We start from the raw sequence: 57671 nt of genomic DNA on the forward strand, positions 1-57671 counted from the left end.
GATGGTGACCGGGTGGATGTAGCTCTCGTACAGGACGCCGAGCACGATATACATGGTGATGATCGCCGCCAGCACCAGCCACAGCGTACTGCCGAGCGAATTCTGGAAGGCCAGCGTGGCGCCCTGGTATTGCAGCACCAGTTCGTCTGGTAGCCCGGCATCGGCGCGGGCCTGGGCAATCCCCCGCACGGCCGCACTGAGGGAGGCGCCATCCGCCACGTTGAAAGACACGGTTGCGGTGGGAAACTGTCCGAGGTGATTGATCGCCAGCGGTGTCGCCCGCGCCTCGACCCGGGCAAATGTCTCCAGCGATACGGGGCCACTGGCGGTCGGCACATAGATCTGCCGCAGCGACAGGGACGGGTCCCGCAGGGCCGGATCGGCCTCCAGCACCACGCGGTACTGGTTGGTCTGGGTAAAGATGGTGGAAACCAGCCGCTGGCCGAAAGCATCGTAAAGCGCGTTGTCCACCGCCGCCATGCTGATGCCGAGGCTGGAAGCCTTGTCGCGGTTGACCGTGATGTAGGCCTGCCCGCCCTGGTCCATCCAGTCGCTGGTCACATCCTTCAGCACCGCCTCCTGCTTCAGCCGTTCCACGAATGCCGGCACCCAGCGCGACAGCTGCCCGGGCGAGGTGGCTTGCAGGGTCAGCCGGTAGAGCGTGCGGCTCAGGCTGGCGTCCAGCGTGATGTCCTGCACCGGCTGCACGTACAGGTTCACCCCCGGCAGTGCCGCCACACGGTCTTGCAGCCGCGCGATCACGCTGGCGGCGTCGTCGCGTTCGGCTTTCGGTTTCAGCACGATCAGCAGCCGGCCGGTATTGAGGGTGGCATTGGTGCCGTCCACGCCGACAAACGACGCCACTTCCGCCACGTCCGGGTCATGCCGGATTGCCTCGCTGACCGCCTGCTGCTGGCTGGCCATCCTGTCGAACGACACGGTCTGGCGCATTTCGGTCACGGCTTGCAACACGCCGGTATCCTGCACCGGAAAAAATCCCTTGGGGATGATGGCGTAGAGAAGGCCGGTCACCAGCAGCGTCGACAGCGCCAGCCACAGCACCGGCCGCTGCCGGTCGAGCACCCAGCCCAGCGCCCGGCCATAGCCTTGCAAGGTGGACTCGAACAGGCGCTCGCTCCAGGCATGGAGACCATGTGTCGGGTGATGCGACTGTGCCTTGAGCAGCCAGGCGCACATCATGGGGGTCAGCGTCAGCGAAATGGCCGCCGAAATCAGGATCGAAGCCGCCAGCGTGACCGAAAATTCGCGGAACAGCCGGCCGATCACATCGCCCATGAACAAGAGCGGAATCAGCACCGCCACCAGCGACAGGGTCAGCGAGATGATGGTGAAGGCGATCTGGCCGGAACCTTTGAGCGCGGCCTGCAACGGTGAATCACCCTCTTCGAGGTAGCGGCTGATGTTCTCGATCATCACGATGGCGTCGTCAACCACAAAGCCGGTGGCGATGGTCAGCGCCATCATGGTCAGGTTGTTGATGGAAAACCCGGCCAGGTACATGACGGCAAACGTGCCGACCAGCGACAGCGGGACGGCCACTGCGGGGATCAGCGTGGCGGTGCCGTTGCGCAGGAACAGGAAAATCACCAGCACCACCAGCACGATGGCCAGCACCAGCTCGAACCGCACTTCGCTGACGGAAGCCTGTACCGTCACCGTGCGGTCGTTCAGCACCCGCAGGTGAACCGATTCCGGCAGGGTGGACTGGAGTCTGGGCAGCAGGGTCTTGATCTCGTCGGCCACGGCAATCACGTTGGCACCGGGCTGGCGCTGGACATTGATGATGACGGCCGGTTCGCGCCCGGCCCAGGCACCAAGCCGCAGGTTTTCCGGTGCGGAGCTGACCCGCGCCACATCCTGCAGGCGCAGGGCGGCGCCGTTCTGGTAGCCGAGCACGATGCGGCGGTAGTCGTCAGGGCTCTTGAGCTGGTCGTTGGCATCGATGATGCGGGCGCGGGTGGCGCTGTCGAGTTCCCCCTTGGCCTGGTTCACGTTGGCGGCAGTCACGGCGGTGCGGATGTCCTCCAGGGTCAGCCCGCGCGCGGCCAGTGCCACGGTATTGACCTGGATACGCACGGCCGGCTTGAGCGCCCCGTTCAGGTTGACCTGCCCTACCCCCGACACCTGGGCAATCTTCTGCGAAACCCGGGTATCCACCAGGTCGACCAGCTCCGTGGCCGGCAGGGTGGCCGAGGTGACCGCCAGGGTCAGGATCGGGGCATCGGCCGGGTTGACCTTGCTGTAAACCGGCGGGCTGGGCAGGTCGACGGGCAGGAGGGTGGCGGCGGCATTCATGGCGGCCTGCACCTCCTGTTCGGCCACGTCCAGATTCAGGTCCAGCGCAAATTGCAGGGTAATGACCGAGGCGTCGCCCGAACTGGACGACGACATCTGCATCAGCCCCGGCATCTGGCCAAACTGCCGCTCCAGCGGTGCGGTGATGGTGGTGGCAATGACGTCGGGACTGCCCCCCGGGTAGAGGGTGACTACCTGGATGGTGGGGTAATCGACTTCCGGCAGGGCCGATACCGGCAGCAGCCGGTACGACATGGCTCCGACCAGAAACAGCGCCACCATCAGCAGGGTGGTGGCAATCGGGCGCTCGATGAACAGGCGTGACGGATTCATGCGGAGCGCTCAGCCAGCCGGCTTCTTGCCGTGGGACTTGTCTTGCCGGTGCTCATCGGCCATCTTGACTTTCTGGCCGTCCCGCACCTTGTCCAGCCCGTCGACAATCACCTGCTCGCCCGGCCGCACGTCTCCGGCGACTGCCACGCGCTCGCCATCCTTGTGCAACATCCGCACGGGTTTCATAGCTGCGTTGCCGCCGGCTTGCACTACATAGACATAGCTGCCGTCACGCCCGGTCTGCACGGCAGCTTCCGGCACCACTGTCGCACCGGACAGGGTGCCCAGCCGCAGGCTGACATTGACGAACTGGTTGGGAAACAGGCTGCCGTCCTCGTTTGCCAGTTCCCCCTTGATGGCAACGCTGCCATTGGAGGCATTGACCTGGTTGTCGAGTGCCAGCAGCCTGCCGGTGCCCAGCCGGACATGTTGCTCCCGGTCCCACACTTCAATCTGCAAAGGCTGCTTGCCGGCTGCATGCATGGCCACCGTAACCTCTCCCAGCCGGGTTTCCGGCACGGAAAACGCCACATTGATCGGCCGGATGCGCGTCATGCTGACCAGTCCGCTGGTATCCGCTGCGTGTATCAGGTTGCCCGGATCAACCTGGCGAATGCCCAGCCGGCCGGAAAACGGAGCGGTAATCCGCGAATAATCGAGTTGCAGCTGCGCGTTGTTGACCAGACCCTGGTCGATCTTCACCGTACCTTCATACTGGCGAACCAACGCAGCCTGCGTTTCCACCTGCTGGCGGGCGATCGAATCCTGCTGCTGCAATTGCCGGTAGCGCGCCAGATCCAGCCGGGCGTTGGCCAGCAGGGCTTCGTCCTTTTGCAGTTGCCCCTGGGCCTGCAACAGCTGCGCCTGGAACGGCCGGGGATCCAGTTCCGCCAGCAGCTGCCCGGCGCGGACTTCCTGCCCGTCGGCAAAATGCAGTTTTTCCAGCTGGCCATCCACCCGGCTGCGGATTATCACGGTCTGGCTGGCGGTGATGGTGCCAAGGCTGCCGAGCGTCACCGGCATGTCCATCCTGATCACCGGCATCACCGCCACGACCGGGCTGCGCTCACCTTTCTCAGGTGTCTTGTGCCGGATTGCGGCCAGCCCTCCGATCACCCCGGCCAGCAATACACCACCGGCCACCAGCCAGAAACCACGCTTTGACATCGAGATTCGCTTGCTGCCCGATTCGCTCATGATCCACCGATTATTTTCATGGCATCAACAACAATCCATCATCATAACAATGAAACATGAAGCCATCGTGCACGACAGCATGTCTTTGACGATGCATTTGCCCGGTTCGTCATCCGGATTCAGCCAGGCGGGCTTTGCCCGACCCTCAAAGGCATTCGTCGCAGCAGTGCCCGAGGCTGGCAGTACTCATGCCGAGAATCCTCAAACTGCCGGGAGGCGCAGTTTTTCTGCCGGGAAAACCGGATAATGGCGACCAATTCGTTTTGAACGCCATTTTTGGATTCCCATGGAAATCAAGGTCAATTTTCTCGACAAACTGCGTCTTGAGGCCAAATTCGACGACTTTACCGTCATCGCCGACCAGCCCATCCGCTACAAGGGCGACGGCTCGGCACCGGGGCCGTTCGATTACTTTCTGGCCTCGTCGGCACTGTGCGCGGCCTACTTCGTCAAGCTCTACTGCGACACCCGCAATATCCCGACCGAACACATCCGGCTGTCGCAGAACAATATCGTCGACCCGGAAAACCGCTACCAGCAGACCTTCAAGATCCAGGTCGAGCTGCCGCCGGACATTTCCGAGAAAGACCGTCAGGGCATCCTGCGTTCCATCGAGCGGTGCACTGTGAAAAAGGTGGTGCAGACCGGCCCCGAATTCATCATCGAGGAAGTCGAAAACCTCGACGCCGACGCGCAGGCGCTGCTGACGATCAACCCCGATACCGGCAAGCAGACCTATATCGCCGGCAAGGACCTGCCGCTGGAAGAAACCATCGCCAACATGTCCGGCCTGCTCGCCGGGCTGGGCATCAAGATCGAAATCGCCTCGTGGCGCAACCTGGTGCCCAATGTCTGGTCGCTGCACATCCGCGACGCGCATTCGCCGATGTGCTTCACCAATGGCAAGGGCGCGACCAAGGAAAGCGCGCTGGCGTCGGCGCTCGGCGAATACATCGAACGGGCGAGCTGCAACCACTTCTACAACGACCAGTACTGGGGCGAGGAAATCGCCAATGCGCCTTTCGTGCATTACCCGAATGAACGCTGGTTCAAGCCGGGCAAGAAGGACGCGCTGCCCGAAGGACTGCTCGACGACTACACACTGGCCATCTACAACCCGGACGGGGAGCTGCGTGCCTCGAACCTGTTCGACACCAACTCCGGCAATACCGCACGCGGTATCTGCGCGCTGCCCTACGTGCGCCAGTCCGACGGCGAAACCGTGTATTTCCCAACCAACCTGATCGACAACCTCTACCTGAGCAACGGCATGAGCGCCGGCAACACGCTGGCCGAGGCGCAGGTGCAATGCCTGTCGGAAATCTTCGAGCGCGCCGTCAAGCGCGAAATCCTTGAAGGCGAAATCACGCTGCCCGATGTGCCGGCCGAGGTGCTGGCCCAATATCCGGGCATCGTTGCCGGCATCGAAGAACTGGAAAACCAGGGCTTCCCGGTTCTTGTGAAAGATGCCTCCTTGGGCGGCGAGTTCCCGGTGATGTGCGTGACGCTGATGAACCCGCGTACAGGTGGTGTCTTCGCCTCGTTCGGCGCCCATCCGAGCATGGAAGTTGCCATCGAACGCAGCCTGACCGAACTGCTGCAAGGCCGCAGTTTCGAAGGCCTCAACGACCTGCCGCGGCCGACCTTCGAGAGCCATGCCGTTACCGAGCCGAACAACTTCGTCGAACACTTCATTGATTCCAGCGGCGTCGTGTCGTGGCGTTTCTTCAGCGCCAAAGCCGATTACGACTTCGTCGAGTGGGATTACGCCGGTCAGGGCGAGACCTCCAACGCTGACGAAGCCGCGACCCTGTTCGGCATCCTCGAGGGCATGGGCAAGGAAGTGTACATGGCGGTGTATGACCAGCTCGGTGCGACGGCCTGCCGCATCCTGGTGCCGGGCTATTCCGAGATTTATCCGGTCGAGGACCTGATCTGGGACAACACCAACAAGGCACTGGCTTTCCGCGAAGATATCCTCAACCTGCACCGCCTTGACGACAATGCGCTGGAGGCACTGCTCGAACGTCTGGAAGACAGCGAGCTGGACGATTACACCGACATCATCACGCTGATCGGCGTCGAGTTTGACGAGAATACGGACTGGGGGCAGCTCACGATTCTGGAGCTGAAGCTGCTGATTCAGCTTGCCCTGAAGCAGTTTGCAGAAGCGCACGATCTGGTGGGCGCCTACCTGCAGTACAACGACAACACGGTCGAGCGCGGATTGTTCTATCAGGCCTTGAATGTGGTGCTGGAAGTGCTGCTGGATGACGATCTGGAACTGGCCGATTACGAGGTCAATTTCCGCCGGATGTTTGGCAATGCGCGAATGGATGCGGTGATGGGGTCAGTGGAAGGCAGCGTGCGCTTCTTCGGCCTGACGCCAACGGGCATGAATCTGGAGGGCCTCGACAGGCACCAGCGCCTGATCGACAGCTACAAAAAACTGCACAAGGCGCGAGGCACGGGGGTAGCCACTCGGAAGACGTGAGCCATGCCGGCATTGCGTGGGCCCCTTTTCAACGAACCGCTGGAGGGGATGACTGCGACCAACTCCATCAAGATGGAAATGTTCTGATACCCGGATCCATTCCGCCGCGCCGTTCGCCCGGCCAGATTGAGGCGTTTAGTCACGCAACAGGACAGGATGTCCCGCCGCGTTGATTTCGAACAGCCAGCCCTTGTCGGTCAGCCATCGGCGTTGATCAGCCGGGTGAATGAACCCGGCATGCGCGACCTCAAGGCCATGGGTGCGGTCATCAATTTCGAAGCCTTCCCTGACCCGGAAAAGAACACCGCCAGCCAGCTGGAGAAAGGCCGCGTCAACTGGACCATCCGCTTTACCGACGTGCCACCGGCTGAAAACCCTATCTTCCAGGTCGAAGTCACCAACCAGTGGATTACCGAAGTCCTCGACTTCGGCAGCTAAGGAGCCCGCATGATTCCGCAAGTCCTCACCAACCTGAACCTGTACGTTGACGGCCGTGGCTTGGTAATCCCCCCGGAAATTAAAGGGGTTCAGAAGTAGAATTTTCTCGCATAGAGGGAGTTCTACCCGATGAAGACATCACGGTTTTCAGACAGCCAGATCATTGCAGTGCTGAAGCAGGCGGAGGGCGGCAAACCGGTGCCTGAGCTCTGCCGGGAACACGGCATCAGTTCAGCGACGTTCTACAAATGGCGCGCCAAATTCGGCGGCATGGACGCGTCGCTTATGGCGCGGCTCAAGGAACTGGAAGCCGAGAACGTCCGGCTGAAGAAGATGCATGCCGAAGAGCGCCTGAAGGCTGAGATCGTCAAGGAAGCCCTCGAAAAAAAGTGGTGAAGCCATCTCGTCGGCGCGAGATGGCACATCGGGCAGTGCAGCGCCGAGGCACGAGCATCCGTGTGGCGTGCAGGGCGTTTGGCATCAGCGAAACCTGCTATCGCTATCAGGTGAAATGCTCAGCCGAGAATGCCGGGATTGCTGACCACTTGGTCCGGTTGACCCACAACCAGTGCAACTGGGGTTTCGGCTTGTGTTTCTTGTACCTACGTAACGTTAAAGGCTTTCCATGGAACCACAAGCGGGTGTACCGGATCTATCGCGAGCTTGAGTTGAATCTGCGCATCAAACCGCGCAAACGGATCGTGCGCGAGAAACCGGAACCCCTGACGGTGCCCGACGCGATGAATCAGTGCTGGTCAATGGACTTCATGCATGACCAGCTGGCTGATGGACGTCGTTTCCGGCTGCTCAACATCATTGATGATTTCAACCGGGAAGCGCTGGCGATGGACATTGACCTGTCCTTACCGGCCGAGCGGGTGGACCAGGTGATCGAGTGGCGGGGCAAACCGACGGCCATTCGCAGTGACAACGGCCCGGAATACGTGGGCAAGACGCTGACCGAGTGGGCGCAGAGAAATGGAGTCCGGCTCGACCATATCCAGCCAGGCAAGCCGCAGCAGAACGCGTATGTCGAACGTTTCAACCGCTCCGTGCGCTACGACTGGCTTGGCCACTATCTGTTCGAGTCGATTGCCGAGATCCAGGACTACGCCACGAACTGGCTCTGGCTCTACAATCACGAACGCCCAAACATGGCCTTGGGCGGTATCACCCCCAAACAGCGGCTGGCCATGGTCGCATAGCTCTACTTCTGACTCCCGTTAAAAACGGGGGGATTACCATAGGAAACCTATGGACGCAAAAATACCCCGATTTTGGACGCAGTGGGGTGACCGCTGGTGGAAGGTGTGTTGAGCACCGGGTTCAATGTTATGTGGGCAAATCGGATGCGGTCAAGCGGTTGAAGCTTTCCCGTCAGCGGGACGGAAGTCTGCCGCCAGACCCCAGCGCGCGCCGTCGAGACCCCGCCGCGCCCCCACGCTTCATGTGCGTGAAAACGTGCAGCTGCACGACAGGGCCGCAAACCCCTCCCACACAAGGCGAAACAGGCAATAGCGGGCGCTCAGGATGCTTGCAGATTCATGCGCTCATAGAGCTTGCGAATGCACTGCGCACCGCCAGGACAAGGGAGGGGGTGGCGGAAATAGTAACCACCAAGCCAGCCATCTCAATCAAAAACACAAGTCATTGAAACCAATAGGGAAATTTTGTTACGACCAACAGTGATTGCAAATAACCAGACCAGTAACACAAACCTAAGTCATTGATTTCAAACAATGTAGTTTCATGAAGATATTACTGTGAACCTTGGTAATCTGGTTCCTTCCATGTTGTTTCAGTGTTCCTTTCAGGCCATATCGCTGAAAGCCACGTCCAGCAAGGCATACAGCCATATTCATCAAACCACGTTCCCGATGTTACCTTTTTCCCAGCCCCCCCTGTACTTTGAAAATCCCCCTCATACACGGAAGACGCACGCATACGTGACCTATCACATATGCATGCATTTACCCGCTAATACACATTCACACTTCAATCAAACTGCCGAAAACATCCAGCACTTCACGGCACGGCCATACAAGCGACTGTTGACCGTCTTGTTGCATTCAACATAGCGAGGGGTTTCCGAGCGCATCAGCACCCGGCGGAATTCCATCGTGGTCGGCAGCTTGAGTTTTTCGGCAGCAGCCAGCTTGGCCAGATGCGGCAGGTTGATGGCGATAAGGCGCGGATCGCGGCTATGGTTGAGCTTGTCCAAGCCGATGAATTCGACAGCCTCCCAGAAGTCATCAACCAGCGAAGGCACAACTTCCGGCAGCACATCGCGCCCGATATCCTCCAGCAACGGCACCGGAAGGTTGGCTAGACGGCAGGATTGCTCCAGTTGGACGTGCAGGGTGCGGCGGATGGCCGGATTGCCCTCACGCTTGAGCTCCTGCATCAGTTTGCGGATCTCGCGGTGGGTAGCGAGCAGCTGCGGGATCGTCTGGGTAGCCGCACCGGGACGGCGCGCCTCGCCCTTGGTCCAGTAGTCCCACAGCGCATCGTCGCATTCGTTCTGGTAGCGAACGATCTTGTCTTGCAACTCGGGCTTCACCTTGTTGGGGCTGATCGAGTAGAGCCAGGCAGGGAGCTTGCGCAGCGGGAGGCAGACCATTTCATACTGTTTGCCATCACCGCCAGTTGTTGTGATTTCCCCAATAACTGAACTGAACTTCTCTTTCAGCTTGGTGAACTGTGTCGCCCAGTCCAAACCCATGTTGGTCACCACGGGCTTCATCGCCACAAACGGCTCGTTATCGTGGCCGACCAGCACCACGGTGTCTTCGTAGAAGGGAACGGGAAAGAGTTGGTCTTGCATGGTGTGATGTCCTTTGCCTGCAACCGTGGGGGAAATCACCAAGGCTGGTTGTGAAAAGGGTACGCACACTGTACGTACCCTTTTCCATTTATGCCAATGCGATCAGATCAACTCGCCCAGCTTTTCAGTCTGCTTGCTCAACCCGCCACACAAGGGTTCCAGCAGGTACTTCAATCCCATGGCACCCAGTGGCTCATCCTCCGCACGATGCAAAAGCAACAGCAAAATCCGCAGGGCATCATCAAGTCCGGCCAGATCCGCCATCACATCGCGCAACTGCTCGACGCTGTCGGTGATGGTGTCCAGTTCGGCCAGTATGTCGTCAAAGCCGGCAGCCTTCAGGATGTCATTGTCGATGCCTTGCAGGCGGGAAAGGCGGGATTGCAGGCGTCGCAGTTGGGTAATGGCCGGCATGGTTATCGCCCTCCCACACGGTAAACCGCCACACCGCCCGAATGGTCGACGATGGTAAAGCGATGGCCCAACTGACCCAGTTGGCGGCGGGCATAGCTGAGGGCCGCTTCGCGGGTGGCGAAAAGTCCCAAGGGAGAAACGGAATGGCGGGCAGGAAAGAGGTGCGCGAGAGCGCGGGTGATCTTGGCCATGATGGCCTCCTAGAGTTCAGGAATTCAGGAACCACCAAATGAGGTGGGGGTTGTCCTACGCCTCTAGAGCGCCGGGTCCTTGCGGATACCCGCAACCCCCCTTGACCAGCCGGGCGTACGTACAGACGCCCGTATCCCACGAAAACGGGAGGCAACAAAAAACCGCGAATACAGCCGCGGGGCACTGCTAGAGGTTAGGAATTTGCAGGATAGCTGTGGATGTCTCGGAGCGTCAAGCCAATAATTGAGAAGGCATCATTTACATATATGGAAAACCAGGGAAATACTGAGGAAAAACATTAAATATCAAACAATCGCATATCAGTTATGGCTGACTTTTTCACAAAATCAGCCCCATTTTTCATTTTCTTTAAGAGTAGCAAATTGTAGGAGATTTTTACCTTCGTTAAAACCCAAAATATTTTTAACCATCACAAACTTAGCCTCAGCCTCCGAGGTTAACATATTGCCTTTAGAGACAGTTTCATCAATATGATAACTAATCCGCCACGTTACCTCTTCTGTATTTATATTCTTAATAATTTCTTTCATGTAAGGCAAATCAACATCAGAAAATGAAAAACCCATCACATTAACATGCTTAATATTTGCTAGACTCTCAAAAAAACTTTATTTTTTTCTATAATCTCATCAGTTCGCTTAAATGTCGAAGAAAAGTAATCATCAAGGATTTTATACCCTTCAAAAACACGTACATCTTCATCCTCTGGGTTATCTACGGAACTTAGCAATTGGCGTTGACTAGGTTCCCACCCATGCCCAAGAACAAGATTATCAGCATCGATTGAAGCGTTACCATGTATATGCAGAATTTGTGAATCTTCAATACCATAAGATTTTTGAAGTGTATTCGTGTAATTAAAGTTCAAAAAATATGCATTTTTATTTAGCGGCAGCCTGCTATCACCAATATCTTTTGAATTGGGAACTGGAATCTGCCTAACCCAATTAGAAAAATGAAAAGGCATTCTCTCTACAATCGACTCTACAATACGTGATATTTCGTACTGATAGTCATGATGACCAGAATCGCTCCAGTCATCATCTCCATACGACATAAGAAACATATTACAGTCATCCATAATCGAATCTGCATCCAATAATGAAAGCCCATCTTCAAATTCACCCCAGAATTTCCCATGGACGCCCAAATACTTTTCAATATTTGAGTAAGTGTAATAATCATTGATTTTCAAATAATCACCAAAATCATTATAACTTGAAGGCATTCCATGATGGAGGTCAAATCCATTACCAATAACATAAAGCTCATTATTCATATAACACCTAATAATTCTGTCAAAATGCAACCAAATTCCATGCAAATAGCAAATATGTATTTCCCTGAACTAGGCCGAGGATATTTAATTTGATATTGTTCAGCTAGCTTTCCTTGTCGCGATTGGTCAAACCCGAAACGACGGCTACCAGTAGCAAGCTGGCCACCCAACCGAAGATGATTTCAAACCAGACGAGCAGGCGGGTCCAATGGTACTTGGAGAATGATCCCAGTTCATCAAACCAGCCTGCTTGAGGTGCGGGGATGTAAGGCGCCCAGTCATGCTCCTGCTGCAAATCGACCAATGGCAGGATCAAGTCAAGGGAATAGGCAAGTGGGCTGAAGCCCGTGTATTCACTGGCCAGTTCCGGGCAAAGATACCAATTCCCCGTTCCGCTGGCCTGTTCCATGGATGGATCACCGGGCCGGCAATGCTCGTATTTTTCATAATGAAAGATCAGTGGATTGCTTGGCGCGAAAACACCATTCAGGGCAGCAGCCCAAAATACCCCAGCACAAATAAGCCAGACACCCAGCATGATGTAAAACAGCCGCAGAGGACGATAACCATACCCAATCAGCAGGCCGAATAATTTGTGAAAGGAGCGTGGCAATATCCCATTTACCACGCCAGCCTTGCGACGCTGTTCTTCGTAGGCAATTGCTACTTTGCGCGCATCCTCGTCATGTCCCATGCTCCGCAAAGTGCGGATGAGCTACTTCCACGGCTGTGGCCTGAAGTTTTTCCCTAAATGCTCTGATCGTTGCTTATTCAGCCATTCCAGACGCGACTGAGCACTGGTTGGCGCATTGCCAGACAAATACTCGTAGACAAACCCGTCCAGAATCAAACCACTGCTCCAGCTAACTTCATCATCGATAAGTCTCCCAACCCGGCTACCTGCGAGACTTATCCTACCAACAGGTTCTTTTAAGTCACGGAAACGGAAGTATCCCCTCACTTGCATGCCATCAGCAATCAGGGGAGACTGACCATTAACATCCTTGAGTTGACCGCCATTGCATTCCAAATTACTGCCTATCTGAGTGCCAAGCAGGCGGACTGTACCATTTGCCTTAAAGCCATTCCCGAGAAAAACACTACCCTGGATTTTGGCTCGACCAGCCGACAGCGCATCCTTGCCATTACCATCGAACTCTCCACCGTTACATTCGAGGCTTCCGCTCACCTCTGCTTGTAGCAGAATGACTGAGCCATTTATCTTGGCTTTCCGAAAAAAAATATTTCCTTGAATCTGAGCGCTATCAGCCGACAGCGCATGCTCGCCATTACCATCGAACTCTCCTCCGATACACTCGAGGTTATTGCAGATCTGCACACCATGCAGGCAGACTGTACCATTTGCCTTAAAGCCATTCCGGAGAAAAACACCACCCTCGATTTTGGCTAGTTCAGCCGACAGCGCAGCCTTGCCATTACCATCGAACTCTCCACCGTCACATTTGAGGCTTCCGCCCACCTCTGCTTGTTGCAGGATGACTGAACCATTTATCTTGGATTTCTGAAGAAAAATATTTCCTTGAATCTGAGCGCTATCAACCAACAGCGCAGCCTTGCCATTACCATCGAACTCTCCACCGTAACATCCGATGTCGTTGCCGATCTGCACACCAGGTAGGCGGACTGCACCATTTGCCTTAAAGCCATTCCGGAGAAAAACACTACCCTGGATTTTGGCTCGATTAGCCGACAGCGCAGCCTTGCCATTGCCGTCGAAATTTCCACCCTGACAGTCGAGGTTGCTACCAATCTCTGCACCGATCAGGCAAACCTCGCCATTTGCCTTAAAGCCGTCACGGAGAAAAACACTGCCCTTAGCAACCAGACGGCCAGCGCTCAGTCCCGGCAGTTGTGAGCCGGATAGATCGAGCACACCATCAACATGGACATCTTGGAGTACAACCTCCTTCTCAAAATAACATTTGATTAGTTGCAAACTATTTTGGATCTTGCAATCTCTCAAATCCAGCTCGCTGGAGATCCAAGCTCCCTGCAAACAAACTCTACGGACATCAACCGGTGCCCGAGCATCTCCCCCCAAAGCGAGAAAGCGCAGGAACCCCGCTCGAACGCGATTACCCGCTGTCATTTCACTGGGCCGCGTGGAGTTGATGATTGCCTTCTTATTCATGCGCACAGCATCACGCAGTATTTTCTCTGCAGGCAGCAGTGGCAAAAAATTGGTTAACGACCGGCCATGCGGTTTTTTGATGATGCGCATGTTGTTGGCTTAAATGGGGGAAAGGGCAGATATTACCTTCCATCTGCCATGCAACAACTGCGAAAGCTGATTTTCTGGCGAAGCTATGGACAAAACACAGCGTTTTTTGAAACACCGCTCGAAGAGACGTCCATCGTGGTCATGCAAAGACATGCAAATAGTGAATGGCAGCTCCGTGACACTGCCCCAGCAACACCTTGACGAAGGAGATGGAGTCTCTAGGCAAACGTGATGCACACACATCCAATTAGAAGGTGCCCCGGAGTTTTAGAAGGTGGCCTAGAGCTGGCCAAGATGGAAAACCGGAAGCCCAAACGCAAGAAAGCCCTGAATAATCAGGGCTTTACTTTACGTGAGTGGCGGAGAGGGAGGGATTCGAACCCTCGGTACGGGAAACCGTACGCCTGATTTCGAGTCAGGTACATTCGACCACTCTGCCACCTCTCCGCATTGTCCGCCGCGCATTGCGCTGCGGACAGGTTGCGAATAATACCTGAATAAAATCCGGGCGCAACCCCTTTTGCAAAAAAATCTGCTACCCGGCCAAGCCCCCTCTTACTTAACATGGAAAACTCCAGGTTCAATCATCATCTGCGCATGACTCCTTGCCTGCTTTCCCGCTCACTCCACCTGCAACTCAATCATCACCGTCATCATGTACGCATCTGGGGCGATGATGACTGGCCTCGCCTGTTCATGCTCCATGGCTGGATGGACCATTCCGCCACCTTCCAGTTTCTGGCAGAGGCCTTCATCCGAAGCTATCAGATCATCGCACCGGACTGGCGCGGCTTTGGTGGCTCGGACTGGAACAGCGGCAGCTACTACTCACCCGACTATCTGGCAGACCTGGACGCCCTGCTGGCGCATTTCAGTCCCAGGCAGCCGGTACACCTAATCGGCCACAGCATGGGTGGCATGATCGCCAGCCTGTATGCAGGCATCCGGCCAGAGCGTGTAGCCAGCCTGGTTTCCATAGAAGGATTCGGCATGCCCGACAGCCAGCCCGCAAATGCTCCCGAGCGCTACGCACGCTGGCTGGAGCAAAAGCGCTCAGGCATGAGTTTCGGTCCGCTGACGTCACTGGACATGCTCGCCGCCCGCATGCAGTGGCGCCAGCCGCACCTGACACCGGAACGGGCTCTCTGGCTGGCAGGACAATGGACCACCACCGACCCGCATGGCGGGTTGCAGTATCGCGCGGACCCCAGGCACAAGATGGTCAATCCGGTGCTGTACCGGCTGGAAGAAGCCAAGGCCTGCTGGAGACGCATTACCTGCCCGGTACTGTGGGTCATTGGCGGTGCCCCCGAACATTCGGTTTCGGCGCAGGCGGTTTTCAACACACTGGATGAACGCCGCTCATGCTTTGCCAGGCTGAGCGAGGTCACGATCGCCAACGCCGGACACATGGTGCAGCAAGAGCAGCCAGAGGCGCTGGCAAAAGCGATCGAGGATTTCCTCTCCGGCATCATCGCCTGAACCGGCTTCGGCACCCTCACGGCTCAGAAGGCCGAAGCCGCCCTTCCGGTCGTCACAGGTCCAGGATGACCTTGGCCGCCACCGCGATCTGGTACAGGATCTGGCTGATGCCGCGGGTCACTTCAATGTTCTTGCTCTCCACCTTCGGCAACACCATCACCTCGTCACCCGCCTCGATCTTGGTCCGGCCGCTGGCCTGGATCGCCTCGCCATTGGGGCGGATCAACACGACCTTGCTGGTGTCCGAACTTTGCGTATAGCCGCCGACAAGGTCGATGTAATCACGGGCGCGCAAGCCGGATTCCCAGCTGACGGCAGCCGGGAACAGCACTTCGCCATGCACCATCACCACGCTGGTCTTGCGCGGAATGCGGATGATGTCGCCGTCTTCCAGCAGCATGGTCTTGGCGGTTTTCTCGTTCAACACCACCTGCCCCTTGGGCTCGACCTTGCGCGCCTGCTCGACAAACTTGGCAATCAGCGCCGCTTCCTGCGTACGCAGGCTGGCTTCCTCACTGGTACTGGAGCGGGCCGACAAGGCTGTTTCCTGCAATTTCTGCAACGAAATGTTGAGCATCTCGCGCTGGCGCTCGGCCACGGACTTGCGGTAAAGCTGGAGCTGGTCCAGCCGCGACATCGAATTGGCATTGATGTGGTCCAGCACCTCGCCCATGGTCGCGCCATACGGCAGCACCAGCGCATGCTCGCCCGAATGGGCGCCTTCGATACGTACCTGGATCGTGCCGGCATAGCGGTCTGCCGTCACGTTGAGCTGGTCACCGTCATACAGCATCACTTCCTTGCGCGCCTCGGCCAGCGGGTAATACTCGCTCATCTGCCGGGTGCCCTGGCTGCGCAGCACGCTGACATGGGTGGCGCCCGGACGCGGATGCGCCAGCGCCAGCGCATCGGTCAACGACACGATCGGCTGGTCGAACTCGAAATCAAACGGATTGAGCACCTCGCCGCGCACGCTGAAGGTATGCCGGCGGGCACCGACGACAATCGCGTCGCCATCGGCCAGCGGAAAGAAATCGATGTTGCCCCGCAGCAGGAAGTCGTACAGGTTGATGCGGCGGTACACCGCATCTCCGCGCTTGAGCACGATGTCGATATAGCTGCCGCGCTCGGCATCCACCCCCCCGGCCCGGTCCAGAAACGCCAGCACGCTGTCGGCCGCCACACCACCGTACAGGCCTGGCTGGCGCACAAAGCCGGTGACGAACACCTTGACCGGCTGGCTGGCATCCAGTTGCGCCGCACTCTGTACCTCGCGCCCTGCCAGCTTCCTGACCGCACTGCTGACCGTTGCGTTCAGCCGGTCATGCCGCACACCGGCAAGCTTGACGGCCCCCACCCCCGGCACCACCACCTGGCCGTCGGCGTCCACCGTCAGGGTGTCGTCAAACTCCATGCTGCCCCACAGCTTGAGCTTGATCCGGTCACCCGTGTTCAGCACGTACGCCTGCGGAATGCCGCCGCCGGCCATTTTGGCAAACGACCCCCCGAACAGCTGGGTGCCGAACATGCGGCTGCCCACGCTGTCAGCCACCGGTTTGCCCGCAACCGGTCTGGCGGCATCTTCCGCCTGCACCGGCAGGCTGCCGAGCAGGCCACACAGCACCAACCCGGCCAGAACCGGCCCGCAGCCACGCAAACGAAGAAAGAAAAAACGGATAAACACGCTAGAAACCATGATTCACGATACCGGCAGACACGGCAGGACATGCACGACAGCCCTGCAAAAACCGCATTCTAGTCGCATGAGGCAACACATAGCTGACGACTTGCACGACGCCGGCTGCCCCACCCTCGCCCGATAAGGCTAAAATCGCCCGCTTGTGTTTTTCCAAGACAGACGAGACCTCCGATGCGCCTGGCTCTAGCCCAGTTCAACCCCATCGTCGGCGACATTGCCGGCAACGCCAACGAGATCGCCCGCCTCGCCCGCGAAGCCATGGCGGCAGGCGCCGACGTACTCCTGACCCCCGAACTGGCACTGACCGGCTACAGCCCGGAAGACCTGCTGCTGCGCCCGGCCTTTTATGCCGAGGTCAACCGCCAGCTGGACCGGCTGATGGAAATCGACGGCATCACCCTGATCATCGGCCACCCGGCCATGCTGGGCAGCGAACGCTTCAACGCCGCCACCGTCATGCGCGACGGCAACATCCTGGGCACCTATCACAAGATGCGCCTGCCCAACGAAGAGGTATTCGACGAAGTCCGCTACTTCACCCCCGGCGTGGCACCGCTGGTATTCGGGCAGGACGGTGTCAACATCGGCGTACTGGTCTGCGAAGACATCTGGGGGCCGGAACCGGCCGCTGAAGCGCTGGATGCCGGCGCCGACGTGCTGCTGGTGATGAACGCCTCGCCGTTCCACCGCGAAAAACACGCCGTACGCGAGCAGGAATGCCGCTGGCGCGTCGAGGAAACCGGCCTGCCGGTGGCCTACGTCAATCTGGTCGGCGGGCAGGACGAGCTGGTGTTCGACGGCGCGTCGTTTGCACTCAACCGCGCCGGCGAACCGGTCTGCCGCCTGCCGCATTTCGAGGCGGCGCTGGGCTTCCTCGACGTGCAGGACGGCGACATCCAGCCGGCCGTCATGGCCCCGCTGCCCGATCCGGTGGAAGCGGTTTACCGCGCCCTGGTACTGGGCGTGCGCGACTACATCGGCAAGAACGGCTTTCCGGGCGTACTGCTCGGCCTGTCCGGCGGCATCGACTCGGCCCTGACGCTGGCCATCGCCGTTGACGCGCTCGGTGCCGACAGGGTGCACGCGGTCATGATGCCTTCGCGCTATACCGCCGGCATCAGCGTGGACGACAGCCGCGACATGGTGGAGCGGCTGGGCGTGCGCTACGACGAGGTGGCCATCTGGCCGATGTACGAATCCTTCATGCAGGCGCTGACCCCGCTGTTTGCCGGCGCAGCCGCCGACACCACCGAGGAAAACCTGCAATCACGCATCCGCGGCGTCATCCTGATGGCGCTCTCCAACAAGACCGGCAAGCTGGTGCTGACCACCGGCAACAAGTCGGAAATGACCACCGGCTACGCCACCCTCTATGGCGACATGGCCGGCGGTTTTGCCGTGCTCAAGGATGTTGCCAAGACGCTGGTGTACGAGCTGTCCGAGTGGCGCAACCGCCAGGGCAGCGAGGTGATCCCGCGCCGCATCATCGACCGGGCGCCCAGCGCCGAACTGCGGCCGGACCAGGTCGACCAGGACAGCCTGCCGCCTTACGATGTGCTGGACGCCATCATGGCCGAATATGTGGAAATGAACCGCAGTGCGGCCGACATCGTCGCACTGGGCTATGACACCGCCGACGTCGAGCGCGTCACCCGTCTGTTGAAAGTCAACGAATACAAGCGCCGGCAGGCTCCGGTCGGCCCGCGCATCACCCATCGCGCCTTCGGCAAGGACTGGCGCTATCCGATCACCAACCGCTTTCGTTGAGCCGGACGAAAGAGGAGTCCGTCATGAAAAAACTGTTGCTGGCCTGCGCGCTGGCGATCGCCCCGTTTGCCGCCCAGGCCGATGCCATCGCCTCGCTCAAACAATTCGTCGGTCAGACCCGTTCGATGAAGGCCGAGTTCACCCAAGTCGTCAGCGGCCGCCAGACCCAGACTGCTTCCGGCAGCCTCGAGCTGTCGCGGCCGGGCAAGTTCCGCTGGACCTACAGCCAGCCCTACCCGCAACTGATCGTCGGTGACGGCCAGCGTCTGTGGGTGTACGACAGCGACCTGGCACAGGTCACGTCCAAAAAGCTCGACGACGCGCTGGGCAGCAGCCCTGCCGCCCTGCTCGCCGGCAGCAACGAAATCGAGCGTGACTACCGCCTGAAAAACCTCGGCATGCAAAACGGCTTTGACTGGCTTGAAGCCACGCCCAAAAAGGAAGGCAGTTTCAACTCGGTGCGCATGGGCTTCAAGGGCAGCGAACTCGCCGGCATGGTGCTGACCGACAGCTTTGGCCAGACCACCACCCTGACCTTCAGCCAGGTCCAGAAAAACCCGAAAATCGACCCGGACCGTTTCCGTTTCACCCCACCCAAAGGCGTTGACGTCGTCAGCGACTGACCCATCCGGCGGGTGCTGCGGCACCCGCTGCATTTCTGGTATTTCATGATTCAGCTCAAGCAACTCTCCCTGCGCCGCGGCGTCAAGGAACTCTTCCGCGACGTCACCCTCACCATTCACCCCGGCTGGCGCGTCGGCGTGGTCGGCGGCAACGGTGCCGGCAAATCCAGCCTGTTTGCGCTCCTGCGCGACGAACTCTCGGCCGACAGCGGCGACCTGTTCATCCCGCCGGGCTGGGTGACTGCCCATGTGGCGCAGGAAACCCCGGCGCTGGCCTGCTCGGCGCTCGACTACACGCTGGACGGCGACCGCGAACTGCGCCAGCTCGAAGCCGACCTCGCCGCCGCCGAAGCCGCCCACGACGGCGAGGCCATCGGCCACCTGCACGCCGAACTCGCCCGCATCGACGCCTACTCGGCCCCCGCCCGCGCCGCCCGCCTGCTGGCCGGGCTTGGCTTTGACGAAGCCATGCAGCAGCGTCCGGTGTCGAGTTTTTCCGGCGGCTGGCGCATGCGCCTGAATCTGGCCCAGGCGCTGATGTGCCGCTCTGACCTCTTGTTGCTCGACGAGCCGACCAACCACCTCGACCTCGAAACCGTGCTGTGGCTGGAGCAATGGCTGGCCGGCTATCCGGGCACCCTGCTGCTGATCTCGCACGACCGCGATTTCCTCGACGGCTGCGTCACCCACATTGCCGAAGTCGCCCGCGGCGGCATCACCCTCTATACCGGCGGCTACAGCGACTACGAAACCCAGCGCGCCGCCCAGCTGGCACAACAGCAGGCCGCGTTTGAAAAACAGCAGGCCACCATCGCCCATCTGGAAAACTTCATCCGCCGCTTCAAGGCCAAGGCCACCAAGGCCAAGCAGGCACAAAGCCGGGTCAAGGCACTGGAAAAGCTCGAACGCGTGGCCGCAGCGCACATCGACAGCCCGTTCTCGTTCTGCTTCGACTCGCCCACCCACAGCCCCAACCCGCTGCTGACCGTGGAAAACGCGGCAGCCGGATACGGTGACACGCCGATCCTGCAACGCCTCAACCTCGGCGTACAGGCCGGCGCGCGCATCGGCCTGCTCGGCCCCAACGGGGCGGGCAAATCCACCCTGATCAAGCTCCTGTGCGGCGAGCTGCCCCCGCTGACCGGCAGCCTGATCCCGGCGCGCGACCTGAAGATCGGCTACTTTGCCCAGCACCAGCTGGAAACCCTGCGCCCGGACGAATCGCCGATCTGGCACGTGCAGAAACTTTCGCCCGAAGTGCGCGAGCAGGAAATCCGCGATTTCCTCGGCGGATTCGATTTCCGCGGCGACCAGGCCTCGGCACCGGTCGGCCCGATGTCGGGTGGCGAAAAATCCCGGCTGGCCCTGTCACTGATCGTCTGGCAAAAGCCCAACCTGCTGCTGCTGGACGAACCGACCAACCACCTCGACCTCGACATGCGCGCGGCGTTGACGCTGGCCTTGCAGGACTACACCGGCGCGGTGATCGTGGTGTCACACGACCGCTCGCTGCTGGCTTCCACCACCGATACCTACTGGCTGGTGGAAGGCGGTACAGTGCAGCCGTTTGATGGGGATCTGGACGACTATCGCGCGTACCGGCTGGCCAGCCAGCAGGCCAAACAGGCTGCCGGCCGGCCGGCTGGCACCGATACCCAGGCCGTGGACCGCAAGACGCAGAAGCGGCTGGAAGCCGAAGCCCGCCAGAAGAAGACCGCGCTCAAGAAGCCCCTGCTGGCCAGACTGGCCAAACTGGAAAAGGCGCTGGAAAAGCTGAATGCGGAAAAAGCCGCGCTGGATGCCCGGCTGGCTGACGAAAGCATTTACGAGTCGGCCCAGCGCGAGCTGCTGGCGCAGTCGGTCAAGCGCCAGGGAGAGGTCAGCGCCGAGCTGGCCCAGCTGGAAGAAGACTGGCTGATGTTGCAGGACGAAATCGACACCATCGACAGCGTGGACGAGGCCTGACAGCTTGTCCGGTGATGACCGAGACAGCCGGCCTGAATCGGGGTAGTGTGGCGGCTGACTTTATGGAAGGAATGGCAGCAATGGCAAAAAAACTGGCAGTCACCATCCGGCTGGAAATGGACGTCCCGGACAGCTGGGAAGTGGTCCGGACCGCAGACGGCGTGGAAATCCTGCAACTGGCTCCGGACCAGTTCATGGACCTGACCTTTGAACCGATGGTAGCCCGTGACGTGGAGGGCGAATGGAGCAACGCCGTCAGCGACGAATTCATGGACGAACTGCTGGACATGGTCGAATCGGAAGACGTGACCTACGACATCCAGCAGCTCCAGTAAGCCGGTCAGCCGGCATTCCGGTCAGGGCCACCCGTTGCGGTGGCCCTTGTCTTTTCAGGCCTCGCCAGCACCCTTGATGTAGCGGGCAATGAAATAGTCGCAGGCCGGGTTGTTGAGGGGGATGCGGAACCCCGCTGCGGCCTCGTGCCCGCCTCCGCCGAACAGCGAAGCCATTTCTGCCACATCGATGGTGCCGTTGCGGGCGCGCAGGCTGACGTAAAGCTGGCCGCCCTCGATACGCCAGAGCATGGCAAACGTGCCGTTCTGCCGGTACAGCAGCTCGCCCACCCTGGAGGTAAACAGGCTGGCGCAGTTGAGTTTGTGCCCCTGCACGCCGGACAGGCGCACCGGCTCGGCTGACTGCGCCATGATCTGCGCCAGACTTTCGTATTTGCGGTTCATGTGCCGCCCGACCTGCAGGATTTCGTCCAGCCGGGCGGCGTCCAGTGTGGCCAGCTCGTGCCAGACGGAAAACTCGAACGGGCGGGTATCGAGATAGGCGAGGAAATCCGCCGACACGGGATCGCGCCAGCGCCAGATATCCCGGTCCTCGATGAAATCGATCAGGCGGGGAGCCGGCTGGTCCGGATGGAAGTATTCCCACGCCAGACGGGCGCCGCATTTCTCCATGTCGAAAAACGCCCCCGGAAACCCCTCCAGATCCGCTTGGGCGGTCTTGTGGTGGTCCAGCACCACAATGGAGCGGGCGACATCCTTCATGGCCTGCAACATCGGCCGGGGAAAGCTGTAATCAAGGATGTAGACATCCAGCCCGGTGACATTCAGGACCGGATAGCTGCCGTACTCGGCCGGCACGTACTCGGCACTCTCTCCCAGACGCAGCCACGCCGCATAGGCGGCACCGAAGCCATCCGGACAATGGCCGTGATACACCACCAGTGACGCCATGTGTTTGCCACCTCTTGCTGCATTGCAGTAATGCGGTGGGATCGTATGCCTGTTGCGTACCGTTTGCCACGCCAAAAAGGTAAGCATTGCATTCTTTTATGACATGAACGGATACAGGCCATGCCTTGCCGGCCCTTCATGCCCCTCCCGAAATCCTGCACGGTTATCCATGCAGATCAAAAGGTTGCATTAACGACATGCCATGCCGCCACGATCCGGTCATTCCGTTTTTGCCACGGTGGTTCTGCCACGCCTTCATTCCTGTTGTCATAGTCAAATTAAAACTATCAGCAATAAATTATCAATTTAATTTTTAAATTCATTTGCGACAGAATGCCTCCATCGCCAACGGGAGTTCTGCCATGAAACAGGCACTGACCGACCAGTTCGTTGAGCTGTTTGCCAACCTCGTCTGGCTACAGTAGTCCCCCTTCATTCCATACAAGGAGCCTTGCCATGAATCGCACCCAACTCACTACCCAGGCCGGCGCACCGGTGGCCGACAACCAGAACAGCCTGACTGCCGGCGCCCGTGGCCCGATGTTGCTGCAGGACGTGTGGTTCCTAGAAAAGCTGGCCCATTTCGACCGCGAAGTGATCCCCGAGCGCCGCGTGCATGCCAAGGGCTCGGGTGCGTTCGGCACCTTCACCGTTACGGGCGACATCACCCGCTACACCAAGGCTGCCCTGTTCGCCCAGCCGGGCAAGCAAACCCCGCTTTTCGTGCGCTTTTCCACCGTCGCAGGTGAACGGGGGGCGGCAGATGCCGAGCGCGACGTGCGTGGTTTTGCCGTCAAGTTCTACACCGAAGAAGGCAACTGGGATCTGGTAGGCAACAATACGCCGGTGTTCTTCATCCGCGACCCGCTCAAGTTCCCCGACTTCATCCATACGCAAAAACGTGATCCGCGCACCAACCTGCGCAGCGCCGATGCAGCCTGGGATTTCTGGAACCAGCATCCGGAAGCCCTGCATCAGGTCACCATCCTGATGTCGGACCGCGGCCTGCCGCAAAACTACCGCCAGATGCACGGCTTTGGCAGCCACACCTACAGCTTCGTCAACGCCGAAGGCGAGCGCTTCTGGGTGAAGTTCCACTTCAAGTCGCAGCAAGGCATCGCCAACTACACCGACGAGGAAGCCGGCGAGCTGGTTGGCCGCGACCGGGAAAGCGCCCAGCGCGACCTGTACGAGCACATCCAGAATGGCGATTTTCCGCGCTGGAAGCTGTGCGTACAGGTCATGCCCGAGGCCGAGGCCCAGACCTACCGCATCAATCCTTTCGACCTGACCAAGGTCTGGCCGCACAGCGACTATCCGCTGATCGAGGTCGGCATCATGGAGCTCAACCGCAACCCGGCCAATTACTTTGCCGAAGTCGAACAGGCCGCGCTCAATCCGTCCAACGTGGTGCCGGGCATAGGTTTCTCGCCGGACAAGATGCTGCAAGGCCGCCTGTTCTCGTATGGCGATGCCCAGCGTTACCGCCTTGGCGTCAACCACGGCCTGCTGCCGGTCAACGCACCGCGCTGCCCGTTCCATACTGCCCACCGCGACGGTGCCATGCGCTTTGACAACTATGGCGGCGATGCCGGTGACGGTTACCCGAACTACCAGCCCAGCCGCTTCGGCTCGGCAGCCGATGACAAGGCCCGCTACGACGAACCGGCCCTGGCACTCGACGGTGCAGCAGCCCGCTGGGATCACCGCGCCGACGACCAGGACTACTACAGCCAGCCGGCTGCCCTATTCCGCCTGTTCTCCGAGGCTGAAAAGCAGCGCCTGTTTGCCAATATCGCCCGCTCGCTGGGTGGTGCCAGCCTGGCCATCCAGCGCGACATGGTCGAGCACTTCAAACGCATTGATCCGGCCTATGGTGCTGGCGTCGAACGCGCCCTCGGGTAAGGCAAATCCGGCGGCATGCGGGTAACCGGCAACACCTGCCGGCGGCCATGCCGGAGATGGTTGCCCACTGCACCGGCAAGGCCGCCGGACTGGTCACCACAGCAAAAAGCCGCAGGCATCCCCTGCGGCTTTTTGCATGCCGGCAACAGATCCGGAGTTGCAGGCAATACCTGGTTTCCCTGCGGATCGGAGCCTGCCAGATCAGGATCTTGCCAGGGCTCGCCCGTGGTTTTGCCAGTGGCTCTCAGCCCGAAAACAACCCGGTCGACAGGTAGCGGTCACCACGGTCGCACACGATCGACACGATAACGGCACCGGACAGCACGGCATTGAGCCGCAAGGCCACAGCCAGCGCGCCACCGGATGATGGGCCGGCGAGGATGCCTTCTTCGCGCGCCAGCCGGCGGGTGGTGTCCTCGGCTTCCTGCTGCGTCACGTATTGCAGTTCGTCGATTTCCTCGAACCGGCAAATGGCCGGAACATACGGCGCTTCCCACTTGCGGATGCCGGGAATCTGGCTGCCGCTCGCCGGCTGCACGCCGATCACCTGTACCTCGGGATTCCGGGACTTGAGATAGCGCCCGGTCCCCATGATGGTGCCGGTCGTACCCATGCTGGACACAAAATGGGTCACGCTGCCAGCCGTGTCAGCCCAGATTTCCGGCCCGGTGCCGGCCATGTGGGCGGCCGGATTATCAAGGTTGGCAAACTGGTCGAGCATGACGGCGCCTTCGGTCGCACACAGGCGCCGGGCCTCGTCGATGGCCCCCGGCATCGATGCAGCCGCCGGTGTCAGCACCACCTCCGCACCGTAGGCGCGCATGGTGTCCACCCGTTCGGTGCTGGAATTTTCCGGCATGACCAGGATCATGCGGTAGCCCATCACGGCAGCGGCCATCGCCAGCGCGATGCCGGTATTGCCGCTGGTGGGCTCGACCAGCGTGTCTCCCGGCCGGATGTCCCCGCGCGCTTCGGCAGCCCGGATCATGTTCAGGGCGGGCCGGTCCTTGACCGATCCGGCCGGATTGTTGCCTTCGAGCTTCAGCAACACGACATTGGAGCTGTCTCCCGGCAGGCGCTTGAGACGCACCAGTGGAGTGTGTCCGACAAATTCTTCCAGGCAACGAAACGCAGGCAGGGACATGGGCAGACCGACGGGGCGCAAAAGTGCGCATGGTAGCGCCTGACAGCCCGTTCCGCACCTCCGGCAACAGCTTACCGGCAGGCTATCCATGTCAGACAATCAGATTTAGCAACTTGACATTAAATTTAATGAAACATGATTTTTTTTAAATATTTCAAAAAAATAACCATTCAAGAAAAACATTAGCGTCAACACCAGACACCTTCTTTACAAGATGGCTTTGAGGCAAAAACCCGATTGACATAGTCTTTTGCGCGCTCCGACACAAAAACACAATGGAGCTGGAGGAGAGAAGACCGCCTGGCTGCCCGCCGTACCCGCAGACAGCGACCTTCCCAACCAAGGAGAAAACATGTCCAACCCTGCTTTTCACGCGGTCAAGGCCAGCCCTGCATTCCGCGAACTGGCACAAAAGCGTTCACTCACGGCCTGGTCCCTGACGGCCATCGTTCTGGGAACTTATTACTGCTACATGCTGGTCGTCGCCTTGCGGCCGGACATCCTGCATGCTCCGCTGACTGAAGGCGGCATGCTGACAGTCGGCGTACCGGTGGCAGCCCTGATCATCGTCTTCAGCTGGGCCATGACCGGTGTCTACATCTGGCGTGCCAACGGCGAATTCGAGCGCCTGAACCGCGCCATCATCGAGGAGGCCGGCAAATGATGTCCGCCCTGCTCACCCGCCTGACCGCTCTCGTCGTGGGCTGCCTGCCGGCCCTTGCCTTTGCCGGCCCCGCCATCGAAGGCACCGTCCAGAAACAGCCCCTCAACATTCATGCCATAGGCATGTTTTTTGTGTTTGTGGCCGGAACACTGATGATTACGGCCTGGGCTGCCCGCCGCACCCGCTCCGCGTCGGACTTCTACACTGCCGGCGGCGGCATTACCGGTTTCCAGAACGGTCTGGCCATTGCCGGTGACTACATGTCTGCCGCCACCCTGCTGGGCCTGTCGTCCATGGTGTTCGCCAAGGGTTACGACGGCTTCATCTATACCGTCGGTTTCTTCGTCGGCTGGCCGATCATCATGTTCCTGATGGCCGAGCGCCTGCGCAATCTTGGCCGCTTCACCTTTGCCGACATCGCCAGCTACCGGCTGGACCAGACCAAGATCCGCAGCTTTGCCGCTTTCGGTTCGCTGACCGTGGTGTGCTTCTACCTGATCGTGCAGATGGTCGGTGCCGGCCAACTGATCCAGTTGCTGTTCGGCCTCGACTACCCGGTGGCCGTGGTGGTGGTCGGCATCGTGATGATGATCTACGTCACCTTCGGCGGCATGATTGCCACCACCTGGGTGCAGATCATCAAGGCCGTCCTGCTGCTGGTCGGTGGCACCGTGCTGGCCATCATGTCCATGAGCCACTTCGGCTTCAGCTACGAAACTCTCGCCCGGAAAGCCGTGGAAGCCCACAAGGACGGCTTCAGCATCATGGGACCGGGTTCGATGCTGGCTGATCCGGTCAATACCGCCTCGATGTCGCTGGGCCTGGTCTTCGGCATCGCCGGCCTGCCGCACATCATGATGCGTTTCTTTACCGTGCCGAACGCCAAGGAAGCCCGCAAGAGCGTGTTCTACGCCACCGGCTTCATCGGCTTCTTCTTCCTCGTCGTGTGCACGCTGGGCTTTGCCGCCATCGTCATCGTCGGCACCAATCCACAGTACTTCGAGAACGGCAACCTGGCCGGCAAGCTGATCGGTGGTGGCAACATGACGGCCATGCACCTGGCACAGGCAGTCGGCGGCAACATCTTCCTCGGCTTCCTGTCTGCCGTGGCCTTTGCCACCATCCTGGCCGTCGTGGCCGGTCTGGCACTGGCCGGTGCATCGGCCATCTCGCACGACCTCTACGCCACGGTCATCAAGAAGGGCCAAGCCAGCGAGAAGAGCGAACTGAAGGTATCGAAGATTGCTGCCATCGTGATCGGGGTACTGGCCATCGTGCTGGGCATCCTGTTCGAAAAGATGAACGTGGCCTTCCTCGTCGGCCTGACGTTCGGCGTGGCCGCCTCGACCAACTTCCCGATCCTGCTGCTGTCGATGTACTGGAAAGGCCTGACGACCAAGGGTGCCCTGATCGGTGGCACGGTCGGTCTGGTCAGCGCCGTGACGCTGGTCGTGCTGTCGAAGTCGGTATGGGTCACGGTACTCGGTCATGAAGCACCGGTGTTCCCCTACGAACACCCGGCGCTGTTCTCGATGCCCCTGGCCTTCATCGTCACCATGCTGGTTTCGGTGCTGGACGGCAGCCTGCAAGCCAGGCGCGAGCGTGAAGCATTCGATGACCAGTACGTGCGCGCCCAGACCGGTATCGGTGCCGCTGCCGCCCACGCGCACTGACCACCAGACGCTGTTCTTGATGTACGAGGCCCAGCCGTTCAGGCTGGGCCTTTTGTCATCTTGCAACTGACCGGCCCCGGAACATCCTCCTTGTAGTCCGGGCATCCTGTCCGCACTGCATGACCGCATGCCTTGCCGCCTCGGGCACACGGGCAGGCTTTGTCAACCAGCGCAGGGCAGCGCCGGCAGACGCAGAAGAACTCACTCCGGGCAAACGGCACATGCCGGACGACTGAATACGGCCAACGCCAAAATCCTGATGGCATCACGAAAACGGCCGGCCAGTCCGGTACGACCAGACGGGGAAAACACAGCAGCAGGCTGCCAATGGATACATGCCATAAGCCGTGCGGACACACAGACCAGAGCGGAAAAACCGGCCCGGGCAGAATTGCGTGACAGCGGTCTGTCAGTCTCCGGCAGGAACAGGACAACAACACAGGCCGGATACCGCCCGCTGCAACCTGCCGGAACCGGAGTTACCGGCGGTCTGCCTGACGCAGGATCAGCAGCAGTTGCAGGCGGTTGCTGACGCCGAATTTCTGGAACAGCGAACTCAGGTGTGCCTTGACCGTACGTTCGCTGATCGCCAGCTCACTGGCGATTTCCTTGTTCGACAGGCCCTGGCTCAAGGCGCCGGCTACCTGTTCTTCCCGGCCGGACATGGCAGAACGCCTGTCGTCTTCGGCCGGACGGACATCCTCCACCCGCCGTAGCCGGGCAAACAGCGTCTGGTCCACCCAGGTATTGCCTTCCCCGATGGACTGGCACATCAGTTGCAGACAGGCAGGCGTACTCCAGCGCGCACCGTAGCCCACGGCGCCGGCATAAAGCCAGGCCAGGCCCGTCTGCTCATCCGGTCTGGCGGTCAGTACCACCACGCGGTGCCGGGCCAGCAAGCTGAGGCTGGCAGCAGGCGCCAGCTGCGGATAGCCGTCGGCATCCAGCAAGACGATGCCGGGCCGGGCCTGTCCGAGCGCCTCCAGCGTGGCCACCTGTGCCCCCGTTCCTCCCAGGCCCGCTTGCCAGTGAGCCAGCACGTCCGGGTCCGGACTGACCAGATAGGGCGCACGCATGTCAGCGCTCACTCAGCGCCGTGGCCTTGGCGCGCAGGACCGGCTTCAGCAGATACGACAGCACGGTCTTTTTGCCGGTCATGATGTCCACCTGCGCCACCATGCCGGGAATGATGGGCAGCTTCATGTCACCCAGCGTCGCACCTTTGGTACGCACCTTGACTACATAAAAGGCATTGCCCTTTTCATCGGTGATCGTGTCGGCGCCGATGGTTTCCAGCACCCCCTCCATCCCGCCATAGATGGTGAAGTCGTAGGCAGTAAAGCGGACCACGGCTTTCTGGCCCGGATGCAGGAAAGCAATGTCACGCGGCGAAATCCGGGTTTCGAGCAGCAGCGAAGCTTCGAGCGGCACGATTTCGATGATGTCCTTGCCAGGCTGCACCACGCCGCCCACGGTGTTGGTAAACAGCTGCTTGACCTCACCCCGCACCGGCGAGCGGATTTCCGTCTGCCGGACCTTGTCCTGCAGGGCCACGCTGCCTTCAGACAGGGCATTGAGCTTGCCCATGGTTTCGGTCAGCTGCGTACTGGCTTCATTGCGGAAAGCCAGTTCCACTTCCTCGATCTTGCGCCGGGCTTCGTCAATGGCAGCCTGGGTACGCGGGATCTGCGCACCGGCCATGTCCCGCTCGCCCCGGAAACGGGCAAGATCCCGCTCAAGCCTCAGCAGGTCGACTTCGGATACGGCACCCACGTCCTTGAGCGGACGGGTCACGCGCAGTTCCTGCGCAGTCAGGTCATAGCTCTGCGCTGCCTGGGCACGCCGTGCCTGCGCTTCGCGCAGCTCCTGCGTGCGTTGCGCCATCTGCTGCCGGGCAATCGACACGCTGGCGTCCAGCTCCATCTTGCGGGAGGTGTAAAGCTCCATCTCCTGCTGGGCAATGCCCGGTGCAAACTGCGTCACCTCGGCCGGCATCTCGAACGGCACATCATTGGCCAGGGCACGCAGCCGCGCCCCTTTGGCCTGGAGGGCGTAGTACTGAGCCTGGTTTTCCCGCAGGTTGGACACGAAGCGGGTACTGTCGATCTTCAGCAGCAACTCGCCCTTTTTCACGGTCTGGCCCGGGCGCGCCAGGATTTCAGTCACCACCCCGCCGTCCAGACTCTGCAAGACCTGGTTCTGCCCCGAGGGCACTACCTTGCCCTCGCCACGCGATACCTCGTCGATTTTGGCAAAGGCGGCCCACAAGACCGCTACCAGCAGGCAACCCAGCATGCTCCAGACAAAAATGCGGGGCCGGCGCGGGGATTCTTCGCGCATGAACCATTCGGCATCAGTAACGAAATCCTGCTGGTCATCCTGTTCTTTCAGGCTGAGCCACTGGTCGAGCTTGCGGTCCACCCTGGATCGCCAGAGGTTGAAACGCGCCACGACAGCGGCCAGCAGCCGGTGTCTTGCCGTCGAGGCCGGTGCCTCCTCCCCGGAGCCGGGTACGGACGGGGGCAATTCTGGCTTGTTCATACGGCCGCCTTTCCGATCTTGCCGCCTTGCAGGGCACGTACCACTTCGGCGCGGGGGCCGTCGGCCACCACCCGTCCCTGGTCAATCACGATCAGCCGGTCGACCAGATCCAGCAAGGCAGTATGGTGAGTCACCAGCACCAGGGTCTTGCCTGGCAGGACCGAAGCCAGGGTGCGCTTGATCGCCTGTTCACTGGCGTGGTCCATGTTGCTGGTCGGTTCGTCCAGCAACAGGATGGGTGGAGATTCCAGCAGGGCGCGGGCAATGGTCACGGCCTTGCGCTGGCCACCGGATAGTGATTCGCCCCGTTCGCCGATCAGCATGTCAAAGCCGTCGGGATGGCGGTTGATGAAGTCGGTCAGTCCGGCCTGTTCGGCTGCCGCAGCCACGCTGGCGTCGTAGGCGTGGGGTTTGCCGAAGGCAATGTTCTCGCGCAGGCTGCCATAGAACAGCACCGCATCCTGCGGCACATGGCCGATATGGTGGCGCAACTCGGACGGGTCAATCTGCTTGATGTCGATGCCATCGATGCTGATGGCACCTTCATCTGCCTGGAACAGCCCGAGGATGAGCTTTTGCAGGGTGGATTTGCCCGAGCCGGTGCGCCCGATGATGCCGACCCGCTCACCGGCATGGATGCGGAACGAAACATGGCTGAGCGCCCCCATGTTGCTGTTGGGGTAGGCGAACGACACGTCGTGGAATTCGATTTCCCCCTTGAGATGGGTCCGGTGGAAATACGGCGAACTGGCATCGCGCTCTACCGGCATTTCCATGAAGCTTTCCAGGGAGCTCAGCGAGGTCTTGGCGTGGTGGTATTGCGTCAGCAGGCCCACTACCTGCCCCAGCGGAGCAATGGCGCGGCCGGACAGCATGACCACGGCGATCAGCCCCCCCATCGACAGGTTGCCCAGCATGATCTGGTACACCCCGACCACCAGCATGGCGACCGAGTTGAACTGCTGCACGAAACCGGCGAAGTTGGTGGCCGAGGTCGACAGGACCTTCAGCCGCGATCCCACCTGGGCTAGAAAGCGCGTCGACTCTTCCCACTTGGTCTGCATGGAGCCTTCGGCCCCCTGGATCTTGACGGTTTCCAGTGCGGCAAGGCTCTCGACCAGCAAGGCGTTGCGCTGCGAAGAGGCGCGCAGGGTGGTTTCGGACAGCTCTTCCATCTTGTGCTGCATCAGCAGCGCATAGACGATCATCGCCACCGCTCCGGCCAGCAGGGGCAAAACCATCCATGGTGAAATCCACGCAATCACGATCATGAACAGCAGCAGGAACGGCATGTCGATCAGCGCCGTGACCGAGGCCGAGGCGATGAAGTCGCGGATGGTTTCAAAAGCCCGCAGGTTGGCAGCAAAGGCCCCGACCGAGGCCGGACGCGCCGCCATGCGGATACCCAGTACCCGCTCCATGATCAGCGCCGACAGGTTGATGTCCACCCGTTTGCTGGCACGGTCGATCAGGTAAGCCCGCGAGACTTTCAGCAGGAAATCGAATACCAGCACCAGCGCTGCCCCGATGGCGAGTACCCACAGGGTATCGGTCGCCATGTTGGGCACCACGCGGTCGTAGATGTTCATGGTGACGATCGGGATCGCCAGCGCAAAAATGTTGATCATCAAGGCCGCCACCAGTGCATCCCGGTACAGGGTCTTGCACTGGAATATCGCCTGCCAGAACCAGTGCCGCGTACGGATGGAGGCAAGCTCGGGCGTGCGCTTGTCAAAGTGGTAACGCGGCTTGACCAGGATGGCGATGCCGGTATAGCGCCCGGCCAGTTCTTCCAGCGGTATTTCGTCCGCCGCATCCGGCAAATCGGAACTGCTGATCGTGGCAAAGCCTTCCCGGACCCCGCGCAGGATGCAGGCTTCATCATTGTCCAGCAGCAAAACGGCCGGGCAATGGCTGGTCTTGAATTGCGAAAGGTCACGCCGCAGTACCCGTGTCACCAGGCCATGCTGCCGCGCCGACCGCGCAAACATCGACGGCGTGAGCCGGTTGTCATGCAAGGGAATGCCGGCCGTCAGGGATTCACGCGTCGCCGTCATCCCGAAACCGCGCACAAGGGAGAACAGGCAATCCAGCAAAGGATCGGTTGCCAGACTTCGCTGCGAGAAAGAAAAACCGCCTTCTTTCGCCGACGCCGTTGCGGTCATATTTCAATATCCTGGACAGAATGCCTGCCGGTGACAACATGATGAAACCCATGCCGGAAACGGAATGAAAACAGATCCTGGCACGATGGTTCCTGAAAAAGTTTTCGCATACTACAGTCCGCCTCAACAGGGTGCCAGCAGGGTTCTGTCAAAAAACGACTACCCTGGATATGTCGTTGCAATAACCAGAAAAACAGATATCTCCAGCCGAATGAATAATTTCATGAATTTCAATCCATTACATAAATACATCATTGCATGTATAGATTTTTCATGACAATTACATTAAAAAGACTGGTTTTTATCTCGAAACAAATTTGTTCCAGATTAAGACGGGACTAAAAAATCGCCCATAACCTGCGTGCGGTTATGCGTTTTTATACAAGAAAACAATGACATTTGTATTGTTTTCGCGCATTTACAGTCAAGCCCGTGAAAACAGATACAGCGACAGGAACCCGAATCATGCTGGCCAATAAAATTCCCTGCAAAAAGACAGCATTGACATCGATGCTCTTCATTGCCTTGTGTGGCAATGCGCAAGCCGCCGACCTGAAATCGGCAGTGGAAAAAACCATTGCCCAAAACCCGGAAGTCCGGTTCAGCTTTCACCAGTTCCGGCAGGCTGCTGAAGAAAAAGGCGTTGGCCGGGCCGGATTCTTGCCGGTCATTGACGTCAATTACACCTGGGGTCGGGAAGACAGCACCTATCCCAGCCGGCTGGCCGGCACCAACGGCAGCTACAACCGGGATGGCTGGTCAGCCTATCTGACACAAAACCTGTTCCAGGGCCTGCAGACCACCAATCTGGTCAGGCAGCTGAAATATGGTGAGCGCGCACGTTATTTCGAATTCCTGAACACCAGCGAACAGCAGGCTCTTGAAGCTGCCCGGGCTTATCTGGACGTTCTGCGCTATCGCGCACTGGTCGACCTCAGCAAGGAAAACTACGCCTCTCACAAAGGTGTGTACGAGCAGATCCAGCAAAAGGTCGGTGCCGGCGTCGGGCGTCGCGTGGACCTGGAACTGGCCACCGGCCGTCTGGCCCTGTCGGAATCCAACCTGCTGACCGAAACCTCCAACCTGCATGACGTGTCGCAGCGTTACGAACGGCTGACGGGCGAACTGCCCCCCGAACAAATGGACAGCGTGGCATCGCTGAAAGACAGGATGCCCAAGTCCGAAGAGCTGATGCAGTACGCCGTGGCCGGCAGCCCGTCGTACCGGTCGGCACTGGAAAACGTCCAGGCCGTCCGCAGCGAAGTCAACATGCGCAAAGGCGCGTTCTCGCCCACGCTGGACCTGCGCGCCAGTGCCAGTAACATCAACAACCTGGACAACTACGACGGTCGCACCAAGAAAAACGTGATCGAACTGGTCATGAACATGAATGTGTTCCGTGGCGGGCTCGACAATACCAACCTCAAGATGGCTGCCGAACGGCTGAACGCCGCACTGGACCTGCGCGACAAATCCTGCCGCGACCTGCGCCAGACCACGGCCATTGCCTACCACGACACGGTCAAGCTCACCGAACAGATCCAGTATCTGCGCGAACACCAGCGGACGTCGGAAATGGTGCGCGATGCCTACCAGCGCCAGTTCGACATCGGCCAGCGTACCCTGCTTGACCTGCTCGACAGCGAAAACGAACTGTTCGATGCCAACCGCGCACTGGAAAACGCCCAGCAGGATCTGCTGCTGGCCGAAATGCGCGTACTGGCCAGCTCGGGCAAACTGCTGGAAACCCTCCAGCTCAAGCCTGTCGAAACGCTGAAGGTCGAAGACGACCTGGACCCGGAAACCCTGAAGGCCTGCGCCACGCAGTACGTCCTGCCGGCCAGGCTGGACAAAACGGCCATTCCGGCGCGAACCTACGTGCCGATTTCGCAGATCGACATGCAGAACATCCAGGGCATGAACATGCAGCCGCAGCCCGGCATGCCGGCTCCCCAGCAGCCCATGCCGGCGCGCACCATGCCTGCCAACAAGTAAGACCTGAGCAGGCAGATTCGGGAATGACGGCACTCCGGACCGGAGTGCCGTTTTCTTTGCCGGCCGGCCAGAAGCCGGGTAACAAAAAAGCCGCTTGCAAGCGGCTTTTTACATGATGCGCAGGAGCGCAGGATTACACGGACAGGGCCGGTTGCCGTGTCATCAGGGTCAGCAGGCTGCCCAGACGGGTACGCATCTGGCGGCGGTCGACGATCAGGTCAACCGCACCCTTTTCCAGCAGGAATTCGGCCCGCTGGAAGCCTTCCGGCAGGGTTTCGCGCACGGTCTGCTCGATCACCCGCGGGCCGGCAAAGCCGATCAGGGCACCGGGCTCGGCCACCACCACGTCGCCGAGGAAGGCAAACGACGCCGACACGCCACCCATGGTCGGATCCGTCAGGATGGAAATGAACGGCAGCTTGCGGTCGGTCAGCAATTGCAGCGCGGCGCTGGTCTTGGCCATCTGCATCAGCGACGACAGGCCTTCCTGCATCCGCGCCCCGCCCGAGGCGGCCACGCAGATGAACGGACAGTCGGCCTCGACGGCCGCGCGCACGCCACGCACGAAGCGCTCGCCCACCACGGAACCCATCGAACCACCGATGAACCGGAATTCAAAGGCCGCAACCACTACCGGCAGCGAATGCAGGCTGCCCTGCATCACCACCAGTGCATCATCCTCGCCCGTCACCTCGTGAGCGGCTTCCAGCCGGTCCGGGTAACGCTTGCTGTCCTTGAACTTGAGGATGTCCACCGGGGTCACTTCGCTGCCGATCTCCACCCGTCCCTCTTCGTCCAGCAGGACGGCCAGCCGCTCGCGCGCCGACAGGGGATGGTGGTGCCCGCACTTGGGGCAGACTTGCAGGTTGGATTCAAGATCGGTGTGGTAGAGCACGGCCTCACAGGCTGCGCACTTGCTCCACAAGCCTTCCGGCACGCCGGAGGAGGGCTTTTTGCTGTCCTTCTTGATTTTCGGTGGCAAGAGCTTGTTGAGCCAGCTCATGACTTCTCCGGTAAAAATTCAAGCCGGTGATTTTACCCCTCGCACCGGCCTTTGTCAGACAGAATTCAGGCGTCCAGTGCCAGGCGGATGCCGGCAAGCAGTGCCTGCAAACGGTCAGGTGCCTGCGCACCGGCCGCTTCGATTTCCTGCACCAGCCGCGAACCGATCACCACCGCATCGGCCACTTCGCCGATGGCCCGTGCCGTTTCGGCATCACGGATGCCGAAGCCCACACCGACCGGCAGCGACAGATGCTCGCGCAATGCCCCGACCTGGCGGGCCACGTCGGCCACGTCCAGCGTGGCGGCACCGGTCACGCCCTTGATGGAGACATAGTAGACATAGCCCCGCGCCAGCCGCGCCACAGCGGCCAGACGGGCCGCCGGTGTCGTGGGTGCCACGAGGAACACCGTCGCCAGGCCGTGCGATTGCAGCACCTGTGCGTACTCGTCCGATTCTTCGGGCGGGCAATCCACCGTCAGCACGCCATCCACCCCGGCCGCACGCGCAGCACTGGCAAACGCGGCATAGCCCATGGCTTCGACCGGATTCAGATAGCCCATCAGCACCACCGGGGTGTCCGGATCGGTGCGGCGGAATCCGGCCACCATTTCCAGCACCCGCGCCAGCGTCATGCCCCGGGCCAGTGCCCGTTCACTGGCGCGCTGGATCACCGGGCCGTCTGCCATCGGGTCCGAGAACGGAATGCCCAGTTCAATCACGTCGGCCCCGCCACGCACCAGGGCGTGCATCAGGCTGACGGTCATGTCCGGCTCCGGGTCGCCGGCGGTAATGAACGGGATCAGGGCCTTGCGGCCTGCGGCCTTGAGCGCGGCCAGTCGTTCGTCGATACGGTTCATGCCATCCTCACAGTTCGATGCCCGCCAGTCGCGCGACGGTGTTGATGTCCTTGTCGCCCCGGCCGGAGAGATTGACCAGAATCACCTGCTCCGGCGACATGCCGGCCGCCATCTTCATGGCATGGGCCACGGCATGGCTGGATTCCAGCGCCGGAATGATGCCTTCCAGCCGGCACAGGGTATGGAATGCCTCCAGGGCTTCGGTATCGGTAGCGGCCACATATTCGGCACGACCGATGTCCTTGAGGTAGCTGTGCTCCGGGCCCACGCCGGGGTAATCCAGCCCGGCCGAGATCGAATGGGTTTCGATGATCTGGCCGTCGGCATCCTGCATCAGGTACATGCGTGCACCGTGCAGGACGCCCGGGCGCCCTGCCGACAGCGGCGCCGCATGACGCCCGGTCTCGACACCGTCGCCACCGGCTTCGACACCGACCATGCGCACGCCCGGTACGTCGACATACGGATGGAACATGCCGATGGCGTTGGAACCGCCACCGACACAGGCAACCACGGCATCCGGCTGGCGACCGATCACCTCGGGCATCTGCACCAGTGCTTCCTGGCCGATCACCGACACGAAATCACGCACCAGCATCGGATACGGGTGCGGACCGGCTGCCGTGCCGAGGATGTAGAACGTGTTGTCGACGTTGGTGACCCAGTCGCGCATGGCTTCGTTGAGCGCGTCCTTCAGGGTCCGGCTGCCGCTTTCCACCGGCACCACCGTCGCCCCCAGGAGCTTCATGCGGAAGACATTGGGTGCCTGGCGCTTGACGTCCTCGGCACCCATGTACACCACGCACTCCATGCCGTAGCGGGCAGCCACGGTGGCGGTTGCCACGCCATGCTGGCCAGCGCCGGTTTCGGCGATCACCCGCTTTTTGCCCATACGCCGCGCCAGCAGGGCCTGGCCGATGGCGTTGTTGATCTTGTGGGCGCCGGTATGGTTGAGGTCTTCGCGCTTGAGCCAGATCTGGGCACCGCCGCACGCTTCCGACAGGCGGCGGGCGTGGTACACCGGGCTTGGCCGTCCGACATAATGCTTGAGCTCGTAATGGAACTCGGCCATGAAGGCCGGGTCCTGGCGGGCGGATTCGTATTCCTGCCGCAAGGCATCCAGTGCGGCCATCAGCGTTTCAGCGACAAACACTCCGCCATACGGGCCGAAGTGACCGCGCGCATCGGGCTGGTCATAAATCTGCATGTCTGACTCCTGAGATGAAGGCCGCGATCAGCGCGGCATCCTTGATTCCTTTGGCGGCCTCGACGCCGCTTGATACATCCACCGCCGCCGGCCGTACCCGTTGCACGGCGTCGGTCACATTGTTCGGGGTCAGCCCGCCGGACAGGACCAGCGGCAGCGGCAGGTCCGGCGGCAGCAGGGTCCAGTCGAACACGGCACCGGTGCCGCCGGCCTGGCCCGGCACAAAGGCGTCGGCCAGCAGGCCGCGCGCATCAGCGTAACGCCGGGCGTATGCCATGAGGTCCATGCCCGGACGCACCCGTACGGCCTTGAGGTAAGGGCGGGCAAACTGCCGGCAGAATTCCGGTGGTTCCTCGCCATGAAACTGCAACACATCGACCGGTAGCGCCTGCAAGACGGCCTCGACCTCCTCCACCGACGGATCGACGAACAGCGCCACCACCGTCACGAAGGGCGGCAGCGCGGCAATGACGGCGCGTGCAGCCTTGATCGGCACATGCCGCGGACTGGGCGGGTAAAACACCAGCCCGATGGCATCGGCACCGGCCGCCGCGCACTGTTCGGCGTCTTGCGGGCGGGTCAGGCCACAGATCTTGATACGGGGGGCAGGCTTGGCAGACATTCGGCGCTCTAGAGAAACACCCGGCGGCAGGCTGCCGGCAGGCCAAAGTGGCTAGGATACCCCACCGCGGTCAGATACAAGCCATCCGGCATGAAAGTCGGCGGTGCCTGCGTGCGGTCACGGGCGGCCAGCAGTCCGGCCATCCACTCCGGCGCATGTGCGCCCTTGCCGACGTAGACCAGCGCACCCACCAGGTTGCGTACCATATGGTGCAGGAAAGCGTCGGCCTGCAAATCAAAACGGATCAGGCCGTCGTGCCCGCTGATGTCAAAGCGGGTCAGGGTCTTGACCGGGGTTTTCGCCTGGCATTCGGCAGCCCGGAAGCTGGAAAAATCATGCTGTCCCAGCAGCAGGCCAGCCGCATCCTGCATGGCAGGCACGTCCAGCGGAGCATGAAACCAGCCGACCCGCCCGGCACCCAAGGCCGGCCGCACCGGATGGTTCATCAGGTAATAGCTGTAGCTGCGCGAGCAGGCCGAAAACCGGGCATGGAAATCCTCTGCCACCGGCTGCGCCCACAGGACGGCCACACCAGGCGGCAAAAACCGGTTGACGCCACGCACCCACGCCGTCAGCGGCCGTTCGACTCCGGTATCAAAGTGCACCACCTGCTGCGAGGCATGCACACCGGTATCGGTCCGGCCGGCCGCCAGCACGCCGACCGGATGCCCGGCAATCTGCGACAGCGCCCCTTCCAGGGCGCCCTGCACGGTGTCCTGGTCCGGTTGCCGTTGCCAGCCGGCAAAACCACGGCCGTCATATTCAAGCCCGAGGGCGATTCTCATGCCATCCACAGGCTCGCCAGCACAGCCATCGCCGCTGCAAGGACCAGCCCGTCCCGTAAGTGAAAATGCGGGCATTGTAACGTCAATTGCCGTACGGCCCCGTCTTCGGCGGCAGGGCGGGAAAGCTCGGCCCGCAATTCACGCCAGCCCCGGCGCTGCGCCAGCCAGGCATCAGCTTCTTCCAGCGCCAGCCCCACCAGCAAGACACCCCGCTCCGGACGCAATCCCAGATACCTCATGGGCCGCGCCAGGGTCCACAACGCCACCAGCTGTTCCGCCCGCGAAGAGCAGGCCAGCACCAGCCGGATGGCACACACCAGCGCCAGCAACCTCAAGGCATGCTCGCCCCCGGTCAGCAGTCCCTCACGGGTTGGCGCCCACGCCATGGGCCAGAGCGGCTCGCCCGGAACCGTCCAGGCAAAGGCTGCCAGCAGCGTCAGCAACAGCCAGCGCAACCGCCGCATGGTCGGTCCAAGGCTGCCGGGTACACTGATCGCCAGCACGCCGAACATAGCCAGGGCCAGCACCGCTTGCGCCTGCGGCACCAGCACCGGCAGGGCAAGTGCCAGCACCAGCCACAGCAGGAACCGGGTTGCCGGGTGCAGGCCGGCCAGCCACCGCAGCTGCATCCGGCGGCTTAACTGGCCGATGCCATGCCGGCCAGCAGCTTGCGGGCTTCGGCCCGCTGCGCTTCACTGCCGGCCTGCAACACTTCTTCAACAATCTCGCGGGCGCCCTCGCCATCCCCCATGTCGAGATACACCCGCGCCAGCGCCAGCTTGGTATCCAGTGGATCACCATCCAGCATGTTGTCGAAATCAAGCTCCATGCCGTTGGTGTCTGAAGGCAAAGGCGCCGGTGCCGGCTGGATTTCTTCCAGCGGAAAATCAAACTCCAGCAGGCTGGGTTCGGCCTTGGGCTCAGGCTCAGGCTCAGGCTCCGGTTCAGGCTCTTCAACGGGGGGTTCAGGCTCGGGTGGCGGGGGCTCCATCACGGCAGGCGGTACGCTGGGGCCTGGCGTGGAAAAACCTGCCAGCAGGTCGTCGATCGAATCCTGGTCAATCGCCACCGGCTCCTCTTTCTCCGCCTCCACAGCAGGAGCCGGTTCGGGCTCTGCCGGAGTTTCGGGTGCGGCCGGAGGATGGATGTCCTCCATCATGGCCGCCAGCAGGTCTTCTTCCTGTGCAGCAACAGGCGCAGCCACCTCGACCGGCGAAGGTGCGGCTACAGGCTCGACGGCATCACCGAAAATGGCGTCCATGTCCATGTCCAGTGACATGACCGCCGGCGCAGGTGCCGGCACGGCTTCCGGAGTGGCCGACAGCACGGCCGCACCATCGTCCGCATCGTGGAACTCATAGTTTTCCAGCATCGGCTCGGCTGCGGCCACAACAGGCGCCGGAACCTCCGCCGGATGAGGGGCTGCCTCGGCCATGGCTTCGGCACTGGCAAGGGCCTCCGCCAGCGCGGCTTCACTCGAGGCCGTAGACAAGTCGGCCTCCAGCACCGCCGGTTCGGCCATGACCGGAGCCATGGCTGCCACCACAGGTGCAGGTGCCTCCGGCAAGGCAGGCAGCTCCGGCTCTGGCGGGCGGGCCGTCATGACCTGGCTGGCACCGGTCTCGTCCCCGGAGGGAGAGTCCGGCCGGTTGCGCCGGCGACGCCACCACAACAGACCGGCACCGCCAGCGAGCAAGACGGCGAGCGTGGCGGCAGCACCGGCTGCGACAGACGACCACTGCCAGCCGCTGTCCTGTGCACGGACTGGAGTCACCGGAGCCGGCTTGCCTGCTGCTTTCACTTTGACGGCCGGCGCCTCCTTGCTGTTGGAGCGTGCCTGGGCAGCTTCGTATTCCTGCCGGGCAATCCGGTCCAGTTCGGCGACGGACACCATCGGTGCCGGGCTAGCCGCTGCCGGCTGCTGCACCTGGGACGGACTGGTTCCGGGCAGGTTTTCCGGATCGGGAACCGGTCTGGCAGGCGGAGCAGCATCGGGAGCCTCTACCGGCGCGCCCTGACTGCGGACAGGCTCTTTGGACGTGGTTGGCAACAAGACCGTGTAGTAGCGGTATTCCGGCGCCTGTCCTGCGGCGCTCAGCTCCACTACCAGCGAAAGATAGGGGTCGGTCAGCGCCCTGGTGGACGCCAGACGCACCACCGGCTGCCCGTCGGCAGTACGATCGATTCGCATCGACACGGCCTGCTGCTGTGCCGGCAGCCAGTCGGCCCCGGCGCTGTGGTAAAACGCCCGCGGAGCCGAGGCAACCTGCGCACCGTCAGGCGCGGTGGTCAGGGCAATGTCGGCCCTCAGGGCCTCGCCTTGTCTGGAATGAACCGTCAACGGGCCCAAGGCAGCCCAAGCGGTCGGGAGAAAACTGCTGCCCAGCAGCAGGCAGGCGGACAAACGAACCAATGCGCGCAAGATAGGGTCTCTGTTCGGAAAGCCGGCCGGATGGCCTGAAGCCACCCGGCAATCAAGAAGTGACGTTGGTCACTTTTACCCAAAGCGGCCCCCTTCACGCAAGCATTACCGGCAAAAACCGCGGGCAGTCACCCGAAAGTCAGCCGGCATGCCTCACGGCTTCACGCGCCATCATCCGCAAGCCGTCTCCGGTCAGCCACAGGCTGATCCGGCGACCATGCACGCGCAGGCGGCTGGCCAGCAGGCGGTCTTGTCCCAGCACGTCCATCGGCGTGGCCACCATGCCCTCCGGGTTCATGTCGGTCCATTCCATCCCGGCATCAGCCAGTGCCTTGGCCAATACCGTTGCACTGGCGGCTTCCCGCAGTTCGATTTCCACCGACAGGCTGTGACCGAAGAACACCGGTGCCTGCACCACCGTTACCGACAGCCCGGCCTGCTGCGGCAACAACAGGCCCAGCGACTCTTGCAAGGCGCGTTCGCTGTCGCTGCAGCCATCCGGTCCGATCTTGCCAACCTGCGGGATCAGGTTGAATGCCACCTGCCGGTCAAACACTTCGCGCTCGTAGCTTTTCTGGTTGAACAGCGCCATGGTCTGCTGGGCCAGTTCATCCACTCCGTGCCGGCCCGCAGCCACGACCGGCAACATGGCGGTCACGGTCAGGTGGTCCACGTCGGCCGGCAGCCCGCGCAACAACACGGCCAGCATGCTGGCCAGCGGTGCATGCACGTGCTCGGCACCATGAATGCGTCCGCCAAGGTCAATCACCCGGCAACCGGCTGCCAGGGCCGCAGCAGCCACCGGATCAACAGCTTCGCTGGCGGCATGGAACACCAGGTCAAAATCAGCCGGTACAAATTCAGCGGTATCTTCGATATCCAGCTCGCGTCGGCCCAGGGCAACTCCCTCACCCGCCGACGCGGCAGATGCAAACACGCGCAACGAAGCCATCGGCAGGGCCAGTTCGGCCATGGCTTGCAGCAGGGCACGGCCGACGGCACCAGTGGCGCCCAGCAGGGCAAGTCGGGCTTGGCTCATATCAGGATTCTCCAGAAAGGGAAAAGGGCGCGAGAATCGCGCCCTTTTGGAGTCCAGGTCAAGCTGGTTTGGTTCCAGCCGGCCCGGTCTCAGCGATCAAGCAGGATGCGCAGCATGCGGCGCAGCGGTTCGGCAGCACCCCACAGCAGCTGGTCGCCGCACGTAAAGGCGCTGATGTATTCCGGGCCCATGGCGAGCTTGCGGATACGGCCGACCGGGACGGTCAGGGTGCCGGTCACGGCTGCCGGAGTCAGTTCCTTCATCGACACTTCACGCTGGTTCGGCACCACTTTGACCCAGTCGTTGTGAGCGGCCAGCATGGCTTCGATCTCGTCGACCGGCACGTCTTTCTTCAGCTTGATGGTCAGGGCCTGGCTGTGGCAGCGCATGGCACCGACCCGCACGCACAGGCCGTCGATCGGCACCGGACGGTCGCTGCGGCCGAGGATCTTGTTGGTTTCAACGCCACCCTTCCATTCTTCCTTGGACTGGCCGTTGCCGAGATCCTTGTCGATCCACGGAATCAGGCTGCCCGCCAGCGGCACACCGAAGAATTCGGTCGGGTTGGCATCCGAGCGGATGAACTCGGCCACTTTGCGGTCGATGTCGAGGATGGCGCTCTGCCTGTCGGCCAGCTCGGCTGCCACGGCAGCGTTGATGGCACCCATGCCCTTGAGCAGTTCGCGCATGTTGTTGGCACCAGCGCCGGATGCGGCCTGGTAGGTCATGGAGGTCGCCCAGTCGACCAGGTCGTTCTGGAACAGGCCGCCCAGCGCCATCAGCATCAGGCTGACGGTGCAGTTGCCGCCGACGAAGGTCTTGCCGCCACGGGCCAAGGCATCGCGGATCACGTTCTGGTTGACCGGATCCAGGATGATCACGGCGTCCTTGTCCATGCGCAGCGAGCTGGCAGCATCGATCCAGTAACCGGTCCAGCCGGTCGCCTTGAGCTGCGGATACACCTCGTTGGTGTAGTCGCCGCCCTGACAGGTGATGACCACATCGCAGGCCTTCAGTTCGTCGATGTTTCTGGCGTCCTTCAGGGCCGGTGCTTCCTTGCCGCCCAGTACCGGTGCCTTGCCTCCCGGGTTGGAGGTGGTGAAGTACACCGGTTCGATCAGGGCAAAGTCGCCCTCTTCCACCATGCGCTGCATCAGCACGGAACCGACCATGCCGCGCCAGCCAACCAGACCGACTCTCATGTTTACTACTCCCTTTGTATCAGTTTTGCGTATTTTGGAATGCTGACCGGGCGCCATGACCGGCGCCCGGAAGATCAATCCGGTTCCGGAATCACAGCCCGGCAATCACGGCGTCACCCATCTGGCGGGTACCGACCTTTTCCGTGCCCGGCTGCCAGATGTCGGCGGTGCGCAGGCCCTTGGCCAGCACGGCCTTGACGGCGTTGTCGATCCGGTCTGCCGCGGCGGTTTCGCCGAAGGTGTAACGCAGCATCATCGCCACCGACAGGATGGTGGCCAGCGGGTTGGCCACCCCCTTGCCGGCGATGTCCGGTGCCGAGCCGTGGATCGGCTCGTAAAGCCCCTTGCCGTTGGCGTCGAGCGAGGCCGACGGGAGCATGCCGATCGAGCCGGTGAGCATGGACGCGGCATCGGAAAGGATGTCGCCAAACATGTTGCCGGTCACCATCACGTCAAACTGTTTGGGGTTGCGCACCAGCTGCATGGCTGCGTTGTCAACCAGCATGTGCGACAGCTCGACGTCCGGATACTCGGCCGAAACCTCGATCATCACGTCACGCCAGAGCTGGGTACATTCGAGCACGTTCATCTTGTCGACCGAGCACAGGCGCTTGCTGCGCTTCCGGGCAATGCGGAATGCCGAGTGGGCAATGCGGCGGATTTCCGATTCGCTGTAAATCATGGTGTTGAAACCGACACGCTCGCCATTGCGCATTTCGATGCCGCGCGGTTCGCCAAAGTAGATGTCGCCGACCAGTTCGCGCACGATCATGATGTCGAGACCGGCAACGATTTCCGGACGCAGCGACGAGGCACTGGCCAGTTCCGGATACAGCACGGCCGGGCGCAGGTTGGAAAACACGTTCATGCCCTTGCGGATGCGCAGCAGACCCCGTTCCGGTCGCTGTTCGCGCGGCAATACATCGTACTGCGGACCACCGACGGCACCGAGCAGCACTGCGTCGGCTTCTTGCGCCAGCTTCAGGGTAGCGTCCGGCAGCGGGTCGCCGGCAGCATCGACGGCACAACCGCCGATCAGGGCCGTTTCGGTTTCAACCGGCAGGCCGTCAGCCTTGAGACACTCCAGTACACGAACGGCTTCAGCAACAATTTCCGGCCCGATGCCATCGCCGGGCAGCACAGCAATCTTCAAGATTCACCTCTGGGTATTTATCAGGTTTGGCGTATTTTGTTGACTCGATAATAACCTGATGCCGTTGGGGTGATGCAATGGTTGCGTACTTTTTTAACGGTCGTCAGAACGTACCTGCGCGGCGTAAGCTACAACCGGGTTGAGGGAAACTGCCGGTCTCCGGGCAGCCCGCTTCCCGTTCCCGCCATCACTGACAGGATGTCGTCATGCCGAAGAAAAAAGCCTCCCCCGCCCTGACCAAACTGTTTGTGCTCGATACCAATGTTTTGATGCACGATCCCACCTCGTTGTTCCGGTTTGACGAGCATGATCTGTTCATCCCCATCATCACGCTCGAAGAGCTGGACGCACACAAAAAAGGCATGAGCGAGGTCGCCCGCAATGCCCGGCAGGCCAGCCGTTTCCTGGATGAACTGGTAGCAGGATTCCAGGGCGACATCGAGTCCGGCATCTCTCTGGCCGAGAAAAGCATGGGTGCTTCGACCGGCAAACTGGTGCTGCAAACCCAAGCCATTGCGGCCGAGCTGCCGCAAAGCCTGCCCATGGGCAAGGCGGACAACCAGATCCTCGGCATCGTGATGGCACTCCAGCACCGCGAGCCGCAGCGTCAAGTCATCCTGGTGTCCAAAGACATCAACATGCGCATCAAGGCGCGGGCACTGGGACTGGCTGCCGAAGACTACTTCAACGACAAGGTGCTGGAAGATACCGACCTCCTGTACGCCGGTACGCTGGAACTGGACGCTGCCTTCTGGGAACGCAACGGTACCGATCTGGCCAGCTGGCCGGACGGCAACCGGGTACGCTACCGCATGACCGGCCCAGATGTTCCCAGGCTGTACCTGAACCAGATCCTCTGGCAGGAAGGCGACAACCCGTTTGCTGCCCGCGTGGTGGACATTGCCGGCAAGACAGCCGAACTGGTCACGTTGCGCGACTACAGCCACCACAAGAACAGCGTCTGGGGCATCACCGCCCGCAACCGCGAGCAGAATTTCGCCCTCAACCTGCTGATGGATCCGGAAATCGATTTCGTGACGCTGCTGGGCCAGGCCGGCACCGGCAAGACCCTGCTGACGCTGGCCGCGGGGCTGGCACTGGTGCTGGAGCAGAAGCTGTACACCGAAATCATCATGACCCGGGTTACCGTCCCGGTCGGTGAAGACATCGGCTTCCTGCCCGGCACCGAGGAAGAAAAAATGTTGCCGTGGATGGGCGCACTGGAGGACAACCTGGACGTGCTGACCCAGCCCTCTCACGAAACCGGAGACTGGGGCCGGGCCGCCACCCGCGATCTGGTCCGCAGCCGGATCAAGATCAAGAGCCTCAACTTCATGCGCGGCCGCACTTTTCTCAACAAGCTGATCCTGATTGACGAAGCCCAGAACCTGACGCCCAAGCAGATGAAAACGCTGATTACCCGCGCAGGACCAGGCACCAAGGTGGTGTGCCTGGGCAACATCAGCCAGATCGATACGCCGTACCTGACCGAAGGCAGCTCGGGCCTGACCTATGTGGTCGACCGCTTCAAGGGCTGGGACCACAGCGGTCACGTAACGCTGGCACGTGGCGAGCGTTCGCGGCTGGCCGAATACGCATCCGAGGTACTGTAGCGAGCAGCAAGCCGGCAGGCTCCGCTGGTCGGAACCGGCTTTAGTTGAGAAATACTCTCAACAATAATGGGCGACATCCGTGTTGCCCGTTTTCTTTTTCCATGTACGTCTGCCTGTGCTTCCCCACTACCGAACAAGACATCCGTCACGCTGCCCGCCAGGGCGCCAGCAAACTGCGTGACCTGTATCCGGTCGCCACCCGTTGCGGCAAGTGCGGCCGCTGCGCCCACCAGCTGCTGCAACAGAACCAGCCGGAAACCGGAACAGCCTCCGTCAATACCGCCTTGTGAAGCAGGCATCCCTTGCCATACTCCGATGAGCAGAAACGGCTCCGGAGACAACACCATGCAAGGCGACAATCAGGTCATCGCGCACCTCAACCACATCCTCAAAAACGAACTTACCGCCATCAACCAGTATTTCCTGCACGCCCGCATGTGTCGCAACTGGGGCCTGGCGAAGCTTGACCGGCATGAATACCAGGAATCCATCGAGGAAATGAAGCATGCCGACCGGCTGGTCGAGCGCATCCTGTTCCTGGAAGGACTGCCGAACCTGCAGGATCTTGGCAAGCTTTACATCGGCGAAACCCCCGAAGAGATCCTCGCCTGTGACCTGCGCCTGGAAATGGAGGGATTGCCCGCCTTGCGCGAGGCAATTCAACACTGTGAAACCATCCGCGACTATGTCAGCCGTGAGCTGCTGGCCGACATCCTTGCAGATGAGGAAGAACACGTGGACTGGCTGGAAACCCAGCGGGACCTGCTGCACCGCATCGGACGGGAAAACTGGCTGCAAAGCCAGATGCAGGCAACTGACTAGTCCGCCGCACCGACAACTCTCCCGAATAAACCCGGCCTCCGGAACATGCCAGGGCCGGGACATCATCTCCGGACCGGGTCATCCGGTGCCTGTAACCGACGGCTTCAGGCACCCGTATCCCCAAGACTGCCTCACCGCCCGGAAGCATCCGGGCCGGCATCGAATGCGCCGCTTTCCGCCAGCTCGCGCAGCTTCTGCATGGCTTCGGTATCCGACTGCTGCCAGGCCGAACGCAGATAACTGCCCACATCCACACCGTCCTCGACCCGCTCGGCCAGCGGTGTCTCATAGCAAAAACGGACAAACAGCTCACCGGCATCCGGCTCTTCGATACTGACCGTCAGGTGACCGCCTGCATGCGCTTCACTTGCCAGCGTGTGGTAATGAAACCTGACACCATCATCAAAAGCGATGCGGTCACGTACCTCCATGTCACCGAACCACATCACCCGCTCGATGAAATCCTCGCCGCGATCCAGTATTTCCACCCGGTCGATATGCGGCAAAAACACATGCGGCTGCTCGACGCGATGCATCAGCCCGCGCCACAGCTGGTCACGGGTCAGGGATTTAACGTGGGGTGCATTGATGCGCACCAGATGTTCATACTTCATGCAAAGGTTCCGATCCTGAAAACACACGGGGCAACAAGCAGGAAATGGAGGCGGAATGCCTCCGGCCCAAGTCTGGTCCGCCAAATAAAAGAGCCGGTCTGACGACCGGCTCTGGCACTGGGAGCTGAAGATCAGCCCAGCCACTTGCGGGCATTGGCAAACATGCGGAACCAGGCTCCGTTTTCCGTCCAGCCGGCCGGATGCCAGGAATTCTGCACCGCCCGGAACACCCGCTCCGGATGCGGCATCATGATGGTAAAGCGGCCGTCTGCCGTCGTGACCCCGGTAATGCCGCGCGGCGAACCGTTGGGGTTGAGCGGATAGGTTTCGGTGGGCTGGCCCAGACCATCCACATAGAGCAAGGCTGTCTGCACCTGGTCCATGGCACCGGCGGCAAACACGGCCCGGCCTTCACCGTGGCTCACCACCACCGGCAGACGGCTGCCGGCCATGTCAGCCAGCAGGATCGACGGGCTGTCGGTGATTTCCACCATGCTGAAGCGCGCCTCGAACTGCTCGGAAGCATTGCGCTTGAACTTCGGCCATGCCGCAGCACCCGGGATGATTTCCGACAGGTTGGACATCATCTGGCAGCCGTTGCACACCCCGAGGGCAAACACGTCGGTGCGGGCAAAGAAGGCCTCAAACTCGGCGCGTGCCTGCGGGTTGAACAGGATCGACTTGGCCCAGCCTTCGCCGGCACCCAGCACGTCGCCGTAGCTGAAGCCACCGCAGGCAGCCAGACCCTTGAAGTCGGCCAGTTGCACGCGTCCGGCGATGATGTCGCTCATGTGCACGTCGACAGTGTCAAAACCGGCACGGTCAAAGGCAGCCGCCATTTCCAGCTGACCGTTCACGCCCTGCTCGCGCAGGACGGCCAGACGCGGACGGGCGGTATTCACAAACGGCGCAGCCGGATTTTCATCGACGTCAAAGCTCGGGCAAGCGTCAAGACGCGTCAGCTGGTCCTGTTCCAGCAGGGCAAACTCGCTGTCGGCGCAGGCCGGATTGTCGCGCAGGCGCTGCATCTGCCAGCTGGTTTCGCTCCAGGCCTTTTGCAGGTCCAGACGCGTCTCGTCGAACACGACCTCGCCCTGACGGCGCACCACCATGCGGTCTTCAGTATTGAGGTGGCCGATCACGAACAGCGTGCGTCCCAGCCCGGCCCGGGTAAAGCGGGCAATCACCTCGGCCGTGTCCTGCTTCTTGACCTGCAGCACGGCACCAAGCTCTTCATTGAACAGCACGCGCATCAGGCGGCCATGATCAGCCATGTCCTGATGGGGTTGTACGAAATCGTCAATGGCGCGCTGGGTATTGCGCCGCTCGATCACCATCTCGTCAACGTCGACCGTCACCCCGTGGCGGCTGGCAAACATCATTTCGGCCAGCGTGGCAAAGAGGCCGCCGTCCGAGCGGTCGTGATAGGCCAGCAGGATGTCGTCACGCAGCAGCGACTGGATGGTATTGAACATGCCGACCAGCAGTTCCGGGTGCTGAAGGTCGGGCGAACGGCCCACCATGTGCTTGTGCACCTGGCCGTAGGCCGAGCCACCGAGGAAGCAGTGGCCGTAACCCAGGTCGATCATCAGGAGATCGGTATCGGCATCATCGACCAGCGCCGGCGTAACGGTCTTGCGGATGTCTTCAACCGGAGCGAATGCCGTCACGATCAGCGAGGGCGGTGCCACCACGGCTTTTTTGTCGCCGGCCGATTCCCATACGGTCTTCATCGACAGCGAATCCTTGCCCACCGGGATGGACACGCCAAGGCTCTGGCACAGGTTGCTGACGGCCTCGACGGCATCGTACAGCGCGGCATCTTCGCCCGGATGGCCGGCAGCGGCCATCCAGTTGGCGGACAGCTTGATGTTGTCGATGGTGCCCACGTAGGCAGCGGCCATATTGGTAATCGATTCGGCCACGGCCAGACGGGCAGCAGCAGCCGGATCAAACAGGGCAGCCGGCGTACGCTCGCCCATGGCCATGGCTTCGCCACGATAGCTCTGGAAACCCATGGCCGTAACGGCTACATCGGCCACCGGCACTTGCCAGCGCCCCACCATCTGGTCGCGCACGGTCATGCCGCCCACCGAGCGGTCACCGATGGTGATGAGGAAGTTCTTGCATGCCACGGCAGGCAGCCGCAACACGCGATACGCCGTGTCCTTGAGCTCGAAGCGCGAGGCATCAAACACGCGGAACGGGCGCTCAATGCGGGTGACGTCGCGGGTCATGCGCGGCGGCTTGCCCAGCAGCACGTCCAGCGGCATGTCGACCGGACGGTTGCCCATCAGCTCGTCACGCAGGATCAACTGGTTGTCGGCACTGGCGGTTCCAACGATGGCAAACGGGCAGCGCTCGCGCTCGCAAATGGCCCGGAAGGCTTCCACGGCCTGCGGCACCAGCGCCAGCACGTAGCGCTCCTGTGATTCGTTGCACCAGATCTGCAACGGCGACATGCCGGTTTCCTCGATCGGCACCCGGCGCAGTTCCAGACGGCCGCCGCGGCCGCCGCCGTGGATCAGTTCCGGCAGGGCATTGGACAGGCCACCGGCACCAACGTCGTGAATCGACAGGACCGGGTTGTCTTCACCCAGCTGCCAGCAGCGGTCGATGACTTCTTGTGCCCGGCGTTCGATTTCCGGGTTGCCGCGCTGCACCGAGTCAAAGTCGAGGTCGGCGGCATTGGCACCGGTATCCATCGACGAGGCGGCACCACCACCGAGGCCGATCAGGAATCCGGGGCCACCGAGCACGACGATCAGTGCACCTTCGGGCAAAGGCTGCTTTTCGATCTGCTGGCGCTGGATGTTGCCCATGCCACCGGCGATCATGATCGGCTTGTGGTAGCCGCGCATTTCGCCGTTCAGCTCTTCTTCGAAAGTACGGAAATAGCCGCACAGGTTCGGACGGCCGAATTCATTGTTGAAGGCTGCACCACCGATGGGGCCGTCAAGCATGATTTCCAGCGCGCTGGCGATGCGGTCGGGACGGCCGTATTCGCTGCAGTCTTCCTCGTAGCATTCCCACGGTTGCTTGAAGCCGGGAATGTTGAGGTTGGAAGTGGAGAAGCCGGTCAGGCCGGCCTTGGGACGCGAACCGCGGCCGGTGGCACCTTCATCACGGATTTCGCCACCGGAACCGGTTGCAGCCCCTGGGAACGGCGAAATGGCCGTCGGGTGGTTGTGGGTTTCCACCTTCATCAGGATGTCGGTCGGCTCTGCGTGGTAGCCATAGCCATGGCCTTGCGGTGCCGGGTAGAAGCGGTCAATGAAACCGCCTTCGATCACGGAGGAGTTGTCGCTGTAGGCAACCAGTGTGCCTTCCGGATGGGCTTCGTGGGTATCACGGATCATGCGGAACAGCGACTTGGACTTGGCCTCGCCGTCCACGATGAAATCGGCATTGAAAATCTTGTGCCGGCAGTGCTCGCTGTTGGCCTGAGCGAACATCATCAGTTCGACATCGGTCGGATTGCGCTGCATGTCGGCAAAACTGGCAACCAGATAGTCGATTTCGTCATCCGACAGTGCCAGACCCATGCTGCGGTTGGCGTCTTCCAGTGCGGGACGGCCACCGGCCAGGATGTCCACGGTTTGCAGCGGCTGCGGCGGCACGTGGTCGAAAAGGCGATCGGCAGCATCGAGGCTGTCCCAGACCTGTTCGGTCATGCGGTCGTGCAGCATGGCAGCCAGGGTGGCACGCTCTTCGGCACGCAGTTCACGCTCGGCCTTCACGTGATACATCACCCCGCGCTCGATACGGCGCACTTTGGAAAGACCGCAGTGGCTGGCAATGTCGCTGGCCTTGGACGACCACGGCGAAACGGTTCCGCAGCGCGGCAACACGACAAACACCATGCCTTCAACTGCGGGTGTTGCCAGCTCGCCATAGGTCAGCAGTTTGTCGAGCGTGGCCTGCTCGTCGGCGCAGAGCGCCGACTCTGCTTCGACAAAGTGCCAGAAGGAGGCCGAAACCTGCACTGATGGCAGACCGGCATCAGCAGCCTGACGCACCAGTTTGTCGAGACGGAAAGAAGACAGGGCTGAACCGCCCTGAAGCTTGATGATGACCGGCATCGCACGCTCGCAACGTAATTCAATCAAGCCCGGCATGATACAGTATTCGCATGTATGCCATCTAACGAGTGGCATTTAACCTTTTTGACATTCATCAAACAGGAGCACACCGTGAAGAAAATCGAAGCCATCATCAAACCGTTCAAGCTCGACGAAGTGCGCGAGGCTCTTTCCGAGCTGGGCGTCAACGGCCTGACCGTTACCGAGGTAAAGGGCTTTGGACGGCAAAAGGGGCATACCGAGCTGTATCGCGGTGCGGAATACGTGGTGGATTTTCTGCCCAAGGTCAAGGTCGAACTGGTGCTGGCTGACGATCTGGTTGACCGTGCAATTGACGTGATTGCCCAGGCTGCCCGCACCGGCAAGATCGGTGATGGCAAGATTTTCGTGTTTCCGGTCGAGCAAGTGGTGCGCATCCGCACCGGAGAAACCGGGGAAAGCGCAGTCTGATTTTCGCCAACGGCAAACCGGCTCCTGCTTTGCTGCTTCAAAAACAACGGGCACCTTCACGAAGGTGCCCGTTGTTGCATCCCGGTCACGGCCTCAGGGCTTCACCGGTTTTCCTGCCACGGCCTTGGTCGCAGCAACCGGACGATTGCCGATACTCAGTTCGGCTCGGAGCTTGTCGATACTCTTCCGCCCAAACCCTTCCACCTTGTCCAGATCATCCAGGGTTTTGAACGGCCCGTTTTTCTGGCGATAGTCAATAATCGCCTTGGCCTTGACCGGCCCCAGCCCTTTCACATCTTCAAGCTGCGCCTGCGTCGCACTGTTGACATCAACAGCAGCCATTGCCGCGGTATTGATCAGTACTGCAACCAGACCCATCATAAAGCGTTTCATTCTGGACTCCGTTTCTCAATAAGGACATGCGGACCTCCAGTTTATCGCAAATCATGACAAATGAATAAAAATTCAAAAATAATCACGTAACCATGCAACAGAAACGTCTTCGTGCATTTGCAATGCCCGCCACAGGCACACAGAAATTCACCCCGATAGCCCGAACCGGCAAACCGCACTTGAAAAGCATGTCCGGCACCTTTAAAATGCGCAGCTCGGTTTGCGGGTGTAGTTCAATGGCAGAACGGCAGCTTCCCAAGCTGCATACGAGGGTTCGATTCCCTTCACCCGCTCCAGTCACCATCGGCAACGGCCGATTCATGTTTCCAGCCTCCGGCCCGCAGCGGTTCTTCCAAACACGTGGACGATCCCGATGAAATTCAATTCCGGTCGATTCTGGCTTCAATTTGCAGTTTTCGGCATGGCATCGGTTGCGGTGTTCATCGCCGCATTCCTGTCCCTGCTGTACTGGCAGTTTGACAGTCATTCGGCTCGCCAGAAACTGGAAGCTGCCTTTTCTGCACACGGGCGCATCCTGCACGTCAACGGCGGTATTTCCCCGGTGTTCTGGCCAAAACCCGGCATTGCGGCCAATGATGTCACCCTGACCGAAGCAGACGGCTCCTCTCCCTTTGCCCGCATGCGGCGCATCGAATTGCGCTTTGCCTGGTTTCCCCTGCTACAGAAGCACTACACCATCGAGCGTTTGCGACTGACGGGCCTGGATGCAACCATTACCCGGCAAGTTGATGGCAGCCTCAATATTGCCGACCTGCTGCAACCGCAACCAGACCAAGAAGTTGATGTCCGTCTTGACCGGCTGGAACTTTACGATGGCACCCTGGCTTTGCGTGACATTGCACAACAAGCCCGGATCGGACTGTCCGCCCTGCGCATTGATGCCACCGACCTGCAATCCGATGGCGACATCGAATTTTCCGCCACAACGGAATGGGGCAAATACCGCTTCCCCGTCGAAGGCGAAACCCCGATCCGGATTGCCGATGACCAGATCGAACTGGCGGGACTGCGTCTGCAGACCACGGGAAAACTGCCTCCAGTCCAGTCATTCCAGGCACAGCTGACGGCCAACACCCGCATCAACCTGGCCAAAAGCCTGATTGCTGCCGACAAGGTCGGCTTCACGCTCAAAACCTCATCACCCGAAGCCGGACTGACCCTCAACGCTCCTTCACTGGAAATCAGTCAGGACGGTCTCAGGATCCCCTCACTGCAATACGCTGGAAACCTTATCGGCAGCGAGGGGAAACACAGCCTGCACGGCACCGCCAGCGAGTTCATCCTGACCGGCCAGCATGCCAGCGCAGCCCTAACCCGCGGCAATTACATCCAAAGCTCAGGCCCCCATGCCCTGACCCTTGATTTCGAGTCTCCGCTGGAGCTGACCACCGATCACCTGCTCCGGGCCCAACCGGCCAAAATCCAGGCACTGATCACCACCCCCTTCCTGCCTCGCGGAGCACTCCAGAGCCAGCTGACCGGCACGGTCGATCTCTCCCTCGACAGCAGCACCCTAGACACTACACTGGCTGGACTGTTCGACGGGGCCGAACTGAGCTTCAGCGGCCGCCAGGAAGGATTTCTCAAGCCCAAGCGTACTGCATCCCTAGCCCTGGCACGCCTCGACCTGAACCGCTACCTGCCCGAACCGGACGGCCCATTGGCCCCGCTGCTCAACTCGCGCCAGAAAATCAGCCTTGGCTGGCTTGCCCGACAGGATTTCAGCGGCCGCTTCGTCATCGGCGAGCTGCGCGTCGGCCGCATGACAGCCCAGCAAATCGACGCCGACATCACCGCCAACCGCAACGGAATCGACATTCCGCGCCTCAGCGCAGCCATTTACCAAGGGCAGCTCGAGGGCTCGGCCAAAATCAGCAACGACCAGGTGCCGACCCTCAGCATCAACCAGTCGATCCGCCACATGAACATCCAGCCCCTGCTGGTCGACCTTTTCGACTTCAGCCGGATCGAAGGCAGCGGCAATGGCCACGCCACACTCAGCGCCCAGGGACGTACTTTTGACGAGTGGCGGCAGACCATGAACGGCACACTGGAAATCGGACTGCAACGCGGCGCCCTGACGGGTATCAACCTTGTCGAGGCCCTGAAAAACCTGCCTGCGGAACTGTCGCAGTGGGGCACACGGACCTACACCAGCGACACCCAGCAAAAAACCCCGTTCCAGAACTTGTCAGCCACGTTTGCCTTTGAGTCCGGCGTAGGCCGCAACCAGAACCTCAAGCTCACCTCGCCGCTGATTGACCTAGCAGGCGGAGGCAAGATCGACATCGGCCGCAACATCATCGACTACTCGCTCGATGTACGTGCCAATGCACGCGAGTTTCCGCGACTGAAGGACATGAACGTGCCGATCAAGATCACCGGCGCCATGGCCAGCCCGACTTATGCGCTGGATTTCAATGCCATGATCAAGGACAAGAAGACCGAAAGCGAAAAGCAGCAGGCACTCAAGGAGCAGCTGACCCGCCCGCTTCAGGCGCTCAGGCAATAACGCCTAACTGCGAAACATGAAATACACCGCACCCACCATGCACAGGGCAGCCCACAGGTAGTCCCACTTGAAGGGCTGCTGCATGTAGAACACCACGAACGGCACGAAAACCGACAGTGAAATCACCTCCTGGATGATTTTCAGCTGCGACAGCGTCAGGCTCTGGACGCCGATCCGGTTGGCAGGAACCTGCAGCATGTATTCGAACAAGGCAATACCCCAACTGATCACGGCCGCCACATACCATGGCGAGGCGGACAGGTTTTTCAGGTGCCCGTACCACGCAAAGGTCATGAAGCAGTTGGACAGGATCAGAAGCAGAATCGTTTGCAGGAGCGGCGACATGGGGAAAATCGGCCTGTGCTAAAATCGGGCCAGAGTATAAACCGGGTCCCTCCCATGAAGAAAACCTTTGCCTGCCTGGCTTTCAGCCTGCTCACACCCTTGGCGCTGGCCGCCAATCCACAAGTGGAATTCAAGACCAACCAGGGCAATATCGTTCTGGAGCTGTACCCGGAAAAAGCCCCCAAAACGGTTGCCAACTTCACCCAGTACGTCAAGGACGGTCACTATAACGGCACCGTCTTTCACCGGGTCATCGACGGCTTCATGATCCAGGGCGGCGGCATGGACAGCCAGCTCAACGAAAAACCGACCCGCGCCCCCATTTCCAACGAGGCCGGCAACGGACTGAAAAACGAGCTAGGCACCATCGCCATGGCCCGTACGTCCGACCCTCACTCAGCCAGTGCCCAGTTCTTCATCAATGTTGCTGACAACAATTTCCTCAATTACCGCGCCCCGAGCGGGCAAGGCTGGGGCTACGCCGTATTTGGCCGGGTGACACGCGGCATGGATGTCGTCAACCGCATCGCCAAGGCCAAGACCACCAGTCGCGGCATGAACCAGGACGTACCCGTTACGCCGGTCGTCATTGAAAAAGCCACCCTGCTCCCCAACTAAACCAGACTGCGTTTTGCTTCCGTTTTCGACTGCGAGAATTTCATGATCAAGTTCACCACCAACTTCGGCACCATCACCCTGCAACTGTTTGCAGACAAGGCTCCGAAAACCGTCGCCAACTTCGAACAGTACGTACGTGACGGCCACTACGACGGCACGGTGTTCCACCGGGTCATCAACGGCTTCATGATCCAGGGTGGCGGTTTTGCACCGGGCATGATCCAGAAACCGACCCGCGACACGATTGAAAACGAAGCCGGCAACGGCCTTTCCAACAAGGCCTACACCGTTGCCATGGCACGCACCATGGCCCCGCATTCGGCCAGCGCCCAGTTTTTCATCAATGTGGTGGACAACGACTTCCTCGACTTCAAGAGTGCGGATGCCCAGGGATTCGGCTACTGCGTGTTCGGTGAAGTAGTGGAAGGCCGCGAAGTGATCGACAACATCAAGACCGTGAAAACCGGCCGTCGCGGCATGCACCAGGATGTGCCGATGGAAGATGTCATCATCGAAAAAGCAGAAATCATCTGATCCTGCCCCGTCATCTGCCGCCGGCCCCTGCCGGCGGCTTTTTCATGCCGAGTCATCGTGGCCACCCTCATCCTTGCCGACCTGCATCTCTCTGCTGATACACCTGCATTCAACGATGCCTTCCTGAGACTGTTGAACGCGGCGGCCGGACAGATCGATGCGCTTTACTTGCTGGGCGACATTTTCGAGGTCTGGCTGGGCGACGACGACCCGGCTCCTTTCCCGCGCAGCATCATCAGTGCATTGCACCGGTTTGCGACCAGCACGCCGGTTTACGTCATGCATGGCAACCGCGATTTTCTGCTGGGTCCGCGCTTTGCCCGGGAAAGCGGGGCAACCCTGCTGGCAGACCCGACTCTGGTTGAGCTCCATGGCCACCGCTATCTCCTGAGTCACGGAGACCTGCTGTGCACTGACGATATTGCCTATCAGCGCTTTCGCCGGACCATCCGGCAGCCGTGGCGGCAATGGTTGCTCCGGCACCTGCCACTGGCCTTGCGCCAGCGCATTGGCCAGCGTCTGCGCCAGCAAAGCCGGACGGCCAAGAACGACAAGCCTCTTTACATCATGGACGCCAGTACCGAGGAAGTTGGCCGGTGGTTGCTGGAGCATGCCGGCAGCACGCTGATACACGGACACACCCATCGCCCCGGCCATCACCGGCATGTGCTCACCAACGGCACCCTGGCCGAGCGCTGGGTATTGCCGGACTGGCGCCCCGGCCAGACGGGCGGACTGTGGATTGACCAGAACGGTG

General features: G+C 60.7%; 51 protein-coding genes, 2 tRNA genes and 1 pseudogene (2 of these 54 cut by a window edge). 23 read left to right on the forward strand and 31 right to left on the reverse strand.

The window, feature by feature from the left end; translation table 11 throughout:
- A protein-coding gene (locus G542_RS0114420; protein ID WP_027824475.1) for an MdtB/MuxB family multidrug efflux RND transporter permease subunit crosses the window boundary here: on the reverse strand, nucleotides 1–2649 show its 5' portion. The gene continues 417 nt to the left of window position 1, outside the view; only the first 2649 of its 3066 coding nucleotides appear in the window; it begins with the start codon at nucleotides 2647–2649; the stop codon falls past the left edge of the window.
- Nucleotides 2650–2658: 9 nt separating this feature from the next.
- A complete protein-coding gene (locus G542_RS0114425; RefSeq protein ID WP_244878724.1) occupies nucleotides 2659–3672 on the reverse strand; it encodes an efflux RND transporter periplasmic adaptor subunit in 1014 nt (337 codons plus the stop codon).
- Between G542_RS0114425 and G542_RS19365 the strand changes: the two genes are divergently transcribed.
- Nucleotides 3671–4093, forward strand: coding sequence for a hypothetical protein (locus G542_RS19365; RefSeq protein ID WP_239856337.1), 423 nt, complete (start codon nucleotides 3671–3673; stop codon nucleotides 4091–4093). The two genes, G542_RS0114425 and G542_RS19365, sit on opposite strands and share 2 nt — an antisense overlap.
- Nucleotides 4094–4132: 39 nt before the next feature.
- Complete coding sequence (locus G542_RS0114430) at nucleotides 4133–6340, forward strand: OsmC domain/YcaO domain-containing protein (RefSeq protein ID WP_027824477.1); 2208 nt, start codon at nucleotides 4133–4135, stop codon at nucleotides 6338–6340.
- A gap of 135 nt (nucleotides 6341–6475) precedes the next feature.
- Here G542_RS0114430 and G542_RS19705 read toward each other — a convergent pair whose 3' ends face one another.
- On the reverse strand, nucleotides 6476–6655 hold the full coding sequence (locus tag G542_RS19705) for a DUF4224 domain-containing protein (RefSeq protein ID WP_143714535.1): 180 nt from the start codon (nucleotides 6653–6655) through the stop codon (nucleotides 6476–6478).
- On the opposite strand from G542_RS19705, the gene G542_RS19370 reads away from it, so the two are divergent.
- Together G542_RS19370 and G542_RS0114445 are read left to right on the forward strand one after the other, a co-directional pair.
- Nucleotides 6578–6778 (forward strand): phage tail sheath C-terminal domain-containing protein, encoded by a 201-nt coding sequence (locus G542_RS19370; RefSeq protein ID WP_228369954.1) that lies wholly within the window; start codon nucleotides 6578–6580, stop codon nucleotides 6776–6778. The genes G542_RS19705 and G542_RS19370 overlap by 78 nt on opposite strands.
- A gap of 129 nt (nucleotides 6779–6907) precedes the next feature.
- A protein-coding gene (locus G542_RS0114445; RefSeq protein ID WP_156092915.1) for an IS3 family transposase occupies nucleotides 6908–7983 on the forward strand; the annotation gives its coding sequence in 2 pieces (ribosomal slippage) (nucleotides 6908–7160 and nucleotides 7160–7983; 1077 coding nt in all).
- A gap of 794 nt (nucleotides 7984–8777) precedes the next feature.
- On the opposite strand, the gene G542_RS0114450 is transcribed toward G542_RS0114445, so the two are convergent.
- The 8 genes and pseudogenes from G542_RS0114450 to G542_RS0114490 all read right to left on the reverse strand — a co-directional run bounded on the left by G542_RS0114450 (nucleotide 8778) and on the right by G542_RS0114490 (nucleotide 14197).
- The gene (locus G542_RS0114450; protein WP_027824479.1) at nucleotides 8778–9602 is read right to left on the reverse strand and encodes a phage antirepressor N-terminal domain-containing protein; all 825 of its coding nucleotides are present in this window, start codon (nucleotides 9600–9602) and stop codon (nucleotides 8778–8780) included.
- A 102-nt stretch (nucleotides 9603–9704) separates the two neighbouring features.
- The gene (locus G542_RS0114455; protein WP_012696754.1) at nucleotides 9705–10016 is read right to left on the reverse strand and encodes a DUF1484 family protein; all 312 of its coding nucleotides are present in this window, start codon (nucleotides 10014–10016) and stop codon (nucleotides 9705–9707) included.
- A gap of 2 nt (nucleotides 10017–10018) precedes the next feature.
- A complete protein-coding gene (locus G542_RS18740; protein ID WP_012696753.1) occupies nucleotides 10019–10207 on the reverse strand; it encodes a hypothetical protein in 189 nt (62 codons plus the stop codon).
- A 348-nt stretch (nucleotides 10208–10555) separates the two neighbouring features.
- Nucleotides 10556–10759 (reverse strand): hypothetical protein, encoded by a 204-nt coding sequence (locus tag G542_RS0114465; protein ID WP_027824481.1) that lies wholly within the window; start codon nucleotides 10757–10759, stop codon nucleotides 10556–10558.
- 3 nt (nucleotides 10760–10762) lie between these two features.
- A pseudogene (locus G542_RS18300) lies at nucleotides 10763–11508 on the reverse strand (bacteriophage abortive infection AbiH family protein); the annotation flags it as partial.
- Between the two features lie 103 nt (nucleotides 11509–11611).
- Nucleotides 11612–12202: a hypothetical protein gene (locus G542_RS17705; RefSeq protein ID WP_051190090.1), complete on the reverse strand. Its 591-nt coding sequence runs from the start codon at nucleotides 12200–12202 to the stop codon at nucleotides 11612–11614.
- A 21-nt stretch (nucleotides 12203–12223) separates the two neighbouring features.
- Entirely contained in the window at nucleotides 12224–13750 is a 1527-nt protein-coding gene (locus G542_RS17710) for a hypothetical protein (protein WP_051190091.1), read from the reverse strand.
- 357 nt (nucleotides 13751–14107) lie between these two features.
- Nucleotides 14108–14197 (reverse strand) — tRNA-Ser (locus G542_RS0114490).
- A 150-nt stretch (nucleotides 14198–14347) separates the two neighbouring features.
- Here G542_RS0114490 and G542_RS0114495 point away from each other — a divergent pair.
- Nucleotides 14348–15232, forward strand: coding sequence for an alpha/beta fold hydrolase (locus tag G542_RS0114495; protein WP_034986097.1), 885 nt, complete (start codon nucleotides 14348–14350; stop codon nucleotides 15230–15232).
- 52 nt (nucleotides 15233–15284) lie between these two features.
- Here G542_RS0114495 and G542_RS0114500 read toward each other — a convergent pair whose 3' ends face one another.
- Nucleotides 15285–16916 (reverse strand): polysaccharide biosynthesis/export family protein, encoded by a 1632-nt coding sequence (locus G542_RS0114500; RefSeq protein ID WP_444542969.1) that lies wholly within the window; start codon nucleotides 16914–16916, stop codon nucleotides 15285–15287.
- Nucleotides 16917–17102: 186 nt separating this feature from the next.
- Between G542_RS0114500 and G542_RS0114505 the strand changes: the two genes are divergently transcribed.
- The 4 genes from G542_RS0114505 (at nucleotide 17103) to G542_RS0114520 (ending at nucleotide 21621) form a co-directional block, all read left to right on the forward strand.
- On the forward strand, nucleotides 17103–18698 hold the full coding sequence (locus G542_RS0114505; RefSeq protein ID WP_027824485.1) for an NAD+ synthase: 1596 nt from the start codon (nucleotides 17103–17105) through the stop codon (nucleotides 18696–18698).
- Between the two features lie 23 nt (nucleotides 18699–18721).
- Nucleotides 18722–19321, forward strand: a complete 600-nt coding sequence (gene lolA, locus G542_RS0114510) for an outer membrane lipoprotein periplasmic chaperone LolA (RefSeq protein WP_027824486.1) — start codon at nucleotides 18722–18724, stop codon at nucleotides 19319–19321.
- Between the two features lie 45 nt (nucleotides 19322–19366).
- A complete protein-coding gene (locus tag G542_RS0114515; protein ID WP_027824487.1) occupies nucleotides 19367–21286 on the forward strand; it encodes an ATP-binding cassette domain-containing protein in 1920 nt (639 codons plus the stop codon).
- 80 nt (nucleotides 21287–21366) lie between these two features.
- Nucleotides 21367–21621, forward strand: a complete 255-nt coding sequence (locus tag G542_RS0114520) for a hypothetical protein (protein ID WP_034986098.1) — start codon at nucleotides 21367–21369, stop codon at nucleotides 21619–21621.
- Between the two features lie 54 nt (nucleotides 21622–21675).
- Here the strand turns inward: G542_RS0114520 and G542_RS17210 are convergent, their stop codons facing one another.
- Nucleotides 21676–22530 (reverse strand): DHHA1 domain-containing protein, encoded by an 855-nt coding sequence (locus tag G542_RS17210; RefSeq protein ID WP_051190092.1) that lies wholly within the window; start codon nucleotides 22528–22530, stop codon nucleotides 21676–21678.
- Nucleotides 22531–22986: 456 nt separating this feature from the next.
- Between G542_RS17210 and G542_RS0114535 the strand changes: the two genes are divergently transcribed.
- Nucleotides 22987–24435, forward strand: coding sequence for a catalase (locus tag G542_RS0114535; protein WP_027824489.1), 1449 nt, complete (start codon nucleotides 22987–22989; stop codon nucleotides 24433–24435).
- Between the two features lie 244 nt (nucleotides 24436–24679).
- Here G542_RS0114535 and cysM read toward each other — a convergent pair whose 3' ends face one another.
- Nucleotides 24680–25579, reverse strand: a complete 900-nt coding sequence (cysM, locus tag G542_RS0114540) for a cysteine synthase CysM (protein ID WP_027824490.1) — start codon at nucleotides 25577–25579, stop codon at nucleotides 24680–24682.
- Between the two features lie 352 nt (nucleotides 25580–25931).
- On the opposite strand from cysM, the gene G542_RS0114545 reads away from it, so the two are divergent.
- Both G542_RS0114545 and G542_RS0114550 read left to right on the forward strand, forming a co-directional pair.
- Complete coding sequence (locus G542_RS0114545; protein WP_027824491.1) at nucleotides 25932–26243, forward strand: DUF485 domain-containing protein; 312 nt, start codon at nucleotides 25932–25934, stop codon at nucleotides 26241–26243.
- A complete protein-coding gene (locus G542_RS0114550) occupies nucleotides 26240–27916 on the forward strand; it encodes a cation acetate symporter (protein ID WP_156092916.1) in 1677 nt (558 codons plus the stop codon). The genes G542_RS0114545 and G542_RS0114550 overlap by 4 nt, the downstream gene beginning before the upstream one ends.
- Nucleotides 27917–28395: 479 nt before the next feature.
- Here G542_RS0114550 and G542_RS17215 read toward each other — a convergent pair whose 3' ends face one another.
- Genes G542_RS17215 through G542_RS0114565 form a run of 3 tightly spaced genes read right to left on the reverse strand, consistent with a single transcriptional unit; the run spans nucleotide 28396 to nucleotide 32622 of the window.
- Nucleotides 28396–28992: a LuxR C-terminal-related transcriptional regulator gene (locus tag G542_RS17215; protein ID WP_012696735.1), complete on the reverse strand. Its 597-nt coding sequence runs from the start codon at nucleotides 28990–28992 to the stop codon at nucleotides 28396–28398.
- Between the two features lies 1 nt (nucleotide 28993).
- Complete coding sequence (locus tag G542_RS0114560) at nucleotides 28994–30457, reverse strand: HlyD family type I secretion periplasmic adaptor subunit (protein WP_081666873.1); 1464 nt, start codon at nucleotides 30455–30457, stop codon at nucleotides 28994–28996.
- Complete coding sequence (locus G542_RS0114565) at nucleotides 30454–32622, reverse strand: type I secretion system permease/ATPase (RefSeq protein WP_027824494.1); 2169 nt, start codon at nucleotides 32620–32622, stop codon at nucleotides 30454–30456. The genes G542_RS0114560 and G542_RS0114565 overlap by 4 nt, the downstream gene beginning before the upstream one ends.
- A gap of 64 nt (nucleotides 32623–32686) precedes the next feature.
- Between G542_RS0114565 and G542_RS18745 the strand changes: the two genes are divergently transcribed.
- Nucleotides 32687–32899, forward strand: coding sequence for a hypothetical protein (locus tag G542_RS18745; RefSeq protein ID WP_156092917.1), 213 nt, complete (start codon nucleotides 32687–32689; stop codon nucleotides 32897–32899).
- 188 nt (nucleotides 32900–33087) lie between these two features.
- Nucleotides 33088–34617, forward strand: coding sequence for a TolC family outer membrane protein (locus G542_RS0114570; RefSeq protein ID WP_027824495.1), 1530 nt, complete (start codon nucleotides 33088–33090; stop codon nucleotides 34615–34617).
- Between the two features lie 133 nt (nucleotides 34618–34750).
- Here the strand turns inward: G542_RS0114570 and accD are convergent, their stop codons facing one another.
- The 10 genes from accD to leuB all read right to left on the reverse strand — a co-directional run bounded on the left by accD (nucleotide 34751) and on the right by leuB (nucleotide 44910).
- A complete protein-coding gene (gene accD, locus G542_RS0114575) occupies nucleotides 34751–35620 on the reverse strand; it encodes an acetyl-CoA carboxylase, carboxyltransferase subunit beta (RefSeq protein WP_012696730.1) in 870 nt (289 codons plus the stop codon).
- 65 nt (nucleotides 35621–35685) lie between these two features.
- Nucleotides 35686–36480 carry a tryptophan synthase subunit alpha gene (gene trpA / locus G542_RS0114580; RefSeq protein ID WP_027824496.1) on the reverse strand — a complete coding sequence of 265 codons (795 nt, stop codon included), beginning with the start codon at nucleotides 36478–36480 and terminating at the stop codon, nucleotides 35686–35688.
- 7 nt (nucleotides 36481–36487) lie between these two features.
- Entirely contained in the window at nucleotides 36488–37687 is a 1200-nt protein-coding gene (gene trpB, locus G542_RS0114585) for a tryptophan synthase subunit beta (RefSeq protein ID WP_012696728.1), read from the reverse strand.
- Entirely contained in the window at nucleotides 37674–38309 is a 636-nt protein-coding gene (locus G542_RS0114590) for a phosphoribosylanthranilate isomerase (protein ID WP_027824497.1), read from the reverse strand. Before G542_RS0114590 ends, trpB begins: the two co-directional genes overlap by 14 nt.
- Nucleotides 38310–38317: 8 nt before the next feature.
- Complete coding sequence (gene truA / locus G542_RS0114595) at nucleotides 38318–39094, reverse strand: tRNA pseudouridine(38-40) synthase TruA (RefSeq protein ID WP_027824498.1); 777 nt, start codon at nucleotides 39092–39094, stop codon at nucleotides 38318–38320.
- Nucleotides 39091–39723: a CbiQ family ECF transporter T component gene (locus G542_RS17715; protein WP_051190093.1), complete on the reverse strand. Its 633-nt coding sequence runs from the start codon at nucleotides 39721–39723 to the stop codon at nucleotides 39091–39093. The genes truA and G542_RS17715 overlap by 4 nt, the downstream gene beginning before the upstream one ends.
- A gap of 8 nt (nucleotides 39724–39731) precedes the next feature.
- Entirely contained in the window at nucleotides 39732–41516 is a 1785-nt protein-coding gene (locus tag G542_RS0114605; RefSeq protein WP_156092918.1) for a FimV C-terminal domain-containing protein, read from the reverse strand.
- A gap of 139 nt (nucleotides 41517–41655) precedes the next feature.
- Complete coding sequence (locus tag G542_RS0114610) at nucleotides 41656–42555, reverse strand: Asd/ArgC dimerization domain-containing protein (protein ID WP_012696722.1); 900 nt, start codon at nucleotides 42553–42555, stop codon at nucleotides 41656–41658.
- Nucleotides 42556–42644: 89 nt separating this feature from the next.
- Nucleotides 42645–43757: an aspartate-semialdehyde dehydrogenase gene (gene asd, locus G542_RS0114615; protein ID WP_012696721.1), complete on the reverse strand. Its 1113-nt coding sequence runs from the start codon at nucleotides 43755–43757 to the stop codon at nucleotides 42645–42647.
- A 91-nt stretch (nucleotides 43758–43848) separates the two neighbouring features.
- Entirely contained in the window at nucleotides 43849–44910 is a 1062-nt protein-coding gene (leuB, locus tag G542_RS0114620) for a 3-isopropylmalate dehydrogenase (protein ID WP_012696720.1), read from the reverse strand.
- Between the two features lie 206 nt (nucleotides 44911–45116).
- On the opposite strand from leuB, the gene G542_RS0114625 reads away from it, so the two are divergent.
- The 3 genes from G542_RS0114625 (at nucleotide 45117) to bfr (ending at nucleotide 47345) form a co-directional block, all read left to right on the forward strand.
- On the forward strand, nucleotides 45117–46523 hold the full coding sequence (locus tag G542_RS0114625; protein WP_012696719.1) for a PhoH family protein: 1407 nt from the start codon (nucleotides 45117–45119) through the stop codon (nucleotides 46521–46523).
- A 101-nt stretch (nucleotides 46524–46624) separates the two neighbouring features.
- Nucleotides 46625–46813 carry a (2Fe-2S)-binding protein gene (locus G542_RS0114630; RefSeq protein WP_012696718.1) on the forward strand — a complete coding sequence of 63 codons (189 nt, stop codon included), beginning with the start codon at nucleotides 46625–46627 and terminating at the stop codon, nucleotides 46811–46813.
- Nucleotides 46814–46868: 55 nt separating this feature from the next.
- Nucleotides 46869–47345: a bacterioferritin gene (bfr, locus tag G542_RS0114635; RefSeq protein ID WP_012696717.1), complete on the forward strand. Its 477-nt coding sequence runs from the start codon at nucleotides 46869–46871 to the stop codon at nucleotides 47343–47345.
- A 131-nt stretch (nucleotides 47346–47476) separates the two neighbouring features.
- On the opposite strand, the gene G542_RS0114640 is transcribed toward bfr, so the two are convergent.
- The gene (locus G542_RS0114640) at nucleotides 47477–47959 is read right to left on the reverse strand and encodes an SRPBCC family protein (protein ID WP_012696716.1); all 483 of its coding nucleotides are present in this window, start codon (nucleotides 47957–47959) and stop codon (nucleotides 47477–47479) included.
- A gap of 131 nt (nucleotides 47960–48090) precedes the next feature.
- Nucleotides 48091–52041: a phosphoribosylformylglycinamidine synthase gene (gene purL / locus G542_RS0114645; RefSeq protein ID WP_027824500.1), complete on the reverse strand. Its 3951-nt coding sequence runs from the start codon at nucleotides 52039–52041 to the stop codon at nucleotides 48091–48093.
- Between the two features lie 111 nt (nucleotides 52042–52152).
- On the opposite strand from purL, the gene G542_RS0114650 reads away from it, so the two are divergent.
- Complete coding sequence (locus G542_RS0114650) at nucleotides 52153–52491, forward strand: P-II family nitrogen regulator (RefSeq protein WP_012696714.1); 339 nt, start codon at nucleotides 52153–52155, stop codon at nucleotides 52489–52491.
- A 93-nt stretch (nucleotides 52492–52584) separates the two neighbouring features.
- Here G542_RS0114650 and G542_RS0114655 read toward each other — a convergent pair whose 3' ends face one another.
- On the reverse strand, nucleotides 52585–52884 hold the full coding sequence (locus tag G542_RS0114655) for a ComEA family DNA-binding protein (RefSeq protein ID WP_012696713.1): 300 nt from the start codon (nucleotides 52882–52884) through the stop codon (nucleotides 52585–52587).
- Nucleotides 52885–53106: 222 nt separating this feature from the next.
- On the opposite strand from G542_RS0114655, the gene G542_RS0114660 reads away from it, so the two are divergent.
- Both G542_RS0114660 and G542_RS0114665 read left to right on the forward strand, forming a co-directional pair.
- Nucleotides 53107–53180, forward strand: a tRNA-Gly gene (locus tag G542_RS0114660).
- Between the two features lie 77 nt (nucleotides 53181–53257).
- Nucleotides 53258–55417, forward strand: coding sequence for an AsmA family protein (locus tag G542_RS0114665; protein ID WP_012696711.1), 2160 nt, complete (start codon nucleotides 53258–53260; stop codon nucleotides 55415–55417).
- 3 nt (nucleotides 55418–55420) lie between these two features.
- On the opposite strand, the gene G542_RS0114670 is transcribed toward G542_RS0114665, so the two are convergent.
- On the reverse strand, nucleotides 55421–55762 hold the full coding sequence (locus G542_RS0114670; RefSeq protein WP_012696710.1) for a DMT family protein: 342 nt from the start codon (nucleotides 55760–55762) through the stop codon (nucleotides 55421–55423).
- A gap of 54 nt (nucleotides 55763–55816) precedes the next feature.
- On the opposite strand from G542_RS0114670, the gene G542_RS0114675 reads away from it, so the two are divergent.
- The 3 genes in view from G542_RS0114675 to G542_RS17225 are tightly spaced (at most 57 nt apart) and all read left to right on the forward strand, a layout consistent with a single transcriptional unit that may run on beyond the window.
- Complete coding sequence (locus tag G542_RS0114675; protein WP_012696709.1) at nucleotides 55817–56380, forward strand: peptidylprolyl isomerase; 564 nt, start codon at nucleotides 55817–55819, stop codon at nucleotides 56378–56380.
- 42 nt (nucleotides 56381–56422) lie between these two features.
- Entirely contained in the window at nucleotides 56423–56914 is a 492-nt protein-coding gene (locus G542_RS0114680; protein WP_012696708.1) for a peptidylprolyl isomerase, read from the forward strand.
- Nucleotides 56915–56971: 57 nt separating this feature from the next.
- Nucleotides 56972–57671 carry the 5' portion of a UDP-2,3-diacylglucosamine diphosphatase gene (locus G542_RS17225; protein ID WP_012696707.1) on the forward strand. 62 nt of this gene lie beyond the right edge of the window, so 700 of the gene's 762 nt are visible here — the first part of the coding sequence; it begins with the start codon at nucleotides 56972–56974; its stop codon lies beyond the right edge, outside the window.

It is taken from the genome of Laribacter hongkongensis DSM 14985, assembly GCF_000423285.1.
In the GTDB taxonomy this organism is placed as follows: domain Bacteria; phylum Pseudomonadota; class Gammaproteobacteria; order Burkholderiales; family Aquaspirillaceae; genus Laribacter; species Laribacter hongkongensis.

What these genes read in the sequence shown, in the direction of transcription:
- G542_RS19365 (WP_239856337.1), top strand. Translation starts at nt 3,671, where the DNA reads ATGTCCATCCTGATCACCGGCATCACCGCCACGACCGGGCTGCGCTCA.
- G542_RS0114425 (WP_244878724.1), bottom strand. Translation starts at nt 3,672, where the DNA reads ATGCCGGTGACGCTCGGCAGCCTTGGCACCATCACCGCCAGCCAGACC.
- G542_RS0114430 (WP_027824477.1), top strand. Translation starts at nt 4,133, where the DNA reads ATGGAAATCAAGGTCAATTTTCTCGACAAACTGCGTCTTGAGGCCAAA.
- G542_RS19370 (WP_228369954.1), top strand. Translation starts at nt 6,578, where the DNA reads ATGCGCGACCTCAAGGCCATGGGTGCGGTCATCAATTTCGAAGCCTTC.
- G542_RS0114450 (WP_027824479.1), bottom strand. Translation starts at nt 9,602, where the DNA reads ATGCAAGACCAACTCTTTCCCGTTCCCTTCTACGAAGACACCGTGGTG.
- G542_RS0114455 (WP_012696754.1), bottom strand. Translation starts at nt 10,016, where the DNA reads ATGCCGGCCATTACCCAACTGCGACGCCTGCAATCCCGCCTTTCCCGC.
- G542_RS18740 (WP_012696753.1), bottom strand. Translation starts at nt 10,207, where the DNA reads ATGGCCAAGATCACCCGCGCTCTCGCGCACCTCTTTCCTGCCCGCCAT.
- G542_RS0114465 (WP_027824481.1), bottom strand. Translation starts at nt 10,759, where the DNA reads ATGAAAGAAATTATTAAGAATATAAATACAGAAGAGGTAACGTGGCGG.
- G542_RS17705 (WP_051190090.1), bottom strand. Translation starts at nt 12,202, where the DNA reads ATGGGACATGACGAGGATGCGCGCAAAGTAGCAATTGCCTACGAAGAA.
- G542_RS17710 (WP_051190091.1), bottom strand. Translation starts at nt 13,750, where the DNA reads ATGCGCATCATCAAAAAACCGCATGGCCGGTCGTTAACCAATTTTTTG.
- G542_RS0114495 (WP_034986097.1), top strand. Translation starts at nt 14,348, where the DNA reads ATGACTCCTTGCCTGCTTTCCCGCTCACTCCACCTGCAACTCAATCAT.
- G542_RS0114505 (WP_027824485.1), top strand. Translation starts at nt 17,103, where the DNA reads ATGCGCCTGGCTCTAGCCCAGTTCAACCCCATCGTCGGCGACATTGCC.
- lolA (WP_027824486.1), top strand. Translation starts at nt 18,722, where the DNA reads ATGAAAAAACTGTTGCTGGCCTGCGCGCTGGCGATCGCCCCGTTTGCC.
- G542_RS0114515 (WP_027824487.1), top strand. Translation starts at nt 19,367, where the DNA reads ATGATTCAGCTCAAGCAACTCTCCCTGCGCCGCGGCGTCAAGGAACTC.
- G542_RS0114520 (WP_034986098.1), top strand. Translation starts at nt 21,367, where the DNA reads ATGGCAAAAAAACTGGCAGTCACCATCCGGCTGGAAATGGACGTCCCG.
- G542_RS17210 (WP_051190092.1), bottom strand. Translation starts at nt 22,530, where the DNA reads ATGGCGTCACTGGTGGTGTATCACGGCCATTGTCCGGATGGCTTCGGT.
- G542_RS0114535 (WP_027824489.1), top strand. Translation starts at nt 22,987, where the DNA reads ATGAATCGCACCCAACTCACTACCCAGGCCGGCGCACCGGTGGCCGAC.
- cysM (WP_027824490.1), bottom strand. Translation starts at nt 25,579, where the DNA reads ATGTCCCTGCCTGCGTTTCGTTGCCTGGAAGAATTTGTCGGACACACT.
- G542_RS0114545 (WP_027824491.1), top strand. Translation starts at nt 25,932, where the DNA reads ATGTCCAACCCTGCTTTTCACGCGGTCAAGGCCAGCCCTGCATTCCGC.
- G542_RS0114550 (WP_156092916.1), top strand. Translation starts at nt 26,240, where the DNA reads ATGATGTCCGCCCTGCTCACCCGCCTGACCGCTCTCGTCGTGGGCTGC.
- G542_RS17215 (WP_012696735.1), bottom strand. Translation starts at nt 28,992, where the DNA reads ATGCGTGCGCCCTATCTGGTCAGTCCGGACCCGGACGTGCTGGCTCAC.
- G542_RS0114560 (WP_081666873.1), bottom strand. Translation starts at nt 30,457, where the DNA reads ATGAACAAGCCAGAATTGCCCCCGTCCGTACCCGGCTCCGGGGAGGAG.
- G542_RS0114565 (WP_027824494.1), bottom strand. Translation starts at nt 32,622, where the DNA reads ATGACCGCAACGGCGTCGGCGAAAGAAGGCGGTTTTTCTTTCTCGCAG.
- G542_RS18745 (WP_156092917.1), top strand. Translation starts at nt 32,687, where the DNA reads ATGAAAACAGATCCTGGCACGATGGTTCCTGAAAAAGTTTTCGCATAC.
- G542_RS0114570 (WP_027824495.1), top strand. Translation starts at nt 33,088, where the DNA reads ATGCTGGCCAATAAAATTCCCTGCAAAAAGACAGCATTGACATCGATG.
- accD (WP_012696730.1), bottom strand. Translation starts at nt 35,620, where the DNA reads ATGAGCTGGCTCAACAAGCTCTTGCCACCGAAAATCAAGAAGGACAGC.
- trpA (WP_027824496.1), bottom strand. Translation starts at nt 36,480, where the DNA reads ATGAACCGTATCGACGAACGACTGGCCGCGCTCAAGGCCGCAGGCCGC.
- trpB (WP_012696728.1), bottom strand. Translation starts at nt 37,687, where the DNA reads ATGCAGATTTATGACCAGCCCGATGCGCGCGGTCACTTCGGCCCGTAT.
- G542_RS0114590 (WP_027824497.1), bottom strand. Translation starts at nt 38,309, where the DNA reads ATGTCTGCCAAGCCTGCCCCCCGTATCAAGATCTGTGGCCTGACCCGC.
- truA (WP_027824498.1), bottom strand. Translation starts at nt 39,094, where the DNA reads ATGAGAATCGCCCTCGGGCTTGAATATGACGGCCGTGGTTTTGCCGGC.
- G542_RS17715 (WP_051190093.1), bottom strand. Translation starts at nt 39,723, where the DNA reads ATGCAGCTGCGGTGGCTGGCCGGCCTGCACCCGGCAACCCGGTTCCTG.
- G542_RS0114610 (WP_012696722.1), bottom strand. Translation starts at nt 42,555, where the DNA reads ATGAGCCAAGCCCGACTTGCCCTGCTGGGCGCCACTGGTGCCGTCGGC.
- asd (WP_012696721.1), bottom strand. Translation starts at nt 43,757, where the DNA reads ATGAGAGTCGGTCTGGTTGGCTGGCGCGGCATGGTCGGTTCCGTGCTG.
- G542_RS0114625 (WP_012696719.1), top strand. Translation starts at nt 45,117, where the DNA reads ATGCCGAAGAAAAAAGCCTCCCCCGCCCTGACCAAACTGTTTGTGCTC.
- G542_RS0114630 (WP_012696718.1), top strand. Translation starts at nt 46,625, where the DNA reads ATGTACGTCTGCCTGTGCTTCCCCACTACCGAACAAGACATCCGTCAC.
- bfr (WP_012696717.1), top strand. Translation starts at nt 46,869, where the DNA reads ATGCAAGGCGACAATCAGGTCATCGCGCACCTCAACCACATCCTCAAA.
- G542_RS0114640 (WP_012696716.1), bottom strand. Translation starts at nt 47,959, where the DNA reads ATGAAGTATGAACATCTGGTGCGCATCAATGCACCCCACGTTAAATCC.
- purL (WP_027824500.1), bottom strand. Translation starts at nt 52,041, where the DNA reads ATGCCGGTCATCATCAAGCTTCAGGGCGGTTCAGCCCTGTCTTCTTTC.
- G542_RS0114655 (WP_012696713.1), bottom strand. Translation starts at nt 52,884, where the DNA reads ATGAAACGCTTTATGATGGGTCTGGTTGCAGTACTGATCAATACCGCG.
- G542_RS0114665 (WP_012696711.1), top strand. Translation starts at nt 53,258, where the DNA reads ATGAAATTCAATTCCGGTCGATTCTGGCTTCAATTTGCAGTTTTCGGC.
- G542_RS0114670 (WP_012696710.1), bottom strand. Translation starts at nt 55,762, where the DNA reads ATGTCGCCGCTCCTGCAAACGATTCTGCTTCTGATCCTGTCCAACTGC.
- G542_RS0114675 (WP_012696709.1), top strand. Translation starts at nt 55,817, where the DNA reads ATGAAGAAAACCTTTGCCTGCCTGGCTTTCAGCCTGCTCACACCCTTG.
- G542_RS0114680 (WP_012696708.1), top strand. Translation starts at nt 56,423, where the DNA reads ATGATCAAGTTCACCACCAACTTCGGCACCATCACCCTGCAACTGTTT.